Origin of the sequence: Streptomyces durmitorensis, assembly GCF_023498005.1 — a bacterium.
GTDB lineage: Bacteria > Actinomycetota > Actinomycetes > Streptomycetales > Streptomycetaceae > Streptomyces > Streptomyces durmitorensis.
Genome location: NZ_CP097289.1, coordinates 113,626 through 171,296, shown reverse-complemented (window position 1 = coordinate 171,296; position 57,671 = coordinate 113,626). Strand labels below are relative to the sequence as shown.

The window sequence follows — 57,671 nt, the reverse complement described above, 5'->3', positions numbered from 1 at the left end:
TGATCCTTCAGTCCACCATCGAACGGCTCCTGGAGGAGTGGGCCGCCGAGCTCGACGTACGAGTGCGCCGGTCGTCCGAGGTGTGCGGGATCCGCCAGGACGAGTTCGGCGTGGCGGTCGAGCTGCGTACGGATCAGACGGCACCGGAGACGCTGCGCGCCCGCTACCTCGTGGGCTGCGACGGCGGGCGCAGCACGGTGCGCAAACTGACGGGCATCGACTTCCCCGGAACCCCGGCGACGATGACCTCGCTGATCGGCGACGTCGAACTCCCCGATCTGCCCGAGGACTACATCTGGGGGCGGCGCTGTCCGGGCGGGGACTACTCGGTGATCGCCTTCGAGCCGGGCTGGTACCGGGTGATCACAACCGAGCACGGCGGCGTCGCGGACCGCGACGAACCCACGACGTTCGAACAGCTCCGGGAGTCGCTGGTCAGAATCGCGGGCACGGACTACGGCATGCACAGCCCGCGGTGGGTCTCCCGGTTCAGCGACGCCGCACGGCAGGCCGCCCGGTACAGGAAGGGCCGCGTGCTGCTCGCCGGCGACGCGGCACACATCCACTTCCCGGCCGGCGGGCAAGGGCTGAACATGGGCGTGCAGGACGCGGTCAACCTCGGCTGGAAGCTCGCCTCGACGGTGCGCGGCCAGGCACCCGTGAGCCTCCTGGACAGCTACCACACCGAACGCCACCCCGTCGGGGAGCGCGTGCTGCACAACACCCGGGCCCAGGCGGCCCTGGCCCGCCCCGGCGCCCATACGGACGCGCTGCGCGACGTGTTCGCCGCGCTCATCGTGTCCGATGACGTCAACCAGTATCTGCGCGGCATGCTCACGGCACTGGACATCCGCTACCCGGCCGACGGCGACCACCTGCTGGCGGGCCGCCGGGTCCCCGACGCCGACCTCAAGACGGCTGACGGCGCCACCCGCGTCTACGAGCTGCTGCACGCCGCCCGCCCCGTACTGCTCGATCTGCGCGGCAGCGCCCAAGTGGCGTCCGCCGCCGAGGGCTGGGCCGATCGCGTCGACCTCGTCGAGGCGCGGAGCGAGGACGACCACTGGCCCGTCCCGGCCGTCGGCGAGATCCCCGCTCCCACCGCGCTCCTCATCCGCCCCGACGGCCATGTCGCCTGGGCAGCCGTCGGCGCGCCCGATGTCAACGCGCTCCGGACGGCCCTCGCCACCTGGTTCGGACCGGCTGCATCGGCACCCGCAAGACGGGCATAGCGGGCATCCGGAGCGAGGCAGAAGCCGTCAGGCAGGAAGGGACGGACCTTGTACGTATGCGTGTCCCGCCGACGGGACACGCATGGCCGGGCCCCGAAGATGCGCAGATACAAGGCGTGCGTCGGCTGAGGCCGAATTACTTGAATGGTTCATCGAGATGCGAACAACGCATCGCACATCCACGCCATCTGGAGAATTCAATGAGTGATCGTGCACACGAGACCTACGACGTGGTCGGTATCGGCTTCGGTCCTTCCAACCTGTCACTCGCCATCGCCCTGGAAGAACACCGGGCGAAAAGTCCGGAGAATGAGATCAGCTCCCTCTTCTTGGAGCGTCAGTCGTCGTTCGGCTGGCACCGAAACATGCTGCTGCCGTCGGCGACCATGCAGATATCCTTTCTCAAGGACCTGGTCACCTTCCGCAATCCGACGTCGAGTTTCAGCTTCATCGCGTATCTGCACGCGTCGGGCCGGCTCCCGCAGTTCGTCAACAACCAGGACTTCTTCCCCACGCGCCAGGAGTTCCACCAGTACCTCGAGTGGGCGCAGTCACGAGTGGCCGATCGCATCGCGTACAACTCGGAGGTGACGTCGGTCCGGCTGCCGCCCGGCGGCGTTGCGGAGGCGTCGGACCGGCTGCGCCTCGAGGTGGCGGACGCCACCGGCCGGACCAGCCGCGTGGTCGAGGCACGCAACGTAGTGATCTCGACGGGCCTCGTCCCGAACATGCCCGAGGGAGCCGAGCGCGACGACCGCGTATGGCACAGCTCCGAGTTCCTCGCGAAATACCGCCGCACGGACCCCGGGGAGCTGCGTCGGGTGGCGGTGGTCGGAGCGGGCCAGAGCGCTGCCGAGATCACCAGGTTCCTGTACGACGAGCTTCCGCACGCCGAGGTGTCGGCGATCATCCCGTCCTACGGCTACTCCGTCGCGGACGACACCCCCTTCGCCAATCAGATCTTCGACCCCGGGGCAGTCGACGACTACTACTTCGGCACCGAGCAGACGCGCGAGGCGTTCTGGCGCTACCACCGCAACACGAATTACTCCGTCGTTGACGACGACGTCATCAGGGACCTGTACCGCAGGTCGTACGACGAGGAGGTACGCAGTGTCCGGCGCCTTCAGTTCCTCAACCTGACGAGGGTCACCGGCGTGAAGCGCGTCGGCGAAGAGACCCGTGTCTCCCTGCAGGTGGGCCCCGACGCCGAGGTGCGCGAACTCGACTTCGACGTACTCGTCTGCGCGACCGGCTACAACACGATGCAACCCACGGGCCTGCTCGGTGAGCTCGACCGTCACTGCCTGCGCGACGAGGCGGGCCGATACCGGGTGGAGCGGGACTACCGCATCGTCACCGCTCCAGAAATGCCGTGCGGCATCTATGTCCAGGGCGGCACCGAACACACCCACGGCCTGACCTCCTCCCTGCTGTCGAACATCGCTGTACGAAGCGGCGAGATCGCCGATTCGCTCGTCGCCCGGTGTGCGGGGCGCAACGCCGAACACGCCGTCCTCGCCGAGGTCGGAGGGGACATTCGCTGAAGGCGACGCCATCCCGGTGGGCCGGGATGGCGTAGACCCGTGGATCGCCGATCGTGCTGATCCCTACCTGCCTCCAGCATGCGGAAAGGGAGTTCGGATGAGCAGTCCGGTGCAAGAGCGGTGGATACGCCGCTTCCGTGATGACGACGCGTGCGGGACGAAACTCGTCTGCTTCCCCCATGCCGGCGGCTGGGCGAGTGCGTACCGCACCTGGCCCCTTGGGCTGCCGTCGGACACCGGCGTACTCGCCGTCCGGTACCCGGGCCGGGAGGACCGGCACGGCGATCCGTTCGCGTCGGGCCTCGAGGCCCTCGCGGACGACATCGCCGATGCGCTCGGCGAGCTGACACGGCACCGGTTGGTGCTCTTCGGTCACAGCATGGGGGCTTCGGTGGCGCATGAGGTGGCGCTGCGCCTCCAGCAGCGGGGGTGTCCGCCGGCCGCCTTGTGCGTGTCCGGCAGACGTCCGCCGCATGCGCTGGAGGGCATGCGGAAGCTCAGCGGCACGGACGAGGAGATCATCGCCGACGTCCTGCGCTTCGACGAGAGCCGTGCCCCGGTCTTCGAGGACCCTGAGTTGCGGGACATCGTGCTCCCCGCGGTGCGCGCGGACTACGGGCTGGTCGACGACTATCGCGGTGGCCGCCGCCCTCCGCTCGACTGCCCCGTGTACGGCTACACCGGTGACGACGATCCCGAAGTGACCCCGGAGCAGATGCGCGACTGGGCGGACACGACGCATGACGACTTCCGGCTCCGGGTGCTGCCCGGTGGGCATTTCTACCTCATAGCCGAGGAGGCTGCCCTGCTCGCGGACATGAGTGACGTCCTGAGTCGTCTCAAATCCCGTACGCAGGCCGCCTCTTGAGGTGATTGACGCGGGGCCGAGAATGTCTGGTGCACGCGCGGTGCACGGCTGAGGCCGGTTTCATTCCGCGCCGGAACGCTCCACCACGACGTCGCCGATCACGGTCCGGGCCTGGACGAACACGACCTGGGCGGACTGCTCGTGCGTTGCCAGGAGCGAGAGGGCCGTGGAGACCGTGCCCGCGGCGGAGTCGAGCAACAAGCGGGCGCCGCTGGTCTCGGCCACACCGACCCGGATGCTGCCGAACGTAGTGGCGCCGATCATGGACCCTTGCCTCATCTCCCCGACGTCGATGTCCCCGTGGATCGTCCGGACCTCCACGTCGTCATGCGCCCGCCCGATCCAGATGGCCCCTTGCTCGGCGTACAGGCAGGCGATGCCACGCACTTCTTCCACAGTCGCGTCGCCCTCGCCCTTCGCGCTGATCGTGGCGCTGCCCTCGACCAGCCCCAGACGAACGTCGCCATGGTCCGCCGTGGCCTCGACGGTGCCGACCGCACGGTCGACCGTGATGTCACCGAGCGCGGCGACGAGTTGCAGGCTGCCGGTACGGTGGAGCCTGATGTGCCCCAGGCCCGTGTTGAGTCGGCACTCGCCCAGTTCTCCCGCACCGAGGAAGTCAGCCGCCATGCCCCGGCCGTGCAGGCTCGATCCGGTCGGCACGGCCAACACCACGATGACCGCGCCGCCGCCACCGCTGCCGCCCGGCTCCGGCACGTTCACGAGCAGTCGGCCGTCGGCATAGTCGATGCGCACCTGCTGCGCGGTCTGCACGTCGTCCGGGTCGTCGCCGTCGCACGGATACGCCTCGACCGTCGTGTCGGCGCGGTCGCTCGCCACGATCCGGACCTGGCCGCACACCAGGCTGAGCACCACCTGGACAGGTGAGGGCGTCGCGAACGTCGGCATGTCGGGCCGCCTTCGGGATGTCTGCGGCCGCCGGCCTGATGACGGCAGCCCGATTGACGCAAGGTCATGTTTCGTCGCGGGAGCTCTGTTTCGGTACCCCGGGGGCCACTGGGCACGGTCCCGTACCGCTGGGGAACTCGCTGGATCCTGGTCCGTCCGCACCACGTTTGACACCTGGCCCCTCGCCGTGCGCGCTTCGCATCGGACAGCGCGCGCCTTTTGCTGTCTGCTTCTTGGCGTTCAGGGTGCGTGCTTCTTCCGGCACTAGCCGGGCGAGAACCGGTGGGGCGGCCTGCGGTTCGGAGCGGAATTCTCCACTGACGCCATGTGGTGCCACATTAGCGCCATAACGGGATGTCCGCGCCCATGAGTTCGTGGAACTCCCTCTGGTAGCGAGCGGAATCGGTCACGGACGCTTGGTCGAGTCCCGGGAGCTGAGCCGATAGCAGGTCTCTGAAGGCGCGTCAGGCGATGAGATGACGCCAATATCAACTCACCTGGACCTCGCGGTCTCGACCGCTCGAAGGCCTCCAACGCACAATAAAATGGCGCGGGTTGGCGGTGGCGGTGGGGCCAGAGTGGTGTCAGTGTGGCGTGCTGCGGGATGGTGCATCGATGAGACCGTGCAGGCGCCGAAAGGTGTACGCGGCCGAGACGAGGGCCATGTGGTGATACCAGCCGGGGAACGAGCGCCCCTCGAAGTCGAGGAGCCCGAAGTGCTGCTCCATGGAATTGATGGCGTCCGCCGTCCCGGCGTGCAGCGCTGCGATCGAGCCGAGCTCCGCCAGGGTGTGGTGGGTGAGGTTGGTGAGCCACAGTGGGCCCGGATTGCCGGCGGGGTCCGTCTCGCTGAAGAGCCGGTAGGGAGCGCCTGGGGGGCCGCCTGCCAGACGGACGAGCGACGTCTGGAGGTGTGTGATGCGCTGCTGCTTGTCGGTCCGCCGGACGACGGCCGTCTCCGAGCTCTGGGCGGAGACCAGGGCCTTCGCGTCCGCCGGCGTGGAGGCGCCCTCGCCGATGGGCAGCACGGCGAGGTAAGGCGGCACGGCGACGACGAAGTCGCGGTGCCGCTTGGCGAGTCCGCGCAGCAGGTGCACCACGTCGGGTTCGTCACTCATGTCGACGAGGACGACGGAGGACGGAGAGTCCGAACGGGCCGCGAGCCGGTCGACGAGCCGGAGTGTGTCCGCCCACAGCGGCCGGTACTGCTCGCAGTCCGGTATCCGCGCGTCCCAGCGCCGTTCGGGGTCCTGCGTCCAGGTCGTCGACAGGTGCAGCCGCCAGTCGACGGGAAACTGGGCGTCGCCTATGCACAGGAACGAGCCCAGTCCCAGCTGGCAGTTGAGCGTACGGCCCGAGGCCAGGTCGAAGTGGCGGTGCACGCCCACCGACCGGTCACCGCGCTTGGGCAGGACGGCCCGGCCTATGGGCCAGACGGGCCCGGGGCGGCGGTCCGTCACCCAGTGGGTGAGTTCCTCCATGACCTCGTCGAAGCCCCACGGGCTGAGGCTGACGAACTGGCGCAGTGACTGCACGACGGACGGGTCGCGGGAGACCGCGGTGGCGAGCCGACGCACCGACTTCTTGCCCGATGTGACGAGCAGGGCCTTCAGATAGGCGTGGGCCCACTTGCGTTGATCAGTTCGGCGCAAACTCTTGAAGATTGTGCTGCTGAAACAATCCAGGGGCAGGTCCGAATTGATCGCATACGTCGCGCCCTCTGACGTCGACGAGGTGCCTGCTTGGGTCGTCTCCATGCCGCGATAACTCCCCCGACGTTACTGAGTGCTGTGGGGCGAGAGTGTAAATCGCACCTCAGGGTGGTGCCAACGGCCGAGAGATGGCTGACTCGTTATGGCTCCTCGGGTGACGCGTGGTCGCGGGGCGCTCGGCGGCAGGGTGACGGAGAGATTCCGCTTATCCTTTCAAGAGGTTGGCCGTTCGTTCACGCTGTAGGCGTGGGCAGGTGGATGTCACGTCGCAGGATCACGGCCTCGGCGCGCGCGGAGTGCGCGCGTCCGGCCGGTGGGGGTGGCGACTGAGGCGGGGCGTGGAACGTCCCGCGGACACCACGTAGTCGCAGTCCTGTACGCGTGCTCAAATCGCGCCAATCGGCGGACCTGAGCCACTCGGTAAGAGAAGCGCTCGAGCCCGGTATGAGTAGCGCTTGAGCCCAGTAAGAGTAGCGCTTGAGCTCGGTAAGAGAATCGCTCGAACTCTGTAAAGTAGTGCTCGGTGCCGCCCAGATGCTTGAACTGGCATCGATGTCAGGATCTACTCGGGAGAGCGGGAGTTGGCCTTCCCAGCCTCAACTGGGAATCGCGCAATGCCCGGTTCATTCAGGTTGTCAGTACTCAACTGCGAGTGGTGACAGCCGTATGGAAAGCGTTAAAAAACGGGGTGAACGCTTGCGTTGTTTGATGGGGGTCCACCTCGAAACCGCTCGGTCGTACGCGCGTTGAAACGGAGCCGTAATGACACAGCAGGTCGAGGAATGCAATGACTCCAAGGCAACCATGTTCGGTAGAACAGCAGAGACAGGGGAGAAGACCCGAAGGGCCGGCGGGGTGCAGTCGCGAGGTGATCAGGTACTCACCACAAAGGTGGGGCTGCACATACCCATAGGACTGGCCTTCGAGGAGTGGGAACGTGCCGGACGTCAGCTCTCCGGGCTGCTCAACTCGTCGTCCTGGTGGCTCGGGGACTGGCTCGTATACGGCAAGGACCACTATGCCGACCGCTATGAGCTGGGCATCCGTGCGGCTGGGCTCCAGTACCAGACGCTGCGCAACTACGCCTGGGTCTCCCGGCGGTTCGAAGTGCAACGGCGGCGGCAGGCGCTCAGCTTCCAGCACCATGCCGAGCTGGCGTCGCTGCACGTCGATGAGCAGGAGACCTGGCTCGATCGTGCCGAGCTGTTGAAGTGGAGCACCAAACAACTGCGCAATGCCATCAGGGCCCAGCGCGAGGGCGCCACGCAACAGACGGATGCGGTGGCGGCCACACGCCGGCTCGCCGTGCCCGACAGCCGGCTTCAGTGGTGGCATCAGGCGGCGGCCTTGGCCGGCGCCGAGTTGGGGGAGTGGGTGACGGCCACGCTCGACGCCGCCGCCGACCAGGTCCTGAAGGAGGTGGAGCAGCCGTTACCCCTCGAATGACGGGCTCATGGGCTCCGACCTGCACCACCCTCGCGTCGGAGGCGGGCAGGGGTGTCCGTCCGGAACGATGAAAGCCGTGGGTCCGCACACGCCAAGGGGTGCGGACCCGACGTCGTGGAGAGGACTGCTACGGCAGGCGGGTCATGAGCTCCGCGGTCTGTGCGTGCCGGGTGCAGCCGCGTCCGGCGAACGACTGAACCACCCGCTCACGAACGTCGGCACGCTGCTCCTGGCTGAGTTTGAACATTCCCTCGGCCTTGGTCACCCGGACCCGGAAAGCGCCGACGCCCGGCACTATCTTGCGGAAATAGCCGATGGATTCGGCCATGTCCCAGCTGTCGCCGAGCTCCTTCTCGAAGGCACGCACCGTCGCCTGGACGACGCCCAGCGTCTCCTCCGTCGACTCGATCTTCTCCACCACTCCATGCACATGCACCGAGGTGAAGTTCCATGTCGGTGCGGCCGGTGTGACGTCGTAGACGGTGGGTGAGACATAGGCGTGCGGACCGGTGAACGTCAGCAGGATCACCGTCCCTGTTTCCAGCGCCTTCCAGTGGGGATTGGCCCGGTTCATGTGACCCAGCAGAGGCAGGTCGGCCAGGTCGGAATTAGGCTCTCCCGTCCACTGGGGGTCGGTGATGACGGGAAGGTGGGTGGCAAATGGACCGTCAGCGGGATTTCCATTGCTGGCCATCAACGCCAGCGGGTTCTCGCGCATCAGGTCGAGCATCCACGAGACGTCCGGTTCTCGGTAGTGGCTGGGGACGAACATGCGGCACTCACCTTTCGGGGTACGAAGTGAACAGTGACGCTGCGGCGTCGAGGCCGCGAGGCGCGAATGCTGATGGGGCGAATAGTCGACGAAACCGCCGTACTGTCCTGTTGGCAGGACAACGGGGAAAGACTCGCCGGGGCCGGAAAGAGCAATACCGGGCGCATTGATTCGTGGTGAGTTTCCGTGCGACTCCAGAAAGAATTAGTGGAACGCGGGCGTGTGGTCAACCCGTGCGACGCGATATCTATGAGCCACTGCATGTGACGTTCGGCTTGAGTCGTACGTCTGGCTGGTGTCTGGTCGCGAGAAAGCGACAGTCTGGGTTGTGGGCTGTGTCGGACGAAATTCTGAGACCCCGCCTACGCATGAGCTGATGCTTTCCCCGTACGCGTGGCACTCTGAACCTGGCGTCAGCGAGGGATATCGGCCGCTGGGATCGATGGCCATGCCCCGCACGGTCGGCACCAGTTGGGCGCGTGCGGAAGTCGGGATTGAGGTGACCCGCGGCGGACGGTAGGGGGCCTCGCCCGCCGCGGCATTGCGATGGTCAAAGATCTCCGCGGAACAGTTCCACGATGACGGCCCACAGAGCGCGAACGCTCAGTGCGACTGCCACACGCGAAGCCACCTCACGTGCGAACTTTGACCGCTTGGTCGACGACTGGTCGGCCATATCTCCTCCTCCGGTGTAGGTGGGGCCGGGCCCGCCCGCCAATTGGCGTCGGACCCGGCCCCCTCCCCCCGATGCAGAGGTGAAGACCGCTTCAACTTACCTAGTGGCAACATGAGTTGGTAAGACGTGTGCCATGTGACGGAGGCCGCCCTGCCGCTTCGCGGTCCGGTCGCTGCGTCCGAAGCCTTGACAACTCCATTGGTCTGGACCAACTATGCGCACAGCAGCGGTGGCCACCGTCGTTCACTTCCGTCCTTCACCTCTCCCTGGAGGCATTCCGTGGACCGTGTACGGCAGGGCAGACCCGGCGTTCGCCGGAGATTCGGCGCAGCGATCGCCGTCGGTGCGGCCGCCGCACTCACCGTCACCGCACTCGCCGCGCCCGCGCAGTCGGCGGACGTCAAAGCGGCGTATACCAAGGCGGCCGACACCAACGCAGCGGACGTCAACGTTGCCAAGAACGCCGGGTTCGAGGCGGACCTGAGCAACTGGACCTGCGCCGCGAACAGCGGTGCCGCCGTGACCTCCCCCGTGCACGGCGGCACGAAGGCGCTCAGAGCCACCCCGTCGGGCCAGGGCACCGCCGAGTGTTCCCAGATCGTCTCGGTCAAGCCCAACTCAACGTACAAGCTGAGCAGTTGGGTGCAGGGTAGTTACGCCTACCTCGGTGCCCGTGGCACCGGCACCACCGACGTGTCGACCTGGACGCCGGGCAACTCGTCCTGGCAGCAGCTCTCCACCAGCTTCACGACCGGCGCGAACACCACATCGGTCACCGTGTACACGCACGGCTGGTACGGGCAGAGCGCGTACTACGTGGACGACGTGAGCGTCCTTGGGCCCGACGGGGGCGGCGGCACCGACCCGGTGGAGATACCGTCCGTGCCGGCCGGGCTCGCGGCGGGTACGGCGACGTCCACGTCCGTGGACCTGTCCTGGACCCCGGTGTCCACGGCCACCGGATACACCGTCTACCGCGACGGCACCAAGGTGGCCTCCGTCGGCGGCGCCTCCACGACCGTCACCGGTCTCACGCCGGACACCGCCTACAGCTTCCAGGTGAGCGCCTCGAACGGGGCGGGTGAGTCCGCGAAGTCGACGGCGGTGTCCGCTCGGACCGCCAAGGGCGGCGGCGGAGGCGGCGGCACCGTGCCCAAGCACGCGCTGACCGGCTACTGGCAGAACTTCGACAACGGCGCGACCGTGCAGAAGCTGCGGGACGTGTCGTCGCAGTACGACATCATCGCCGTCTCCTTCGCCGACGCCACCACCACGCCGGGCCAGATCACCTTCAACCTGGACCCCGCCGTCGGCTACTCCTCCACGGCGGACTTCAAGGCGGACATCGCCGCGAAGCGCGCGGCGGGCAAGTCCGTGATCCTCTCGGTCGGTGGAGAGAAGGGCACCATCTCGGTCAACAGCGACGCCTCCGCGACCGCTTTTGCGAACAGCGCCTACGCGCTGATGCAGGAGTACGGGTTCGACGGCGTCGACATCGACCTGGAGAACGGACTCAACCCCACCTACATGACCAAGGCGCTGCGCCAGCTCTCCGCGAAGGCGGGCTCGAAGATGGTGCTCACGATGGCGCCGCAGACCATCGACATGCAGTCCACGTCCGGCGGGTACTTCCAGACGGCGCTGAACGTGAAGGACATCCTCACGGTCGTCAACATGCAGTACTACAACAGCGGTTCGATGCTCGGCTGTGACGGCAAGGTCTACAGCCAGGGCAGCGTGGACTTCCTGACCGCGCTCGCCTGCATCCAGCTGGAGGGCGGCCTCGACCCGTCGCAGGTCGGGCTCGGCGTCCCGGCATCCACGCGCGCTGCCGGCAGCGGCTACGTGGCCCCGTCGGTCGTGAACAACGCCCTGGACTGCCTGACCCGGGGCACCGGTTGCGGTTCCTTCAAGCCGTCGAAGACGTACCCGGGGCTGCGGGGCGCCATGACGTGGTCCACGAACTGGGACGCGACGGCGGGCAGTACGTGGTCGAACTCCGTCGGCCCGAAGGTGCACGGCCTTCCGTAGCGTCCTTCGCGAATGTACGACCTGGCGGGGCGGGCAGACCGAACCACGGTCGGTCCCGTCCCGCCCAGGGTACTCATCGGCAAGGCCGCAGCATGTCAGGGCGTGAGGGGCCGCTGCGGGGAGCGGAGTACGAGCAAGGTGATCTCGCTGGGGGCGAAGATGCGGAACGGCGGGCCCCAGAAGCCGGTGCCGCGGCTGGTGTAGAGGAGGGTCCGGGTGCCGTGGCGGCTGAGGCCGGCCAGGGCGGGCTGGTCGATGCGGACGAGGTGGTGGAAGGGCCAGATCTGGCCGCCGTGGGTGTGGCCGGAGAGCTGGAGGTCGATGCCCTCTGCCGCGGCCCGGTCGACGAACTTGGGCTGGTGGGCCAGGAGCAGGACCGGCAGGTCGGGGTCGGCGCCGTTCAGGGCTCCGGCGAGGTGGGCGCGGTGGCCGGCCAGGCCCGAGGACTCGGCGGTGACGTCATCCACGCCGGCGACCACGAGGGTGTCGCCGCCGCGTTCGAGCAGCAGATGACGGTTGCGCAGCGGCTCCCAGCCCAACTCGTCCATCAGGTCGACCCAGCCCTGGGCCTCGCTGTAGTACTCGTGGTTTCCGGTGACGTAGACCCGGGCCCGGGTGGCGCGCACGGTGCCGAGCGGCGCGGCCTGGGCGCGGCGGCGTTCGGCCGTGCCGTCGGCGATGTCGCCGGTGTGGCAGACCAGATCGGCCTCCAGGGTGTTGACCGTCGCGCAGACCCGCTCCGACCAGCGGGCGCGGTCGAGCGGGCCGTAGTGGGTGTCGGTGATGAGCGCGACGCGGATGCCGTCCAATCCGGTGCCCAGACGCGGGAGTTGTACGTCGAGCTGGCGCACCCGTGGCACCCGGCGGGCCTCGGCGTACCCCCAGGCGAGCAGGACGGCGGCTGTGCCGAGGACCGCCCAGGTGACGATCCGGGCCCGGTACTGCCCGTCGCCTGCGCCGGCCAGGGTCAGGGCGAGGCGCAGCAGGACGCCGAGCAGGACGGACCAGGTGAACAGCACCCAGCTGACCCCGAGGAGGGTGTCCCCGACGATCGCCGCCCGGTCCTGCTGGCGCCTGCCGTGGCCGCGCATCATCGCGAGCGGCATGCCGATCAGACCGAGGACGAACAGGGCGGTGCCGCCAAGCGCCACGGGGAGCGGCCAGTGCTGTCCTGCGTGCAGCAGCACCCAGCAAGGCACGGTCCACAGCAGGAGGGGAGCGACCAAAGGGATGAGGCGCATCAGGCGGCGCAGTCGGCTCTGCTGGGTCGCATGCGCCGAACCGTCCGCGGATCGGGCCTCGCTGGTCTCGGTCACGCTTCGCCTCTTCAAGTAGTCGGACTGTCGACGCGCGCAATCTATCCGGTTGCCTCAGGAGACGTCTTGCCGGTCATGGAGCGAGCCCGCCGGCTGGAAGCCAAGCACCTCGCGCCCGCTGGGCGAACGCCGGGTGCCGACGTGCCGGAGCCCGGTCCTCGGCATGCGAGGACCGGGCTCCGGAGTCGGCCCCGAGGGCTCAGTCGCCCCGTGTCGGTATCGCCGCCGTCAACTCGGCAGCCATGGCGAGCGGGTTCTCCATGGGGGCCGAGTGGTTGCCCGGGATGGTGCGGTGCAGGAAACGATCCCGGGTCAGCTCCTGCCAGCCCTGCAGCGTTCCCTCCGGCAGGACTGGATCACCGGCCGCGGCGACGGCGACGACCGGCACGTCGAGCGGCGCACGCCGGTCGAGACGCAGCTTCTCCCGGTGGTCCTTGGCGAGTTCGACGTCGGCCCAGAGATTGCCGATGTACGCCTTCAGGATCTCGTCGTCCGCCAGCAACGCCTCGGGGAGCAGCCCGCGCAGTGCCTGCGCGGCCTCCCGGATGCCGCCCGTCCTGAGCACCTCGCCCACCTGCTCCAGGTCCTGCAGCACGGAGGGAACCTCGCTGTAGGGGGCGGGCGCGCAGGCGGGGACGAGCACCAGGGGCATGCCGTCCTGCGGCGCACCGATCCGGTGGGCGACCTCCCAGGCCAGCGAGGCGCCGTTGCTGTGCCCGTACAAAACGGTCGGCATGCCGGGCAGTTCGGCCAGCGCCCGCACGACGCCGTCGGCCACGGTGTCGACGTCTGCAAGCGGCGGCTCGTCGAAACGGTCCTCACGGCCGGCCATCTGGACGGCCAGCAGCTCGACGTCGTCCGGCAGATGACGGATCAGCGGGACGTGGGAGTCGGTGGTTCCGCCCAGGCCTGCGAACGCCACGATCCTGGCCCGGGCGGACGGGGCCGGCTTGAGGACACGGAGCCAGGGGGAGTCGGACAGATACGGGGACGCGCCGTTCGACGGGCGCCCGGACACACTCCGGGCCCCTGCCTCCACCGGAGCGGGCCGCCCCGTCATCTCCCGGAGGAGAGCCGCGGCCACTCCCAGGCTGCCGCCCTTGCCGAGGATGATCCGGGGCTCGAGCGCCACCCCCGTACGCCGGTCGAGTTCGGCCCGCAGCCGCACCGCCGCCAGCGAGTCCATGCCCAGCTGCTGAAGGGGCTGCTCCGCCGGGATGTCGGTGGTCCCGCAGGCGAGGACGGCTGCGGCCTCACCGCGCACCAGGCCGAGCAGGGTATGCACCCCCTCGTCTGCACCGAGCCCGGCCAGACGGCGCCGCAGCGCGGCAGGGCCCTGGTCGGCTCCACCGTCCTGCGCCTCCTGCCGCGACCCGCCCGGAGGTGTTACCGAGCCCTCGGCGGGCCGTACCGCGGCGAGCGCGGGCAGCAACTCGGACAGCCCCGCGAGCACCTGGTCGGAGGCCAGAGCCCCCAACGCGTCGACGACCTGCCGTGCATCGCCGCTGTGGACCGCGTCCCAGAACGCCTCCTCCGGCCGTGACACGCGCGCCGCGGACGGGGTGTCCAGCCAGTAGCGCTCGCGCTGGAAGGCGTACCCCGGAAGGGGCGCGACCTGTGCGGGCAGTTCCCCGAAGGCACGTGTCCAGTCCACCGGGTATCCGTGGGTGTGCAGGGCGCCGAGGCTGTGCAGCAGTGCGGACAGGCCGCCGCGTCCCCGTTGCAGGCTGCCGACCACCACGGCCCGGTCGCTGCCGGCGGCCAGTGGCATCGCGAGGACGGGGTGCGGGCCGACCTCGACGAACACGTCGTTGCCGTCCGCGAGGAGCCGCTGCTGCGCGAGATCGAGCCGGACCGGCTCCCGCAGGTTGCGGCACCAGTACTCCGCGTCGAGGCAACCGCCGTCCAGCAGGGTGCCGGTGACGGTGGAGTAGAAGGGGATCGAGGTGCCGCGCGGCCGGAGCGCGGAGAGTTCGGCCCGCAGCGTCGGCAGCAGGGCATCCATGTGGCGGCTGTGCGAGGCCACCGGCGCATCGAGGCCGCCGCAGACGACGTCTTCGTCGTCGAGCGCGCGTAGCAGTTCCGCCACGGCGTCCGCGTCCCCCGACACCGCCACCGACCCGGGGGTGTTCACGGCCGCCACGGAGATCGCACCGCCGAAGGGCGCGATCCGCTCGGCCACCTCGTCGAGGGGCAGTTCGATCACTGCCATGGCGCCCGTGCCGGCCACGTCGGCAAGCGCCCGGCTCCGCAGACGGACGACGCGGGCCCCCTCTTCGAGGGTGAGTGCGCCCGCGACGACCGCCGCGGCGATCTCGCCCTGGCTGTGCCCGACCACCGCGTCGGGTTCCACACCCAGCTCGCCCCAGGCCGCCGCCAGCGACACGTACAGGGTGAACATCACCGGCTGAAGGACGTCCAGTCGGTCCGCGGAGAGCTCCGGCGCACCGCGGCCGTGCAGCACATCGAGGACCGACCAGCCGGTCAGTGGCCGCAGAGCCGCGTCGCACCGGCGTGCCGCGTCGGCGAACGCAGGTGACTGGCCCAGGAGTTCACGTCCCATTCCCTCCCAGTCGCCGCCCTGGCCGGGGAACACGAACACGGTCCGGCCGCGGGCCGCCGCCGTGCCGCGCACCAAGCCGTGGTGCGAGCGACCCTCGGCGAGCGCCGCGAGTCCGTCGATCAGCTCGGCGGTGCTCGTGGCGGTCACGCTCGCCCGCTCGGCGAAGTGGGTACGGCGTTCGGCCGCCGTACGCGCCAGAGTCGGCAGCGGCAGCGTCGGATGCTCGCGCAGCCAGGACGCCCAGCGCCCCGCCTGCTCGGCGAGCGCCGCCCCGTCACGGGCGGAGACGACCACGGGCAGCGCGTCGGGCTCCACGGACTCCGGGCGCCTCGCGGGTGCTTCGACCGATGCGGGTGCTTCTTCGAGGATGAGGTGGGCGTTGGTGCCGCCGATGCCGAAGGCGGAGACGCCTGCGCGGCGGGGTGTGGTGGTGGTTGGCCAGGGGGTGAGGTGGGTGTTGATGTGGAAGAGGTGGGGGTTGAGGTTCATGTGGGGGTTGGGGTTTTGGTAGTGGAGGGTGGGGACGAGTTCGCGGTGGTGGAGGCTGAGGGTGGTTTTGATGAGTCCGGCGATTCCGGCGGTGGTGTCGGTGTGGCCGATGTTGGTTTTTACGGAGCCGATGGCGCAGGGTTGGGTGCGGGGGTGGGGGGCGAAGGTTTCTTGGAGGGCTTGGATTTCGATGGGGTCGCCGAGGGGGGTGGCGGTGCCGTGGGCTTCGATGAGGGTGATGGTGTCGGGGGTGGTGTGGGCGTTGTGGTGTGCGGCGGTGATGACGCGTGCTTGGCCGGTGGTGCTGGGGGCCATGAAGGCGACTTTGTCGGCGCCGTCGTTGTTGATGGCGCTGCCGCGGATGACGGCGTAGATGGTGTCGCCTGCGGCGAGGGCGTCGGAGAGCCTGCGCAGCACCACCACCCCCACACCGTCACTGCCCACGGTGCCGTCGCCTTCCGCGTCGAAGGCGCGGCAGACTCCGTCCCTGGACACCACGAGTCCCTCCTGGTGGAGATAGCCCTGCTTCAGAGGCAGGGCCAGCGAGGAGGCCCCGGCGAGTGCGATGTCGCACTCGCCGCTCAGCAGGCTCATCCGGGCCAGGTGGGTGGCGACGAGCCCGGTGGAGCAGGCGGTCTGGACGGTCAGCGCGGGGCCGGTCAGATTCAGCTTGTGCGCCGCACGCGTGGCCAGGAAGTCGTTCCTGCCGCCGATCATCGACCGGTAGAACGACGACAGATCGGTCACCTCGCCCTGGTCGTACCCGCCGTTGCCCGACCCGCCGAAGATGCCGATGTCCCCGGGGAACGTACGCGGCACGATCCCGGCGTTCTCCAGGCCTTCCCAGGCGCATTCGAGGAAGAGGCGGTGCTGCGGGTCGATGGTCTCGGCCTCGGCGCGTGAGTAGCCGAAGAACGCGGCGTCGAAGTGGTCGGCGTCCTCGATGTACCCCTTGGCCTTGACGTACGAGGGATCGGCGAGCAGCGCCTCGGGTATGCCCGCCTCGCGCAACTCCGTCTCGGTGAAGCGGCGGATGGAATCGGTGCCCTTGCGCAGGCCGTCCCAGAACGTGTCGACGTCGGGGGCGCCCGGCAGTCGGCAGGCCATGCCGACGATGGCGATGGGCTCGTCGGGGCCGGAACCGTCACCGGAGTTGCCCGCCGGCCTGCCGCCCGCCCTGTCGGGGTGTGCGATGGCGGCCGAAGGCCGGGGCGAACCGAGCCGCTCCAGGTGGGCGGCGAGTTTGCCGACCGTGGGGTGCCGGAAGATGTCGGCCAGCGGGAAGTCGAGCCCGAGCGCCTCGCGTACGAGGTGGTGGGCGCGTGTGGCGGTCATCGACGTGGCACCCAGCTCGAAGAAGCCGCTGTCCGGGTCGATGTCGGGCCGGTCGAGAAGGGTGCACCAGACCCGGGTGATGACCTCCGCGGCCGAACTCGCATGAGGAGCCGGGGCGGTGGGAGCCTCCGGAACCGAACCGGCCGGCTCGGGAAGCGCGACGAGTGCGTTGCGGTCGATCTTCTCGTTGGGAGTGTGCGGCAGCTCCGGCAGGAGCACGATCCAGGCCGGGACCATGAACGACGGGAGCCGGTCGGCGAGTTCCCCGCGGATGCCCGTCTCCGCGTCGGCGCCGGAGCCCGGCCGGGACACCCAGTACAAGTACAGCGCCGGGTCCCCGGGGACGTCCTGCCGGACGACGGCCGCGCACTCCAGCACGGCCGGGTGACCGGCTGCCACCGCCTCGATCTCACCGAGCTCGATGCGGTGGCCGCGGATCTTCACCTGGTTGTCGGCGCGCCCGTGGTACTGGAGGCTTCCGTCGGGGCGGTACCTGACGACATCGCCCGTGCGGTACATACGGGCGCCGGGCGTGCCGGCGTACGGGTCGGGCACGAAACGCTCGGCGGTGAGGTCGGGGCGGTTCGCATAGCCGCGGGCCACGCCCTGGCCACCGATCCACAACTCGCCCCGGACACCGCGCGGTACCCTGCGCCGCTGCTCGTCGAGCACATAGAGATACGCGTGGTCGACGGCGTGCCCCAGCGACACCTCGCCCGGCTCCACGTCCCATGTCGTCGACCACACCGTGGTCTCCGTCGGCCCGTAGATGTTGGTGACCCTGCCGCAGCGACCGAGGAGATCGTGGGCCAGTGGTGAATCGAGTGCCTCACCGCCGACGATCATGTGGCGAAGGCTGGAGAGGAGCGACCGGCCATCTGTGTCGGCGAGCAGCATGCGGGCCAGTGACGGCGTGCACTGCAGATGAGTGGGGGCGTACGGGAGGCTGTCGGCCCAGTCGGCGACGGAGCCGTCGGCCATGACGACGCGGTAGCCGCGGGTCAGGGTCCACAGCAGTTCGACGGTGGAGATGTCGAACGATGGACTCGTCACCGCGAGCCAAGTGTCGCCCGAGCCGCCGCCGATCCGCTCGTCCACGGTGCCGCAGAAGGTGGCGAACTGGGAGTGCTCGATCTGAACGCCCTTCGGAGTGCCCGTCGACCCCGACGTGTAGATCACGAACGCCAGATCGGTGAGCGAGGGCGCGGTGACATGAGCGTCGGGCTCATCGGCATCGTCGGCGGGCAGGTGGCCGTCGGCGGGGAGGTCGTCGACAGCGATGGTGGCCACGCCGGTGTCGTGGAACGCCCCGGAGATGTCCGTACGTGTGATGACGGTACGGAGCCGGCTGTCGTCGACGACGTGCCGGAGCCGGCCGGCGGGGTAGCCGGGGTCGAGGGAGACGTAGGCACTGCCGGTCCGCCATACCGCGAGCATGGCGACGACCGTGTCGGCGGACCTGGGCAGATGGATGCCGATGAGCGTGTCGGGCCCGGTGGGAAGGGCGCGCAGCCGGTCGGCGAGCCGTGCCGCCGCGGTCCACAGCCCGCGGTAGGTGAGGTCCTTGCCTCGGTCGGTGAGGGCCACGGCATCAGGAGTGCGCAGGACCTGGGTGTGGATGAGGTCGAGGGCCGTGGCGGCGGGTGCCACCGGCGGAAGGGTGTGTCCGCCGCGCTCCGCGAGCCATGCCTGTTCCTGGTCTCCGAGCAGGTCGAGGCCGGTCACCGGGCGGTCGGGGTCCTGGACGAGGGCGCCGAGCATGTCGTGGAAGGTGGCCGCCATGCGCGCGGCGGCGGCGTGGTCGAGGACGTGTGACTGGAACTCCAGCTCGCCCAGGAGACGGCCGTCCGCACCGCCCTCCGCGATCAGGGTCAGCCCCAGTTCGAACTTGGCCGCACCCCGGACGTTGCCCGTGTGGCCGTCCTCGTCCCACGGCTGTGCTCCCGCCGAGGTGTCCGGTCCGCCGGCCTCGCCCGTCCGCTCGGCACCGTCGGCGAAGCCTGCGCCCAGGTAGTTGAAGACGGTGCGGAAGAGAGGGTTCTCACCCCCGGCGCGGTCGGTGACCGCCGCACCGCGCACGATCTCGGTGAGAGGTACCGCCTGGTGCTCGAGCGCGGCGCGGACGCGAGGCTGCAGCGAGGCGAGGAGTTCCCGGAACGTGGGGTCGCCGGTGAGCGTGCAGCGCAGCGGAAGCGTGTTGGCGAAGAAGCCGACGGACTCGTCGGCGGCGTGCTGCCGGTTGGCCCAGATGGTGCCGACGGCGAAGTCCTGCTGGTGGGTGTAGCGGGACAGGAGGAGGGCGTACGCGGCCAGGAGCACCGTGTACGGGGTGACGGACGAGTCCGCGGCGACGTGTTCGAGGTCGCGGCGCAGACCGGCGGGAAGGGTGAAGGCGTGAGTGCCGCTGTAGTGGTCGGGGTGGTCGGGGGTGGTGTGGTCGGTGAGGGCGGGCAGTTCGGGGCGGGGCAGGCCGGCGAGCTCGGTGCCGAAGTGGTCGAGCGCATCGGCGAAGGCGCCGGTGGCGAGGGCCTGCTGCTCCCAGCGGGCGTAGTCACCGAGGTGGTGGTCTTGACGGGGCGCGACGGGTTCGTGGCCTGCGGCGAACACCTCGCAGGCGGTGAACAGTTCACGGAAGAACACACCGGCCGACCAGCCGTCGGTGATGGCGTGATGCATCGCCACCGACAGGACCTGTTCGCCGGGCGCCGTGTCCAGGAGCAGGCACCGCAGCAGTGATCCGCCCTCCAGCGCGAACGGCGTGAGCTCGTCCTGCCGCAGACGCGCGGCCACCGCTTCCTGGCCGTCCTGCGAGAGGTCGACGTGGTGGAACGGGATGTCCGGTGCCTCGTCGACGACCTGCGTCAGTTCACCGTCGCGCAGCTCGAACCGGGTACGGAGCGCCTCGTGCCGGTCCGCCACCCAGGCCAGGGAACGCTCCAGCAGGGCCGGGTCGATCGCGCGGGGCAGCCGGACCCGGTGCACCGCGCTGTACTGCACCGTCCCCGGCCTCAACTGCTCCAGGAACCACAGCCGTCGCTGTCCCTCGGTGGCGGGGTGGGCACCACGTTCGGCGGACCGTACGAGAGCGGGGACAGCCGCGGCCGGGACAGCGCCCTGGTTCGCCCACGCCGCGGCCAGCAGGCCGAGAAGGTGGTCGGTGAGCGCCTGCGGCGTCGCGTGGTCGAACGCCACGTCGCCGGGCAGGGCACAGTCCGTCAGTTGCGTCAGCCGTCGGCTCAGCTCCATCGACATCAGCGAATCCACGCCGAGGTCACGGAACGGCCGGTCGGCGTGTACCGACGCGTCGTGTTCGTCGTCCACCATGCCCAGGACCACGGACACCTCGTGGCGCACCAGCGCACCGAGGATCTCGCCGCGCCGTTCCTCCGGCGCTCCGAGCAGCCGTTCGCGCAGCGGCGCCGCCGTGCCCGCGGCGACACCCGACGGCAGCCCCGGGCGTGGCTCGCCCTGCGTGCCCACCAGCGTCCTGAGCACGGCGGGCAGTTCGGAGCCGCTGCGTACCGCGCGCCCTATCGCCGGCACGTCGAGCACGAGGGGAACGAGGTGCGGCTCGGGACGCGCAAGAGCCCGGTCGAGGAGCCGCAGCCCCTCCTCGTGGGTGAGGGCACCGATGCCCTGACGCTCCATCCGGGCCAGATCGGCCTTGCCGAGGCCGGCGGTCAGCCCGCCGCCTGCCGGCTCCCACAGACCCCAGGACAGGCTTGTCGCGGCCAGGCCCTCGGCGTGGCGGTGCGCGGCCAGCGCGTCCAGGAAGACGTTGGCCGCCGCATAGGTGCTCTGGCCCGCACTGCCCAGTACACCGGCGGCCGATGAGAACAGCACGAACGCGGAGAGGTCCAGTTCCCGCTCACGCGACAGCTCGTGCAGATGCAACGCCCCGGCCGCCTTCGGCGCGAGCACCCGGCGCAGCCGCTGCGCGTCCTGCGTGTCCAGGAGCCCGTCGTCGAGAACGGCGGCCAGATGGAACACCCCCGTCCACGGATGTGCGGGGTCGACGTCCGCAAGGAGCGCGGCCACCTCGTCGCGTTGACCGGTGTCGCAGGACAGCACGCGGACACTCGTGGCGCCCGCCGCGGTGAGCTCGGCCACGAGGTCGTCGGCGCCGGGTGCGTCCGGGCCCCGCCGCGAGGTCAGGGTCAGGTGCCGTACGCCGTGGGCCGTCACCAGGTGCCGGGCCAGAGCACTGCCGAGTTCCCCCGGCGCGCCGGTGACCAGGACCGTCCCCTGAGGGTCGAGGACTCGGCCGACGGCGCCCCGTTCAGGGGTCGCCGGTACGCGCGTGAGCCGGGCGACCGACGGCTTCCCGCCCCGTACCGCCATCTCGGGTTCACCGACGACCGCAAGGGCATGCTCCAGGACTGCGGCGTCGTCGATTCCGGTGTCGATGTCGATCAGCCGGACGACCCGGTCGGAGTGTTCGTTGCGTGCGGCCCGGACCAGGCCCCACACCGGGGCGTGTGCCAGGTCCCGGACACCGTCCCCCGCGTCCACCGCTCCGCACGTCACCCAGACCAGCTCGGTGTCCCGCAGCAACGGTTCCGCCAACAGGGCCCGCAGCGTGCGCAGGTGCTCCTCGACGGGCGCCCAGGCGTCGGTCGCCGAACCGGCGGTGGCGTCCACGACCAGCAGGCCGGGGGCCGGTGTCCCCCGGTCGATGAGGTCTCGCAGGGCGTCGACGTCGGGGAGGTCGCTCCCGCCGAGTATCCGCAGAGGGCGGCACGGGGCCGCTGCGGCCGCGGGCAGCGGCGTGAACTCCAGGCGGTACAGCGGCTCCACGACAAGCGCGGCCCGCAGCTGGGCGGCGGTCACCTCGCGCAGCCGCAGCCGCGCCGAGAGGACAGGGAGTCCCGCGGGATCCGAGAGCCGCACCCGTGCGGTGGCGGTGGCGGCGTCCCAGCTGACACGGACCCGTACTTCGGTCGCCTCCGTGGTGTGCAGGTGTACGTCGTGCCAGGAGTACGGCACGCGTACTGCGGCGTCGTGATCCGCGCTCCCGGTCAGTGCCGCCACGCAGTGCAGGGCGGTGTCCAACAGGGCGGGATGCAGCGTGTGGCCCCGGGGCGAGAGCTCCTCCGGAAGGTGGACCAGGCCGTACGCCTCGTTGCCGCGCAGCCACAGCTCCGAGAGACCCCGGAAGGCGGGGCCGTAGTCCACCCCGCGGGCGTCGAACTGCTCGTACACCGCACCGAGTTCGACCGGCTCGCCGGTGGGCACCGCATCGTCGGCCGACGACCACGTGGCTACCTCTGAGTCCGCAGCTCCTGTCTCGACCGGCTCTGTGGCCAGCTCTCCCTCGGCGTGCAGACTCCAGACCGCCGGCCCGGAACTCTCCGGGCAGCTGTGCACGGTGACGCGGCGGCGCCCGTCGGTGGGTGGACCTACCCGCACCTGGAGGCGTACCGCCTCTGTGAGCACCAGCGGGTGCGTGAGCGTGATCCCGGCGACGCCCGGCCTCTCGCCGCCCTCGGCGGCCGCGACCGCGCCTGCCGCGGCGGTCACCAGGTCCAAAAGGGCCGTCCCCGGCAGGACGACGGAACCGAACAGCCGGTGGTCCGCGAGCCAGGCGTGCCGCAGCGGGTCGAGCCGCCCGGTCAGCAAGTGCCCCTCACCGCCCGCGATGTCGGTCCTCGCATCGAGCCAGGCATGGGCCGGTACGCCGTCGAAGCCGGCGGAGCGGTGGCCTCCGGGGGCGGTCCCGGGCATCAGCCAGTACGGCCGGCGCTGGAAGGCGTACGACGGCAGCGGCACGAGCCCGCCCCGGTCGTGGCCCGGTATCCGGCTCCACTCCACCGGTTGTCCCGCTGCGTACAGCCGGGCGAGCGCGGTCAGGAGCGTCCGGGGTTCGCCGGCGGAGTCGCCGTGCCGCATGCTGGGAACGAAGCGCGCCGCCTGGAGCGTCTGGGCACCCATGGCGGTCAGGACGGCGCCGGGGCCGCACTCCAGGAAGCGCGAGATCCCGCGCTGGTGCAGGGTCTCCAGGGACTGCCCGAAACGTACGGCGTCGCGGGCCTGGCGCACCCAGTGGCGTGCGGAGCGGATGCCCTCGCCCGCGGGGGTGTCGCTGCCGGACCAGGTCCCCGTCAGGGCGTCCACCACCGGAATCCGGGGAGCGTGGAATTCGCAGCTTTCCGCCACGGCGGCGAACTCGTCGAGCACGGGGTCCATGTGAGGGCTGTGGAAGGCGTGCGAGACACGCAGGCCGCGGGTGCGCCGGCCGAGGTCGGCGAAGCGCTGCGCGAGTGCCTGCACCGGCTCCCGGTCCCCGCTGATCACCGTCATGCCCGGGGAGTTGAGCGCGGCCACGGACACCGAATCCCCGAACCCGGCCAAGGCGTCGAGAACTTCGGCCTCCGCCGCCTCGACGGAGGCCATGGCGCCGTCGGTCCGGCAGGACTGCATGAGACGGCCGCGGGCGACCACCAGGCGTGCCGCGTCCGCAAGCCCCAGGACGCCGGAGACATGTGCGGCGGCGAGCTCTCCGACGGAGTGCCCGCAGACCGCGTGGGCGGTGACGCCCCAGGACTCCCACAGCCGGTACAGGGCCACTTCGAGGGCGAACAGCGCGGGCTGCGCGAACTCCGTCATGCCGAGCGTGTCGCCGTCCGCGGCGAACACCACCTCGGCGAGCGAGCCGTCCAGGTGCGCGTCGACCGCCGCGCACACCTCGGCGAATGCCGTGCGGTAGGCGTCGAAACGTTCGTACAGGCCGAGTCCCATGGTGGCGAACTGGCTGCCCTGGCCGGTGAACAGGACGCCGAGACCGCCCTCGACCGCTTCGTCACGCACAGCCGCCGGGTGGGAAGCGCCTGCTGCCACGGCGCGCAGGGATTCCGCGGCTTCCCGTGTGCCGGTGGCGAGGACGGCGGCACGGACGTCGAACCGCGCGCGCCGGGACGCGGTCGTCGCCACGTCGGCGAGCGGCGTCGCGGGATGGCGATCGAGCCAGTCGGCCCATCGTCCGGCCTGCTCGCGCAGGGCGTCGTCGTCCTGGGCCGAGAGCACGACCGGGCGCAGCTCGGCGGGCTCTGTGGGGGTGGAGGCCGTGGGTGAGAGTTGGGGGGCTTCTTCGATGATGACGTGGGCGTTGGTGCCGCTGATGCCGAAGGAGGAGATGCCGGCGCGGCGGGGGCGCTCTGTGCGTGGCCAGGGCTGGTGGTGGTGCAGGAGTTGTAGGCCGCTGTTCTCCCAGGTGATGTGGGGGCTGGGTGACTGGGCGTGGAGGGTGGAGGGGAGGGTTTCGTGCTGGAGGGCGAGGACCATTTTGATGATGCCTGCGATGCCCGCGGCGGCCTGGGTGTGCCCGATGTTGGACTTCGACGAGCCGAGGTACAGCGGCCTGTCGTCCTCGCGGCCGGGGCCGAAGACCTCGGCCAGTGCGCCGGCTTCGATGGGGTCGCCGAGTGGGGTGCCGGTGCCGTGGGCTTCGATGGCGTCGATGTCGGTGGGGGTGAGGTGGGCGTGGGTGAGTGCTTGGTGGATGACGCGTTGTTGTGCGGGTCCGTTGGGGGCGGTGAGGCCGTTGCTTGCGCCGTCCTGGTTGATGGCGGAGCCGCGGACGAGGGCGAGGATGTGGTGGTTGTTGCGGCGGGCGGTGGAGAGGCGTTCGACGAGCAGTACGCCCACTCCCTCGGACAGCGCGGTGCCGTCGGCCCCGGCTCCGAAAGCCTTGCAACGAGCGTCTGATGCCAGGCCGCCCTGCACGCCGAACTCCTCGAACAGGGCCGAGGTGGCCATCACCGTGATCCCGCCGACGAGTGCTTGTTCGCATTCGCCGGTGCGCAGGGCCTGGCCTGCCTGGTGGAGGGCGACGAGTGAGGAGGAGCAGGCGGTGTCGACGGTGACGGCGGGCCCTTGCAGGCCGAGGGTGTAGGCGATGCGGCCGGAGAGCACGCTCGGCGACACCCCGGTCATCAGGTGCCCGCGAACCCCCTCCGTGTCGCTCTGCGAGCCGTACCCGGTGGGCATGGCCCCGATGTAGACGCCGGTGTGGGTGTTGCGCAGGGTGTGGGGGTTGATGCCGGCGTGTTCGATGGCTTCCCAGGTGACTTCGAGGAGGAGTCGTTGTTGGGGGTCCATGGCGAGGGCTTCGCGGGGGCTGATGCCGAAGAAGGCGGGGTCGAAGGTGGTGGCGGTGTCGAGGAAGCCGCCGGAGCGGTTGTAGTGGTGGGTGGTGTCGGTGGTCCAGCCGCGGTCGGTGGGGAAGGGGGTGATGGCGTCGGTGCCGTGGGCGAGGAGGTTCCAGAGGGCGTCGGGTCCTTCGGGGGCGCCGGGGAAGCGGCAGCCGATGCCTACGATCGCGAGCGGTTCCTGCGCGGCGGCCGACACCTCGTCGGGATGCGAGGCCGTGCGCACCGGAGCGGCCGGGGCCGGCACTCCGGACGGAGCAGCCTCGGGCAGCGCACACTCCTGCCGTAGGTAACGGGCCACGGCCCGCGGCGTCGGGTGGTCGAAGACCAGCGTCGACGGCAGCCGCAGACCGGAGGCCGTGCCGAGTCGGTTGCGCAGCTCCACCGAGAGGAGCGAGTCGAACCCGAGGGACTTGAAGTCCGTGTCGGGGGCCACCTCGTCCGCACCCTCGTGTCCCAGTACGGCGGCCACGTGCCCGCGCACCAGACGCAGCGTCACCTCGTCCCGCTCCTCCTCGGGCACGCCCGCCAGGCGCGCGGCGAGCGAGGAACCCGCGGCGGACGAACTCCCCGCGGTCGGCGTGGGCCGAGGCCCCCGCCGGGTCACCGGTCCGGCGAGGCCGCGCAGCGGCGCGGGCACGGCGTCGGCGATGCGCCGCAGAGCGGGCAGGTCGAAGCGGGCTGGAACCGCCACGGCGTCGGGGAGTGCCATGGCGGCATCGAAGAGGGCGAGGGCCCTGTCGGTGCTGATCGGCAGTACACCGGACCGTGCCATGCGGTGGTGGTCGGTGTGGGTGAGTTGGGCGGTGAGGGTGCTTTGTCTGGCCCAGAGGCTCCAGGCGAGGGAGTGGGCGGGTTGTGCGTGGGTGTGGCGGTGGTGGGCGAGGGCGTCGAGGAAGGTGTTGGCGGCGGCGTAGTTGGCTTGTCCGGGTGCTCCGAGGGTGCCGGACATGGAGGAGAAGAGGATGAAGTGGTGGAGGTGGTGGTGGCGGGTGAGGTGGTGGAGGTTCCAGGCGCCGTCGGCTTTGGGTTGCAGGACGGTGTTGAGGCGTTGGGGGGTGAGGGTGTGGAGGGGGGTGTCGTCGAGGGTGGCGGCGGTGTGGATGACGGTGGTGAGGGGGTGGTTGGTGGGGATGGTGTCGAGGAGGTTTTGGAGTGCGTGGGGGTTGGTGATGTCGCAGGGGGTGATGGTGACGGTGTGGGCGCCGAGTTGGGTGAGTTCGGTGTGGAGTTGGGGTGCTCCGGGTGCGGTGTCTCCTTGGCGGCTGGTGAGGAGCAGATGGCGTACGCCGTGCTTCTCCACCAGATGACGCGCCAGTACGGATCCGAGTGTGCCGGTGCCACCGGTGATCAGCACCGTGCCGCCCGCGTCTCCGATGCGCACGGGCTCCACCGGAGCATCCGCGGGCACCAGACGGGGCACGAGGACTTGCGCGTCGCGCACCGCCAGCTGCGGTTCCTCCTCGTACGGCAGGGATTCCGGCGAGGTCCTGCCGTCTGAGGCGCCGTCCAGGTCGACCAGCGCGACGCGACCGGGGTACTCGTTCTGCGCCGACCGGACGAGCCCCCACAGGGCCGCTCCCGCCAGATCGTCCACTCTGTCACTCGGCGCGGCGGCAAGCGCGCCCCGGGTCAGCAGGACCAGGCGGGAAGCGTCGAAGCGGTGGTCGTCGAGCCAAGCGTGCAACAGCGCGAGCACCTGCTGGGTGCGCTGCCGCACCGCCTGGGGCACGGCGGCGGCGAGCTCCGTGTCGGCCGGGGGAGGGCACGGCACGAACACGAGGTCCGGGGCCGCACCCCGCTCTTCGACCTGCTCGGCGAGGGCGGCCAGGCCCGCATGACGCTCGTACCGATCGGACGGTACGTACTCCTCGAACCACGCGCTCCGCTCCGCGCCGTCCGCCGCCGGGGCGAACAACTCGGTGAGCACCGCGCACCGCTCGGGCGCGACCGTGCTCCCGGCCGCAGGCAGCGGGTTCCACGCCAGACGGTGCAGGCGTCCGGCAGCGTCCGCCCCCTCGGCGGCCAGCGCGCCGGAGGGGACGGGACGCAGGACGAGACGGCCCACCGAGGCCACAGGCTCGCCGTGCTCGTCGCTCATCTCCAGGCAGTAGCCGCCGCCTTCGGGCGAGGGCGAGACACGCACCCGCAGCACCTCCGCACCCGCCGCGTGCACCGCGACGCGCTGCCACAGGAACGGCAGCCGGACACCCTCCTGGCCGTCCTGGCCGTCCTGGCCGTTCTGGCCGTCCTGGTCCGACAGCAGTCCGACCGTCTGGAGCGCCGCGTCCATCAGCGCCGGATGCGCCACGAACCCCCCGCCGCCCGCGAGGTCCGCGGCGGACGGGTCGAGACGGATCTCGGCGAAGGCCTCGCCGTCGTGGAGCCAGGCCGATCGCAGCCCCTGGAAGGCCGGGCCGTAGCCGTAACCGAACGCGGCCGCCCGGGCGTAGTGGTGGTCGAGGTCCACGGGAACGGCGCCCGCGGGCGGCCACACCGCCGCACCATCGGCCGGCTCCGGTGCGCCACGGGTCAGCACGCCCGAGGCGTGGCGCGTCCACTCCGCGTCGGCCGGTGCGCCCTGCTCCTGGGAGAAGACCTCGACGGGACGGCGCCCGCAGTCGTCCGTCGCCCCCACACAGACCTGCAGGTGCCTCGGGTCGTCGTCGAGCAACAGAGGTGTGTGCAGCGTCAGTTCGTCGACCAGGTCGCAGCCCGTCCGGGCGGCGGCGTGCAGCACGAGCTCGAGGAAACCCGTACCCGGCAGCAGGACGGTGTCCAGGGCGGCATGGTCGGCGAGCCAGGGGTGGCTGCGCAGGGACACCTCGCCGGTCAGGACGGTCTCGCCCGTGCCGGACGACGTCACCGCGCTGGGCAGGAAGGGGTGCGCGGCGCTGTCGGGGCGCTTTGGGGAGGTCCCCGCGGCGGCGCCCGGCGGCAGCCAGAAGTGCTGGTGCCGGAAGGCGTAGGTGGGCAGCGCGACGGTTCGTGCGCCGCCGAACAGCGGCCGCCAGTCCACCTCGACACCCTGGGTGTACGACTCGGCCAGCGCCTGCACGAGACGGCCGGGTCCGCCCTGGCCGCGACGCAGGGTGCCGGAGGCCGCCGCCTGCGCCCCGTTCTCGGCCAGCGTGTCGAGGCCCCCTACGGAGAGGACGGGATGCGGAGACACTTCGAGGAACCAGGCGTGGCCCGCTTCGAGAAGGGCCTGGGTGGCCCGGTGGAACTGCACGGTCTGGCGCAGGTTGCGGCTCCAGTACGCGGCGTCGAGCTCCCGCCCGTCGACGTACGTGCCGGTGACGGTCGAGTAGAAGGGGACCTCACCGCTGCGGGGCCGCACGTCGGCCAGGGCCTCGGTGAGGCGGGGCAGGAGACGGTCCATGTGCGGACTGTGCGAGGCGCAGGCGGCGTGCAGCCTGCCGCACACGATGTCCTCGTCGTCCAGCTCCATCAACAGGTTCACGATCGCGTCCGTGTCGCCGGACACCACCACGGACCGGGCCGAGTTCACCCCCGCCAGGCTCACGGCACCGCCGAGTCCCGCGATCCGTTCCCGTACGGCCTCCTCGGGCAGCTCGATGAACGCCATCTCGCCGCCGCGTCCCTCCTCGTGGAGCATCCGGCTGCGCAACGCCACGACACGGGCGCCCTCTTCGAGGGTCAGGATCCCGGCGACCACGGCCGCGGCCACTTCGCCCTGGCTGTGCCCGACCACGGCGTCCGGCCGCACCCCGAGCGAGCGCCATGCGGCGGCCAGTCCCACGTACATGGTGAACAGAGCCGGCTGGGCGATGTCCAGGCGGTCCAACGGGTAGGTGTCCGCCGGCAGTTCGCCGCGCAGCAGCGCCGTCATCGACCAGCCGGTCAGCGGTCCGAACGCGGTGTCGCAGGCGTACACGGCTTCGGCGAACGCCGGGGAGCCCTCCAGCAGTTCCCGGCCCATGCCCTCCCACTGGCTGCCTTGACCGGGGAAGACGAACACAGTGGCGCCGGACGCCGACCCCGCGCCGGTCACGGTCCGCGCGGCAGGTTCCCCCTGCGCCAGGGCGGCGAACCCGGAGAGCAGCTCCTCGCGGTCCGACCCGAGGACCACGCCCCGGTGTTCGAGCGCCGACCGGGTCGTCGCCAGGGCCAACCCGACATCGCTGGGCGAGAGTTCGGGACGGGCCTTCAGATGGTCAAGGAGCCGCTGTGCCTGGGCGCGCAGCGCCTCCTCGGTGTGGCCGGAGACCACCCACGGGACGGTTGTGATGCCCGGTGCGGCCGGCGGTTCCGGGGCTGGGGTGGAGGCCGTGGGTGAGAGTTGGGGGGCTTCTTCGATGATGACGTGGGCGTTGGTGCCGCTGATGCCGAAGGAGGAGATGCCGGCGCGGCGGGGGCGCTCTGTGCGTGGCCAGGGCTGGTGGTGGTGCAGGAGTTGCAGGCCGCTGTTCTCCCAGGTGATGTGGGGGCTGGGTGATTGGGCGTGGAGGGTGGAGGGGAGGGTTTCGTGCTGGAGGGCGAGGACCATCTTGATGATGCCTGCGATGCCCGCGGCGGCCTGGGTGTGCCCGATGTTGGACTTGATGGAGCCGAGCGCGAGAGGCCGTTCCTCGGTCCGTCCGGGTCCGTACACGGCGATGAGTGCGCCGGCTTCGATGGGGTCGCCGAGTGGGGTGCCGGTGCCGTGGGCTTCGATGGCGTCGATGTCGGTGGGGGTGAGGTGGGCGTGGGTGAGTGCTTGGTGGATGACGCGTTGTTGGGCGGGTCCGTTGGGGGCGGTGAGGCCGTTGCTTGCGCCGTCCTGGTTGATGGCGGAGCCGCGGACGAGGGCGAGGATGTGGTGGTTGTTGCGGCGGGCGGTGGAGAGGCGTTCGACGAGCAGTACGCCCACTCCCTCGGAGAACGCGGTGCCGTCGGCCCCGGCTCCGAAAGCCTTGCAACGAGCGTCGGACGCGAGCCCTCCGTGCATGCTGAACTCGTCGAAGAGACCGGGCGACGCGGTGATGGCGACACCGCCGACGAGTGCTTGTTCGCATTCGCCGGTGCGCAGGGCCTGGCCTGCCTGGTGGAGGGCGACGAGCGAGGAGGAGCAGGCGGTGTCGACGGTGACGGCGGGTCCCTGCAGGCCGAGGGTGTAGGCGATGCGGCCGGAGAGCACGCTCGGCGAGACTCCGGTCATCAGATGGCCCCCGACGCCGGCGCCTGTCGCATCGGTGTTCATGCCGTATCCCGACGGCGAAGCCCCGATGTAGACGCCGGTGTGGGTGTTGCGCAGGGTGTGGGGGTTGATGCCGGCGTGTTCGATGGCTTCCCAGGTGACTTCGAGGAGGAGTCGTTGCTGGGGGTCCATGGCGAGGGCTTCGCGGGGGCTGATGCCGAAGAAGGCGGGGTCGAAGGTGGTGGCGGTGTCGAGGAAGCCGCCGGATCGGTTGTAGTGGTGGGTGGTTTCGGTGGGCCAGCCGCGGTCGGTGGGGAAGGGGGTGATGGCGTCGGTGCCGTGGGCGAGGAGGTTCCAGAGGGCGTCGGGTCCTTCGGGGGCGCCGGGGAAGCGGCAGCCGATGCCGACGATCGCGAGCGGTTCCAGCGCGGCGGCCGACACCTCATCGAGACGCCGCTGGGTGTCCCGGAGCTCGCCGGTGACGCGCTTGAGGTAACCCAGGAGCTTGTCCTGTTCCCCCGCCGACCGCGAGCTCTGCGCGTCGGAGTCGTTGGCCCTGGTCATCGGCTCATCCTCAGGTCGTTGTCAATGAAGTCGAAGAGTTCGTCGGCCGTGGCCGCGTCGAGGTCGTGCTCCGCCAGCTCCGCCTCCGGGGCGCGGACGGCACCCTCCGCGGCGGTCTCCTGCCATGCCGTCAGCAGAGCACCGAGCCGTTGCGCGACCGCCGTACGCTCCTCCGCGTCGGTCACGGCCCCCGCGTCGGCGGTGAGCGACGCGAACAGTGACTCGAGGTGGTCCAGTCGGCCGAGGAGCGTTGCGCCGTCACCCTCCGCGGAGTCCGGCTGAGGCGGCAGCAGCTCCCCGCGGATGCAGCGTGCGGCCGCCTGCGGCGTCGGATGATCGAAGACCAGCGTCGACGGCAGCCGCAGACCGGTCGCCGTGTTCAGCCGGTTGCGCAGCTCCACGGCGAGCAGTGAGTCGAACCCGAAGTCCTTGAACGCCGTGGCCGCCTGCACTTCCCCGGGCGATCCAAGGCCGAGCACGGCAGCCACGTGCGACCGCACCACGTCCAGGACGATCCTGTCCCGCTCGGGATCCGTCGCCGCCGCAGCGAGGCGGCCCGGCAGATCCGGCTCAGCCCCGGCCACGGGCCGCGGACCGTCCGGCACCGCGGCACGACGCATCCCGCCCGCCCCCGTCACACCGCGCAGCACGGCGGGCAGTCGGTCCGCGTGTCGCCGCAGCAGCGATACGTCCCAACGGGCCGGGAGCAAGAAGGGCTCCGAAGAGCTCGTCGCGGCGTCCAGCAGCGCGAGCCCCTCCTCCGAGGAGAGCGGAGTCAGACCTGCCGACGCCATGCGGTGGTGGTCGGTGTGGGTGAGTTGGGCGGTGAGGGTGCTTTGTCTGGCCCAGAGGCTCCAGGCGAGGGAGTGGGCGGGTTGTGCGTGGGTGTGGCGGTGGTGGGCGAGGGCGTCGAGGAAGGTGTTGGCGGCGGCGTAGTTGGCTTGTCCGGGTGCTCCGAGGGTGCCGGACATGGAGGAGAAGAGGATGAAGTGGTGGAGGTGGTGGTGGCGGGTGAGGTGGTGGAGGTTCCAGGCGCCGTCGGCTTTGGGTTGCAGGACGGTGTTGAGGCGTTGGGGGGTGAGGGTGTGGAGGGGGGTGTCGTCGAGGGTGGCGGCGGTGTGGATGACGGTGGTGAGGGGGTGGTTGGTGGGGATGGTGTCGAGGAGGTTTTGGAGTGCGTGGGGGTTGGTGATGTCGCAGGGGGTGATGGTGACGGTGTGGGCGCCGAGTTGGGTGAGTTCGGTGTGGAGTTGGGGTGCTCCGGGTGCGGTGTCTCCTTGGCGGCTGGTGAGGAGCAGATGGCGTACGCCGTGCTTCTCCACCAGATGACGCGCCACCAGCCCGCCCAGAGTGCCTGTCCCGCCCGTGATCAGTACGGTGCCTTCCGGATCCGCCGCCGGGGGCACCGTCAGCACTACCTTGCCGACATGCTTGGCCTGGCTGACGAACCGGAAGGCATCGGCCGCCCTGCGGACGTCCCACACCCGCACCGGATGAGGCCGCAGCACGCCCCTCTCGAACAGCTCGACGATCTCCTTGAGCATCTCCTGCATGCGCTCGGGGCCGGCTTCGGGCATGTCGAACGCCCGGTACGAAACCCCGGGACGCTCCTCTTGTACCGCTGCGGCATCCCGGATGTCCGTCTTGCCCATCTCGACGAACCGGCCGCCGTCCGCGAGGAGCCGCAGTGACGCGTCCACGTACGCCCCGGTCAGGGAGTTCAGGACCACATCGACGCCACGGCCCTGCGTACGCAGCCGGAACTCCTCCTCGAATGCCGGTGTCCGTGACGACGCCAGGTGCTCCGCGTCCAGACCGAACTCGCGCAGCGCATCCCACTTGCCCTCGCTCGCCGTGCCCAGGACCTTCGCGCCCAGATGACGCCCCAGCTGCACGGCGGCCATGCCCACACCGCCGGCCGCGGCGTGCACGAGCAGCGTCTCGCCCGGCTGGAGTCGCGCGAGGTCCACCAGGGCGTAGTAGGCGGTGAGATGGACGATGGGCACCGTGGCGGCGCGGGCGAACGTCCAGTCGTCGGGGAAGCGCACCACCATCCGGTGGTCGGTGACGGCCACGGGCCCGAACGAGCCCTTGAACACGCCCATCACCCGGTCTCCCGGCGCGAGACCGTGGACCCCCGGGCCGACCTCCGTGACGACCCCCGCCCCCTCGCTGCCCAGGACCTCCTGGTCGGGAACCATCCCGAGGGACAGCAGCACATCGCGGAAGTTCATCCCGGCCGCCCGCACCGATACCCTGACCTGCCCCTCCGCCAGCGGCGCCAAGGCCTCCGGGCACGGTTCAAGAACCAGCTCGTCGAACGTGTTCCCGGACGTTCCCAGCCGCCACGCGGAGCAGTCCGCCGGCAGCGCGAGATCCTCCGCGGCCGATACCTCCCGCAGCGTCGGTACGTACAACGTGCCGCCGCGCAGGGCCAGTTGCTCGTCATTCTGCGTCGCGGAAAGCAGGGCGTCCGTCGAGGTCCGGCTGCCGTCGAGATCGACGAGCGCGAAACGGCCGGGGTGCTCCGACAGTGCCGTACGCACCAGGCCCCACACCGTGGCCCCGGGCAGATCGACGTCCGAGGCACCGGGACCGACATCGACGGCCCTGCGGGTGACAAGGACCAGGCGGGAGTCCTCGCACCACGGTGTGGCGAGCCACTCCTGGAGGATGCCCAGGGCCTGTCCGGTGGCCTCCCGCACGGCGTCGGGCACGGCCGCGGCGGGGTCCGCCGCACACGCGGAAAACACCGCGTCCGGCACGGACGCACCGTCCGCGACCGCCGATGTCAGGGCTTCCAGATCCGGATAGTTCGCGGCGATCCCGTCCAGCGACGGCGGACGGAGCTCCTGAGGGCCGACGAACACGGCCCTCCCATCGGGAACTTCGGCCGCATCCGACATCGATCCCGCACGGTCGGCGGGCCGCTCGGTCCACTCCAGCCGGTAAAGGCCCTCGTTCCGTGTGCCGTCCGCTCGGGGAACACTGCCCGGCGGCAGCGGCCGTGAGACGAGCGTGTCCACCGACGCCACGGCGGCCCCGCTGGGGTCGTAGAGCCGTATCGCCACACCGTCTCCGTCGGTCGAGGGACGGACGTGCACCCGCAGATCCGTGGCCCCCACCGCGTGCAGCGTGACGCCCTGCCACGAGAACGGCAGCCGGACCTCGGCGTCCCGTGCGTCGCGCACACCCGCCTCCGCGGCGTGCAGCGCGGCGTCCAACAGTGCGGGATGCAGCCCGTACCCTTCCGCCGCGGCCCGCTGCTCCCCGTCCAGAGCGACCTCGGCGAAGGCTTCGTCGCCACGCCGCCACAGGGCGCGCAGCCCTTGGAACTCGGGCCCGTAGTGGTAGCCGCTGTCGGCCACCCGCTCGTAGAAACCGGTGAGGTCGACGGCCTGCGCGTCACGCGGTGGCCATACGTCCGGCCACTCCGCGTCCACCGCCGTCCCTTCGGGGGCGAGGACACCCGAGGCATGCCGGGTCCACACACCGTCGGGCGACGATTCCGGGCGGGAGTAGACCGTCACCTCGCGCCCGCCCCCGTCGTCGGGTCCGCCCACGAGCACCTGCGCCTGGACACCGCCTCGTTCGGGAAGGGCCAGCGGAGCATGCAGGGTCAGTTCATCGACGACGGCGCACCCGGCCTCGCGGCCGGCCCTGAGCGCGAGCTCGACGAAGGCCGTGCCCGGCAGCAGGGCGGTGCCCACCACGGCGTGGTCGGCCAGCCAGGGGTGGCTCTCCAAGGACAGCCGTGCCGTGGACACATGGCCCCCGGAACCCGGCAGATCCGTCGAAGCGCCCAGGAGCGGATGGTCCGCGGGCCGCAGTCCCGCGGCGGTGACGTCCGCCGGACTCCCGGCACCTGCGGTGCTCGCGCGGCCGTGCGGGAGCTGTTCACGCTGGAAGGCGTACGTCGGAAGCGGCACCCGGACGGCACCCGAGGGGAAGGCACCGGACCACTCCACGGGAGCCCCGGCGGCATACGTCTCTCCCAAGGACCTGAGGAACCGCCCGAGGCTGCCCTCATCGCGGCGCAGCGTGCCCACGAACCGGCCCGCCACGCCCTCCGCCTCGAGCGTCTCCTGCACTCCGACGGCCAGCACCGGGTGAGCGGACACCTCCACGAACAGCTGCGCACCGTCGGCGGCCGCGGCCCGCAGCGCCCGGTCGAACAGCACGGTCTGCCGGAGGTTCGTGTACCAGTAGCCCGCGTCGAGAAGCCCCGTGTCGATCGACTCCCCGCTCACGCACGAGTACATGGGGATCGCGGCCGGACGCGGCACGATGCCGTCGAGGACGTCCACGATCTCCTCCCGCAGACGTTCCATCTGCGGGGAGTGCGAGGCGTAGTCGACCGCTATCTCACGGACGCGCACACCATCGACCCTGCACCGCCCCAGCAGACCCGCCAGCGCGGAGGGGGTGCCGGAGACGACGGTGGACGAAGGACCGTTGACGGCCGCGACGGACAGGTCGCCGTGCGCGGCGACCAGATCGCGCACCTCGGCCTCCGGCAGGGCCACGGAGACCATGCCGCCCTCGCCCGCCACGGCCCGCAGCGCCCGGCTCCGCAGACAGACGACGCGGGCCCCCTCTTCGAGGGTGAGTGCGCCCGCGACGACCGCCGCGGCGATCTCGCCCTGGCTGTGCCCGACCACCGCCGATGGCCGGACCCCGTAGGCCTGCCAGAGAGCGGCGAGCGACACCATCATCGCGAAGCACGCGGGCTGCACCACGTCCACCCGCTCCCACAGCTCCGCCGCGGTCCCGCGCACCACGTCCCGCACGGACCAGTCGACGTACGGGGCGAAAGCCTGCTCGCACTCCTCCATCCGGCGTGCGAACGCCGGTGCGGAGTCGAGCAGTTCACGGCCCATGCCCATCCACTGCGAGCCTTGGCCGGGGAAGACGAACACCGCTTCCTCCGCCCGGTCGGCCCGGCCGGTGATGACCCGCGCATCGGGCGTCCCGCTCGCCAGGGCGTCGAGCCCGGCGAGCAGCTCCTGCGGCTGCGCTCCGATCACCACGGCCCGGTGGTCGAAGGCGGTGCGGGTGGTGGCCAACGACAGGCCCACGTCGCCAGGGGCGAGGCCGGGCCGCTCTCGTACGTACGAAGCCAGCCGCTCGGCCTGCCCGCGAAGCGCGGCGTCGCTGCGCGCGGAGAGCAGCCACGGGACCGGAACCTCGGTCGCCGCCGACTGTTCCTGCTCGTCGTGCACTTCGGGAGCCGGAGGGGCTTCGGGTGCTTCTTCGAGGATGAGGTGGGCGTTGGTGCCGCCGATGCCGAAGGCGGAGACGCCTGCGCGGCGGGGTGTGGTGGTGGTTGGCCAGGGGGTGAGGTGGGTGTTGATGTGGAAGAGGTGGGGGTTGAGGTTCATGTGGGGGTTGGGGTTTTGGTAGTGGAGGGTGGGGACGAGTTCGCGGTGGTGGAGGCTGAGGGTGGTTTTGATGAGTCCGGCGATTCCGGCGGTGGTGTCGGTGTGGCCGATGTTGGTTTTTACGGAGCCGATGGCGCAGGGTTGGGTGCGGGGGTGGGGGGCGAAGGTTTCTTGGAGGGCTTGGATTTCGATGGGGTCGCCGAGGGGGGTGGCGGTGCCGTGGGCTTCGATGAGGGTGATGGTGTCGGGGGTGGTGTGGGCGTTGTGGTGTGCGGCGGTGATGACGCGTGCTTGGCCGGTGGTGCTGGGGGCCATGAAGGCGACTTTGTCGGCGCCGTCGTTGTTGATGGCGCTGCCGCGGATGACGGCGTAGATGGTGTCGCCTGCGGCGAGGGCGTCGGAGAGCCTGCGCAGCACCACCACACCGGCGCCGTTGGAGAAGACGGTGCCGTCGCCTTCGGCGTCGAAGGCGCGGCAGACTCCGTCCCTGGACACCACGAGTCCCTCCTGGTGGAGATAACCGTGTTCCAGCGGGAAGGTGAGGGAGACACCACCGGCGAGTGCGACGTCGGACTCGCCGCTCAGCAGGCTCATCCGGGCCAGGTGGGTGGCGACGAGCCCGGTGGAGCAGGCGGTCTGCACGGTCAGTGCGGGGCCGGTCAGATTCAGTTTGTGCGCCGCACGCGTGGCCAGATAGTCGGACTTGCCCCCGATCATCGACCGGTAGAAGGCTGCCAGATCACTGGCGTCGGTCGATGCGAACGACTCCAGGCCGGCCCCGCCGAAGATGCCGATGTCCCCGGTGAAGGTGCCGGGCACGATCCCTGCCGACTCCAGTCCCTCCCAGGCGCATTCGAGGAAGAGGCGGTGCTGCGGGTCGATGGTCTCGGCCTCGGCGCGTGAGTAGCCGAAGAACGCGGCGTCGAAGTGGTCGGCGTCCGCGACGTACCCCTTGGCCTTGACGTACGAGGGATCGGCGAGCTGAGCGTCGGGCACCCCCGCCTCGCGGAGTTCGGCGTCGGTGAAGCGGCGGATGAAGTCGCGGCCCTCGCGCAGTCCTTGCCAGAAGGTCTCGACGTCGGGGGCGCCCGGCAGTCGGCAGGCCATGCCGACGATGGCGACGGCCTCGTCGGCGTCGCCCGGCCGATGGCGCCGGGTGTGGATGCTGGGGGCGGTGTCGCCGCTGAGGTGGGCGGCCAGCCTGCGCACGGTGGTGTGCCGGAAGAGGGTGGCCAGAGGGAACTCGCGGCCCAGTTCGGCGCAGATGGCCTGGTGGGCGACCAGTGCCGTCATCGAGCTTGCACCGAGGTCGAAGAAGCCCGTGTCGCGATCGACGCGGGGCAGGCGCAGGACGGTCTGCCAGACGCGGGCGACGATCTCCTCGACCGCGGAGTCCTGCCCGTGGGAGCCCCGCGGGCTGCCGGCGCCGGAGTCCGCGTCGGGAAGGGGCAGGGCAGCGAGGGCGCCGCGGTCGGTCTTCTTGTTGGGGGTACGGGGGAGTTCGGCCAGCCGCACGAAACGGTCCGGCAGCATGAACGCCGGGAGCAGGTCGGCGAGCCGGGCGAGGATGTCGGTCTCGTCGGCGGCATCGGTGCCGGGCGTCCAGTAGAGGAAGAGGGCAGGATTGCCCGGGGAGTCCTCGCGGATGACCGCGGCGCATTCCGCAACGTGGGGATGGGCGCCGGCGACGGCTTCGATCTCTCCGAGTTCGACGCGGTGTCCCCGGAGTTTGATCTGGCTGTCGGTCCGCCCGCAGAACTCCAGAGAGTCGTCGTGGCGGTGGCGGACAACGTCGCCGGTGCGGTACATACGGGCGCCGGGAACGGTGCTGAACGGGTCGGGCCGGAAACGTTCGGCGGTCAGGTCGGGGCGGTGCAGATATCCGCGGGCCACGCCGTGGCCGCCGATCCACAGCTCTCCGCGGCTGCCGCGGGGAACACGCTGCTGGTGGCTGTCGAGGACGTGGAGGCTGTTGCCGTGCAGCGGCAGGCCCAGGGAGACCTCACCGGGGCGAAGGGGCCAGGCCGAGGACCAGACGGTGGTCTCGGTGGGCCCGTACATATTGGTGATCGTGCCGGTGCAGTGCTGCAGGAGCCGTGTGGCCAGCGTGCGGTCGAGTGCTTCGCCGCCGACCAGGAGCCGGTCGAGGCCGCCCAGCAGGGTGCGGCCGTCGTGGTCGGCCAGGAGCATGCGGGCCAGGGAAGGGGTGCACTGCAGGTGTGTGGGGGACTGGTCGCGGTGCCGGCCCCAGTCGGCGACGGTGCCCTCGGCCACGACGACGCGGTATCCGCGGGTCAGGGTCCACAGCAGTTCGACGGTGGAGATGTCGAAGGAGGGGCTGGTGACGGCGAGCCAGGTGTCGCCCGTGCCGCCGCCGACACGGTGGTCCATCGCGGTGCAGAAGTTGGCGAACTGGGAGTGCTCGAGCAGGACACCCTTGGGCTTCCCGGTGGAGCCCGACGTGTAGATCGAGTAGGCGAGGTCGGACGGAGCGGGCAGGGCGTCCGGTGCTGGCAGATCGTCCGGGGCTGCCGCGTATGCGCCGGGCGTGCCGGGAGCGGAGTCGTCGAGGCCGAGGAGGTCGGGAGCGAAAACGTCGACGGTCAGGACGTCGATGTCCTCGCCCGTCACGGCGAGTGCCTCCTCGGGTGTGGTCAGCACCGTGCGCATGCCGCTGTCACGCACCACGTGCTCGGTGCGTGAGGCGGGATAGGCGGGATCCAGCGGCACGTAGGCGCCGCCCGCCAGCCATACGCCCAGAGCCAGCACCACGAACGCGGCCGAGCGCGGCGCGTGCACCCCCACCAGCACGTCCGGGCCGACCCCGGCGGCACGCAGCCGAGCGGCGACCGCGCGGGCCGCGGTGGTCAACTCCCGGTAGGTGAGGCGGTTCTCACCGTGAACGAGGGCCACCTCGTCGGGTGTGGTCGACGCTTGCGCCAGGATGCGTTCCACCGCGGTGCGCGGGTCTTCCTGATCCGCCGGGATGCACCCGGCGCGCTCCTGCAGCCAGGCCCGTTCGCTCTCGCCGAGGAGGTCGAGACGGCTGACGCGAGTGTCGGGATCGTGGGCCACGGAGGCGAGCAGGGTGGTGAAGCCCTCCGCCATCCGCTCGGCCGCGGCCCGGTCCAGGACGTGCGCCTGGAACTCCAGGTCCCCGCGCAGTCCGTCGCCGTCGGGAGCCAGGACCAGCCCCAGTTCGAACTTCGCTGCGCCGTTCACGGCGCCACCGGAGGACTGGTCCGCGTAAGGCGTCCAGGCGTCGCCGGGGTGGGCGGAGGTGGGCAGGGAAATGTAGTTGAAGACGGTCCTGAAGAAGGGGTTCTCCTCGCCCATGCGGTCCCGCGCCGCGACCCGGACGACCTCGTTCAACGGCACGGACTGGTGCTGCATGAGGTTCAGCACGCGTGCCTGCACGGTGGCGAGGAACTCACGGAAGGTGGGGTCGCCGGTGAGCGTGCAGCGCAGCGGAAGGGTGTTGGCGAAGAAGCCGACGCTCTCGTCGCCGGTGTGGTGCCGGTTGGCCCAGATGGTGCCGACGGCGAAGTCGTCCTGGTCGCAGTACCGCCCGAGCAGCGCCGCGTAGGCCGCGACGAGCACCGTGTACGGAGTGACGGACGCGGCGCCCGCGAGGTCTTCGAGACGGCCGCGCAGGGCGGCGGGCACGGTGAAGGAGACGGAGCTCCCGCCCGGGCCGCCGGAGGCTCCGGCGGCCCGGGCGGGAGCTCCGTGCGGGGGACGTCGGCCAGTTCCTTCTCGAAGAACTCCAGGGCCGGATCGAAGCGGCCCTCCCGCACCCAGCGGTCCTCCCACTGTGCGTAGTCCCCCAACTGGTGCTCCACGGGAGGAAGGTCGGGCTGCCGTGCGGCACGCAGCGCGTGATACGTCTCGTGCAGATCACGCAGCAGGACCCCGGCCGACCAGGCGTCCGTGACCGCGTGGTGCATGGTCAGGCACAGCGCCTGCTCGGTCCCGGTGTCCACCACCAGGACGCGGAACAGCGGCGCGGCGCTCAGGTCGAACGGCGTCCGCTCCTCGCCGCGCAGCAACGCGGCCGCCTGCTCCGCGTCCGACGCACGCGCGAAGCGCAGCGGCGCATCGAGGGAACCCGGCTCGGCGACGACCTGCACCAGCTCGCCGTCGCGCGGTTCGAGGCCGGTGCGCAGCGCCTCGTGCCGGTCCATCACCAGGACCAGGGCGCGGGTGAGCACCGCCTGGTCGAGAGGCTGCGACACACGCAGCGCCACGCGGGTGTTGTACTCGAGCGTGCCCGGACGCAACTGCTCCAGGAACCACAGGCGGCGCTGACCCCCGGTGGTCGGACGGACCCCGTGCCCGGCTGTCGGGCGGGGTGCGACGAGAGCCGGTTGTGCCGCGGACTCATCCGTCAGCAGGTCACGCACGTGGTCCGCGACCGCCGCGGGCGTCGCGTGGTCGAACGCAAGGGTGGGCGACAGCTCCACACCCGTGTAGGTCTCCAGGCGCTTGCGCAGCTCGGCGGCCATCAGCGAGTCGAGACCCCGGTCACGGAACGAGCTGTCCGCCGCGAGTACCTCCGCCGAACCCAGCAACGCCGTGGCCTCGTACCGCACGAACTCCGTGAGCTCCCCGACCTGTTCCGCCGCGGTCAGGGACAGGAGCCGGGCCGTGGAACCGGTGGCCGCGGCAGGCTCGTTGACGGCCTTCCGCAGCGGTACGCGCGCTTCGCCGGACACCGCCGAAGAACGCTGCCGGCCGACTGCGGCGGCAATCTCCCCGACCGGCTCGGCGGCAACCTCCCCCACCGGCTCGGCAGCGCCCGTACCGACGGCGGAGAGGACCGGCGCTCCCACGGCGTCCGCGGCCCACACGCGAAGGGGAGCATCCTCCGGGCCGCTCGACGCTCCGGCGACACGCACCCGCAGCACCCTGCTGCCCGTCGCGTGCAGCGCGACGTTCGCCCACACCGACGGCACGCGCGCGCCGGCCGCGCGCAACACCCGGTCCAGGAGCACGGGGTGCACGGCGTGTCCCTGGTCCGGCACATCCTCGGAAAGCCGGACCAGGAGGTACAGCTCCCCGTCCCGCCGCCACACCTCGGTGCCGTCGTCCTGTGCCCCGTCCTCCGACGTGTCCCGCACCGCGTCCGGCACAGGCCACTGCCGCAGGGCGTCGAACGCCTCGCTGTCCCCCTCGGTGTCCGGGGCGCCGTCCCCGGCCAGCACACCGGAGGCGTGCAGGACCCAGGCCGCTGGCCCGTCCGAGGTGTCCCGCTCCCGTTCGCTGTAGACCTCCACCGTCCGGCGGCCCGCTCCGTCCGGCGCCCCCACCTTCGCCCGCAGGGGCAGGGCGGACGCACTCGGCACGAGCGGCTGCTCGAGCGCGAGGTGGTCAAGGCGTGCCGCCTCGCCCACCGCACACGCGGCGTGCAGCGCCAGTTCGAGCGGGGCAGTGCCCGGCAGGGCGGCGCCGCCCTGCCGACTCTCCCCGGCGGAGGGGAGATGCCCGGACAGCACATCCGTCCCGTCCGGCAGGCGCAGTGCCATGGAGAGCCACGGATGCCCGGTGGGCCGAAGCCCTGTGCCTTCGGGGCTCCGGGAGTCCGGAGCGGCGGCCCGGTGCCAGTAGTGGTCGCGCTGGAAGGCGTACGTGGGCAGGCCGACGGGGGTCTTCGTACGGCGCGGGTGGGCGCGCTCGACGTCGACGTCCTGGCCGGAGGCCCGCAGATGGCCCAGGGCCTGGGCGAGCGAGAGGTTCTGGTCCGGGTTCTTGCGGGGCTGCTGGGACGGTATGCGCATCAGGCCGGGCGCGGCATGCGAGGCGCCGAGAGCGGTGAGGGCGGCGGTGGGGCCGATCTCCAGATGCCGGTTGACGCCGCGGTCGGTGAGCGCCGTGAGCGCCTGGTGGAAGCGGACGGTGCCCCGGGCCTGCCGCACCCAGTACTCCGGTGTGCGCATGCCGTCCCCGGGCAGGGAGTCAGGGGTGATCCACTCGCCCGTGACCGTGGAGACCAGCGGTGTGTGGGGCGCGTGGAAGGTGAGACCGGCCAGGACCTCCCGGAACCCGTCGAGCATGCCGTCCATGTGGGGCGAGTGGAAGGCATGCGAAACGCTCAGGGAGCGAGTGCGCCGCCCCAGGCCGTCGAAGTGCGCGGTGACGGCGGCGACAGCGGCGGCGTCACCGCTGATCACCGTGTGGCGGGGCCCGTTGACGGCGGCGACGCCGACACCGGTGTGACCTGTGAGGTGCGTGCGCACCTCGTCCTCGGAGGCGTCGAGCTGCGTCATGGCGCCGCCCGCCGGGCAGGCCTGCATGAGACGGGCGCGGGCGGCCACGAGGACGCAGGCCTCTTCGAGCCCGATGATCCCGGCGAGGTGGGCGGCCGTGATCTCGCCGAGAGAGTGTCCGGCGAGGGCGTCGGGAGCAACTCCCCAGTGCCGCCACTGGTGGTGGAGGGCCACCTGGTAGGCGAAGAGCGCCGGCTGGGCGTACTGGGTGTCGTGGACGAGCAGCGATTCGGCCGAGTCCTCGGGGGCGAAGAGGATGTCGGCCAGGGGGCGGGGCAGGTGCGCGTCGAGGGCCGCCGTGACGGAGTCCAGCGCGTCGGCGAAGCACGGGTGGGCGCTCCGCAGGGCATGGCCCATGCGGGGTTGCTGACTGCCCTGCCCGCTGAACAGGAACGCGGTGCGGGTCGTGGCAGTGGTGCAGACGGAGGAATGGGCAGGAGTGTGCCCGGCCGCCAGCGTGCGGAGCTGTTCCACCAGGGCGCCGGTGCTGCGGGCGGCGAGGGAGGCGCGGCGCGGCAGCAGGGCCCGGTGATGAGCGGCGGTGGACGCGACATCGGCGAGCGGAACGGTCGGACGGTCCGCGAGCCAGTCGGCCCAACGGCCCGCCTGGGCGCGCAGTGCGTCGTCGTCGCGCGCCGACAGGAGCACCACGCTCGGGCGCTCCTGCTGCCCTGTCTCCGTCTCCGTCTCCGTCTCGGTCTCGGTCTCCGCCTTCGTGGTTCGGTCGTCACCGCTTCCGGTTCCGGGCGCCACTGCCGCAGGCGGCGCCTCCTCCAGGACCAGATGGGCGTTCGTGCCGCTCAGGCCGAAGGAGGAGACACCGGCGCGCCGGATCCGGGAGGGGGCGCGGTTCCAGGGGCGCGCATCGGTGAGCAGGGCGAGACCGCTGTCGTCCCAGTCGATGTGCGCAGTAGGTTCGCCGACGTGCAGGGTCTTCGGCAGGCGCTCGTTGCGCAGCGCGAGCACCATCTTCATGACACCGGCGACACCGGCCGCCGCCTGCGCGTGGCCGATGTTGGACTTGACCGAACCGAGCCACAGCGGGTGGTCAGGTCGCCGCCCGGGCCCGAACACGGCTGCCAGGGCGCCTGCTTCGATCGGGTCGCCGAGAGAGGTACCGGTGCCGTGAGCCTCGACGGCGTCGATGTCGGCGGGTGTGAGGCCGGCGGCCGCGAGGGCCTCGCCGAGCACCCGTTGCTGCGAGGGCCCGTTGGGCGCGGTGAGGCCCTGGCTGCGGCCGTCGTGATTCACCGCCGTACCGCGGATCACGGCAAGCACCTGATCGCCGTCCCGCTCGGCAACCGACAGCCGCTTCAGTACGAGGACACCCGCACCCTCCGCCCAGCCGGCACCGTCGGCAGCCGCGGAGAAGCTCTTGCAGCGTCCGTCCGCGGCCATTCCCTTCAGCCGGGAGAACTCCACGAACACGGCAGGCGTACTCATCACCGTCACGCCGCCCGCAAGCGCCAGATCACATTCCCCCAGACGCAGCGCCTGCACCGCCAGATGGAGGGATACCAAGGAGGACGCACAGGCGGCGTCCACCGTCATGGCCGGCCCCTGCAGACCGAGGGTGTACGAGACGCGGCCGGACAGCACGCTGGCCGCGGTCCCCGTGCCCCTGTAGCCGTCGAACGAGTCGAGGCCGGCGCTCGGGTTCGCGTAGTCCGAGCCCATCGCACCCAGATACACGCCGGTCCGGCTCTCGCCGAGCGTGTCGGGCCGTATCCCGGCCCGCTCCAGGGCCTCCCACGCGACCTCGAGCACGAGGCGCTGCTGCGGGTCCATCGACAGTGCCTCACGGGGTGAGACTCCGAAGAACTCCGCGTCGAAACGCTCGGCGCCCTCGATGAAACCGCCCTCGCGGGCAGAGCTCTTGCCTGCCGCGTCGGGATCGGGATCGTACAGATCGAGACCGTCCCAGCGCGTGGGCATTCCCGCGACCGCGTCGCCGCCCGAGGACAACAGCTCCCACAGCCCTTCGGGCGTGTCGATCCCGCCGGGCAGTCTGCACCCCATGGACACGATGGCGATGGGCTCGGTGCGGGCGGCCTGCTCGGCGGAGAGCTGCTGCTCCGACTTCAGGAGCGCGCTCGTGGTGCGCCGCAGATGGGCCTCGAGCCTGTCGACATCAGACGAGGGCATGTACTCACTCCAGACGTTGCGGGACGGCCCGATGACGGACGCGGGGGTGGTCGTTCCCACCGTCGTACATCTCGTGGATCCGCGCTTCGGCTGTTGAGCGCCGGTGGACCTCTTCTCGAGCGAATGTCGAACGACGGTCGACGGCAGGGTGATTGGCCCCTGCCGTCGTACGTTCCTGTTGGGTCTGCGACCCGGTGGGACGTGATCGTCGGGTACTCCCGTCGTAGTTGAGAGGAGAGGATCGGGCCTCGAATCGTCGATCTCACGCTGGAATCAGTTGCGTTGGGAGGCAGAGCCAAGGTCCGGCTGCTCACCCCGGACACCCGGTCAGGCCGCGTGTACGCAGGCCTGCTAGAGGGTGCCCTTGGCCCAGTACGCGGCCCGCACTTCCCCCTCCGCGAAGTCCCGGCGCGCCAGACGCAGGCCCAGGGACTCCTCCAAGGCGTGGAAGTACAGCTCGAACGTGCTGGTGAGTTCGGGGTGGTCCAGCTCGGCACGGCGCACGGCACGGTTGAGGAAGTCCAGCTCGCCGCCCCTCAGATAGGGGGCATATCCACGCTCGTACCAGATGAGCTCCAGCGCGCCCCAGTCATCGTCGACGCGGCGACCGTCCCTCACGTAGTCGAACGTGTAGATGGCCTTCGCGGAGGTGGCGGTCAGCCACACGCTTTCCTCAATCCCGAGCGCCGCGTACGCCTCCTTGTCGGCGAAGGCCCCCGGCGGTGTGTCGTGGTGGAGCAGGAACGTCCACCCGCCTGCCTGCCCGAAACAGCAGCTCTGCCACTGGCGGTCCCAGTGGGCCCGGCCGCCGTCCACGGACCGCAGGTCCTTCAGGCGTGTGCCGGCCGCGACCTGTGCGGGATCAGCCCCGTACAGCAGGGCCAGGCGCTCGGCGTCGACGGTTCGCCCGTCCGCCGCGCGGAAGAAGGCAAGCGTTGTGTACGGGGCTTGCTCACGCCAGGACCCCGCTATCCAGGCGAGCCCCTCCAGCGGGTCGCGCCCGCATGCCTCGACCGTCCCTGTGTCGCCTAGGCCGCCACTGCGGAACCGTCTGCCCCACATCGGATCGATCCGCTCCAGCGCGGCGGCCACCTCCTCGAGGCTGCCGACGTGGCGACGCATCGCGGCCTCGGCGATCAGGTAAAGCACCTGTTCGAGGTCGCGGGTGGCAAAGACCTCCCGATAGGGGCCGTGCTGGCCCCGCACCGTGCCGTCCTCGTCCAGCAGCAGGCACAGGCCACCGTCCTCCGCCCCCTCAGCGCTCTCGGCCCACTCGTCGAGCTCATCGTCCGAGAGGGCCATACGCGGCAGCCCGACCTCCTGAAGCAGGGCGTGTCCGGCGGCCATTCGCTGCCAGGCCTCCACAAGTGTCCGCTTGGTGATCTCCATGACGTCAGCATAGGAAGCGTCACTGACAACTGGCCGGTCCTCGCGGCCGGTTGGCAATCGCCCGCTCCACTTCGGTACTTACTGGCCCCCCCGAACACGCCAATCCGTAGAGCGTTGCGGCATCGAGCTGCGGGGTGAGCAGGTCGCCGGTGGCCATGGAGGTCTGAGAGGGCGTTAAGTCCGTTTCTAGTTGCGTGAGGGCTGGCTCGGGGTCGGATATTCGGTGTTCTGCCCGCCCCGTGAGGACGCAGATGGTGCGCATGACTTTGGCCACCCCCGTACTGCACACCGCGCGCTTGCGACTGCGGCCCTTCACCGACGCTGACGCGGACGTTCTCTTCGTGCTGCACAGCAGCACCTACGTGATGCGCTACTGGGACTCCCCGCCGTGGACCGGACCTGCCCGCGCCGAGCGTTTCATCGCGATGTGCCGGAAGTTGGCGGACGAAGGCACCGGGGCGCGGCTGGCCATCGAACGTGCTTCCGACGGGGCCTTCGTCGGCTGGTGCGGTCTGACCGAATGGGACCCGGACTACCGCAGTGCGTCGTTGGGATACGTCCTTGACGAGGCGATGTGGGGCCACGGCTATGCGACGGAGGCCGCGCACGCCGTGCTGCAGTGGGCATTCGACATGCTGGACCTGAATCGAGTTCAGGCCGAGGCCGATACGCGCAACGTGGCATCTGCCCGGGTCCTGGAGAAGATCGGTTTCGTGCGGGAAGGCACGTTGCGGGAAGACTGCGTGGTGAACGGCGAGGTCTCCGACTCGTGGGTGTTCGGGTTGCTCAGGCGAGAGTGGCGGCCGTCGGCCGTGCCGATTCCAGCCCGTGAAGTGCGGCGTTAAGTCCGGTTCTGGTAGCGGCCTCGTCCGGGTTGGGTGAGGAGGCCTTGGCGGGTGAGGCGTCCGAGGGGGCTGCGGGTGATGTTGACGGATGCCTCGTCGGTGGGCATGCCGAGGAGTCCGTGCAGTTCACCGACCCGGTAATCGGCCGGCTTCCTCCCGCACCGGGCAGTGCAAGAGTTTCTGGATCCGCTTGTCGAGACCGTCCTGACGCCAGGGAGTGAAGTAGTAGAACACCGCCGACCAGGCCGGCAGATCATGAGGCAGGTAGCGCCACTGACAGCCGGTCCGATTCTGATAGAAGATCGCGTTCACGACCTCCCGCAGATCGCAGCACCCGGGGTCCCCGGTCGCCGACCGTGCCACCCGGTCCTGCTTCCACGCCGCGATCATCGGCTCGATCAACGCCCACTGCTCATCCAACAGATCGCGTGGATACGGTCTTCGCCCCATGCCCTGCATCTCAGCATGAGCATGTCGAAATGCAGGCCCGTACGGAGATCAGTAACTCGAACGAGCGATCACTAACCGAGGAAGATCGGACTTAACGGCCTCTGGGCGGGCTCTGGTTCTCGTTCAGTGGAGACGTCACCGTGAGCGATCCCCGCGATTCCAGCGCGCCGACCTCAGACGAAGCTACGCTATGAATTCAACGGACTCAGCAGCACCCATGAGTCATTTACCCACGTATATGCCTGCCCGCAGGAAAGCGCTAACCAAACGTCACCTATCGAGAACCAGTGAATCTCGAATACCCCCGGAAGTGTGTCGAACTTCAATTCACCCAAGGTGTCAAATCCGCGCAGTGATGCACCTCTATCCAGGTGGATTTTGGATCCATCTTGATCCGTGAGCGTGACGCTCGACAGGGTCCAGGCCGGGGCGCTGCCAGGTAGTTGGATCTTCTTCTTCAGAATTGATTCGCATTTTGCGAAGGGGTCGGAGCCCGGGATCCAGGCGCGTCCTTTCACGGCGTGAAAGCAATCTCTTGCCGCCTCTTCAATGAACGCCCCACTGAACTTGACTGCGGCGCTGCCAAGGATAGCGCCAACTACCACCATGGCAGGATCTAATTGAACTGCCCCGAGCGTGAAGGCAATTGACAGAGGTGCGCCACCGACTGAAAGGTACTTATTCCGTGAGAGGTTGCTTATTCGGTCAAACCTCTCACGAAGTTCTCGGGCGTCTATGGATTCGATTCCGTATGACTGCTCTGAATGAAGGCGCCAGGCGGCCGCCTCGGGATTTGTTATACGGAATACGGATCCTGTTTCACCGACCCTTTCTAAAGATGGCGGAGAAAAGTATTCGACCTTGGATTCCTTGTGCTTCCATGTCGAATTTAGGAGGATTCTACTGATCGCCTCCTTCTCTGTCGCGTCGCTATTGACAAATTTCTTCTCATTTGTCATGGGGGGAGTGTCGGATGTTCTCGGGTTCTCTATATTTTTGTTCTTCTTCTCGAACTCTTTCGACATAAGTGGCACCCAAGTTTCGGCGAATCGCCCCTTGCGGCAAATGCATCTTCATCAGTCGACCCGTCGCCTCGACTGTGCTGTAGATCGGTGTACCGCGAGGATCACCGTTTGTCATCTGCTGCGACACCCCGAGCTCAGGCCTAGTCGATGATTCTTCAGCTGACCTCTTCCTGGATGCCTGGAGGATGCGGTCGCGCTGGCGGAGCGGTGGCGTGCGGCCGGATCTCACGACTGGTTCCGCGGTCAAGCTCAGCTGTGGCCGCTCGTGAGTTCGCTGGGCAGGAAGTTCGAAGCGGGGGTGTCGGCGCTGTGAATGCCTGCACCGAGCCCGATGTCGCCAGTTTTTTCGCTGCGCACGACACCGGCAGAGCGGATCTTCCCAGATCGCAAGAGCGGAATCGAAATAGTCCTCGACGAGTTCTTCTCTGAAGAACTGATGTGCAACAACCAGGCCTACATGAGCACGGTGGTCGAGCAGTGGAGGCAGCGGGAATCGCAACGGAACACGCCTGTACCGAGGCTCCCGACCGGGCTGCCCACCTGCGTCCCGGCGCGCGGCCACATCCATCCTGGGCGGCCGTTGCTCCTGCCTCGTATGACGCACCCGAGGAGCCAAGGCCTTGCGCTGGACTGTCTTCTGCAACGGAGAAGCCGAGCGGAACTGGGGTGCGTGCTTGGAGCGGGTCTGGGATGGAATGCGCCATCTCCCATACAGCGACGAGCAGATGGCGACAGCCTTGGCCGCCACCGTCGCTAGGAGCGTGTGCTGTGATCCTGCCGGGGACTGCACCACATTGGAGCTTGCCACATTTCGCGGAGTTACGTCGCGGGCGCGGATCGACACAGCGCGGCTACGGCATGCCTACAGAGAGGATCTCGTCAACGTACTCCGTGACTCGAGCATGATGGACAAACCAAAGCTCCTGTTACAGGTGCAGCACAGCCCGCGTTTCGCGTTCAACTTCGCCAAACTCGGCGACTTGTTTGCCACCGAGATCATCCCCGCCCAAGTCATGCATGATCGTAGTGATTTGGTCGTCTTCTACTCGCCAGCGATCGTGCCGATCATCGGTCTGGCCTGACTGGCTCTGACCACGCGGTTGCTCTCGTGACTGGGGCCCGCACCGCCCGCTCGCTGTACCGAAACACTGGGTCGGCCAGTGTTTTGTACTGCCCCGAGGTGTTGTTCCTCGTCAGCCACCCTCGCTAGTGCCGGATCAGGGAACGTTTGCCCTGTTGTGATTGCGACTGAGCAACACAGTGGCCAGTAAGCGCGCGATTCGTTCAGCCTGAGCGTTCGCGGTCCCACTGCGCTCGAGCAGCCCTGGCGGCCCCGACTCCGGCGCTCAGCTGCGAACAGGTAGCTGCCAGGCAAAGCGGCGGACGGCATCGGTGAAGGCGTCTGGATCGTCGAAGTTCGCGAGATGTCTTGCCCGCGGGATCAATTCGATGCGGGCGTGCGGATGCGCGCGGGCGAAGTCCATCTCGCCGGACCGGAAGACGGTGTCCTTCTCGCCGTTCAGGATGAGCACGGGAGCCGCCACATGACGCATCGCACCCGCGTCGAAGCGGCCCAGCACCTCGCCCCAGGCTGCTGGCAGGGTGTGGAAGGCGTAGCCAGAGAGGATGGTCGCCTCCACCACCTCGGGAGGATAGAGCCGCCGCAGCAACCGGTCGTTCCACCGGGTCAACCGGTCCGCCGGTATGCGAGGGACGAGCCCGGCGGCCCACCGGTACGGCGTTGCCCATGGACCACAAGTTGAGGCGCTGGCCCCCGCCAGGACCAGCCCCCGCAGCTGTTCCGGGCAGCGCCGCGCGAACTCCAGCGAGGCGTATCCGCCGAGTGAGTGCCCGACGATCAGAGCTGGCCCGCGGTCGAGGGAGTCCACCGCGGAAGCGATGATCTCCGTCGCCGCGTTCAGACTCCAGGGTTGAGCAGAGCGGGCGCCGTGGCCAGGTAGGTCAACAGCGCCTACCCGGAAGTCCTCTCGGAGTGCTGCGAGCTGTGGGCTCCACTGTCCCGCACTGAGCCGCGTCCCGTGTACGAAGATGATGGGCGGTGCATCCGCTGCCGTCATGAGTCCCCCAGATCAGTACTCTCCTCGGACCGACTCTACCGGCGGGCATCCCCGGCGCTGCGACGCGGAGTTGCTGGCCAGCGAGGACGCTCGGACTGGCCAACGGTGGCGCGAGCCGCAGCGATGTGACGCGCCGTTCGGATGCTGTGCCGGGCGGTGTGTGTCCGCCACCCTGTCCGGGTGGCAGAGCGAGTACGTGTGCGTGAGATCGATGACCATGAGGGGCGGCTGCTGCTGCGGATTATCCGCAGGGGGACCGGGTCGGTGGTGACCTGGCGGAGGGCCCAGATGGTGCTGCTGTCCGCCCAGGGCATGCCGGTGGCGAAGATCGCCGAGGTGTCGTTCACCAGCGACGACCGGGTCCGCGATGTGATCCACAACTTCAACGCCGACAGCTCCGCCTCGCTCTACCCGAAATACAAGGGCGTCCGGCCCAAGACGTTCACGCTGCCCAAGCGCCGCGGGATCAAGAAGATCGCCAAGTCCAAACCCACCGAGCACGACCTGCCGTTTTCCACCTGGAGCCTGACCAAGCTGGCGGACTTCCTGGTCGCCGAGGGGGTGGTCGACGACATCAGTCACGACGGCCTGCGCATCCTGCTCCGCGAGGAAGGCGTCTCCTTTCAACGCCTGAAGACCTGGAAGACCTCCCGCGATCCGGACTACGCAGCCAAGAAGGTCTGCGTCGAACACCTCTACGCGCTCGCCGACGGTGAGGTCATACCCGAGGCCGGCGCACCCGAAGTCATCTTCTGCATGGACGAGTTCGGCCCCCTCAATCTGATGCCACACTTGGGCCGACAGTGGGCCGAACGCGGAGGCAAGCATAAGGATCCCGACCGTGAGCCCCGCCGACGGCGCCGGGCGACCTACAACCGCTACGGCGGAGTGCGACACCTGTTCGCCGCCCTCGACCTGGCCAAGGACAAGCTCTACGGCCACATCAAGCCGATCAAGAGGCGGGGCGGACGCAATTCCTGGAGTTCTGCTGCTACCTGCGCACGCTCTACCCGCGAGAGGCCCGGATCGCGATCGTGGTCGACAACTTCTCCCCGCACCTGACCACGAAGAAGTGCCAGCGCGTCGACACCTGGGCTGCGGCGAACAACGTCGAGATGGCCTACACCCCGACCAACAGCTCTTGGCTCAACCGCATCGAGGCCCAGTTCACGGCCCTGCGCTACTTCACCCTCGACGGCACGGACCACGCCACCCACAAAGAACAGGGCAGCATGATCCGCCGCTACATCATCCGGCGAAACCGCCACGCCGACGACCGGCGCCTACGCGCCATCGTCGACAGGGCAAACGTTGCCTGATCCGGCACTAGGACCGGGCGGGGTGCCCGGGGGCGGGGCGGGATCCTTCAGGACTGTTCGGTGAGGAAGGCGACCACGGTGTTGAGGAACTGCGTCTGTCCTTCGATGTTCGCCATGTGCACCGTGGGCAGGAGGGTGAAGCGCGCGCCGGGGACAGTCGCGGCGAGTTGTCTGCCGTGGTCGGCGGAGGTGACGGTGTCGTGTTCGCCTGCGATGACCAGTGTCGGGTTGGGGATGAGTGTGGCCGTGCGGCGCAGGTCGTAGTCGCGTACCGCAGCCCAGCTCCCGGCCACGCCCTGGCGTTGGGTGGCGAGCAGGGTGCGGCGGAAGCCCTCGACGATCTCGTTGTCGCCTTGCAGCATGCTGGCCGGGAACCAGTTGTGCAGGAACATCTCCGCGGTGGCCCGCATGTCGGGGGCTTGCAGCAGTTCGGCGATCGGCTGATCCCATTGATCGGCCGGGCCGAGGTGGGCGGCGGTGTTGGAGAGAACCAGGCGGTCGACGCGTTCGGGAACGTGGATGCCCAGCCATTGCGCGACGATGCCGCCCAGGGACAGGCCCAGCACGTGCACCCGCTGCAGGTCCAGGGCGTCCAGCAGCTCCACCACGTCGCGCCCCAGCCGGTCCAGGGAGTACGCGCCTTCGGGGACGTCGGAGGCGCCGTGGCCGCGTGCGTCGTAGCGCAGCAGCCGGAAGTGCTCGGTCAGAGCCGGCACCTGGCCGTCCCACATGTGCAGGTCGGTTCCGATGGAGTTCGAGAGCAGTAGTACCGGCTTGTTCTGGTCACCGTCGAAGCGGTAGGCGATGCGGACGCCGTCGCCGGTGGTGACGGCGGCAAGGGTCTGGGAAGTCATGTCAGCTCCAATGATCGAGTGGCAGCGGCTGTGTGCTGAGCCTATGAACACGACCTGTCGGAGTGCTATTACAAAGATCGGATGCTCCCTGTAGGTTGCCTTGACAATGTCGAACTTCACGCTCCATGAGTTGCAGTGCTTTGACGCGGTGGTGCTCGGCGGCGGCTTCCAGGCTGCGGCCGAGCGGCTGCACCGCTCGCACCCTTCTGTGTTCGCGGCAGTCGCCAAGCTGGAGCGCCAGCTGGGTCTGGACCTGCTGGACCGCTCGGGCTACCGGGTCCGGCTCACCGAGGCGGGGCACGCCTTCCACCGCAAGGTGCGCTTCCTGCTGCACGAGGCCGGGGAACTTCAGACCTTTGCCGCGCAGTTGGCGATGGGCGAAGAGGCCGAACTGCGCGTGGTGCTCGGGGACCTGTGCCCGCTTCCGCCGGTCCTGGAGATGTTCAGCGGCTTCTTCGCGCAGTGCCCGCAGACACGACTGCACCTGCAGTTCGAGACGGTCACAGGCCCCTGGGAGCGGCTCCTGGAGGACGAAGCCGACCTCATGGTGCACCGCGTCCCCCAGAGCGACGTGCGGATGGAGTCGATCGATCTGGGCCGCGTCGCGCTGGTGCCCGTCGTGGCGCCGGGTTTCCTGCCTTTTCCACCGGACAGCGACATCACACCGCAGCGGATGCAGGCCTTCACCCAGTGCGTGGTCCGGGATTCGGCGCGCCATCCGTCCGAACCGGGCCATTTCCTGGTCGACGGCGCGTCCCAGTGCTCCGTTCCTGACCACCTCATGAAGAAGGAGCTGATCTTGCACGGCATGGCGTGGGGGCACGTGCCGCGGTTCATGATCGAGACCGAGTTGCGTGACGGACAGCTGATTTCCATCGCCGGGCGGCACTTTCCCGGTGTGGTCGAGGAACTCTCGGCGGCGCGACGGCGCGACCGGCCGCACGGGCCGGTCGCCGACCGGCTGTGGGGCTTCCTGGAGGGCCGTGCGCCGGTTCTGCGGCCGGCGCTGGGCCGTGTGCCCGGGGCGGGGAAGCCGCCGGAACATTCACCCCGGAGCTGACTGCGGCCTGGTGACTCTGACGTGTTTCGGCTCGTGCGACCCGCTGGGCCCGCTTGTGGAGAGCAACGCGGGTTCGAATCCGGTCGTTCGTCGACTATGTCGCTGTCGGGCAGGACGTGTCTTAGATGTCAGCCTCGTGAGGCAGATGGGGATCTCTGGTTCGTCCAGCGCCGTCGATGAGTAGTGTCGCAGTGTGATGAATACCGAGCTGCGTGGCGATCTGCGACCGCCGAGTCTCAACGCCGATGAGAAGACGACGCTGTTGTCCTTCCTCAACTATCTGAGGGAAGCGGTCGCAGCCAAGGCGTCGGGTGCATCCGACAAGGCAATCAGGACAGCTGGGGTGTCATCAGGGACCAGCATCCTCGGCCTCATCAAGCATCTGACCGCAGTTGAGCTCAATTGGTTTGCTTGGGCCTATGCCGGCGCTGACGTCGAGCAATGGGACGACGAGTCCCCACCTGCCGACAACGAGACAACTGAGAGCCTGCTCGCGGCTTACGATCAGGCGATCGGGAGGTGCAATGAGATCATCCACGCCTGCGACGACTTGGATCGGCCAGGCGCCCGTTCGCTCCGCGAGACGCCTCCGCCGACGATGCGCTGGGTCTTGGTGCACATGATCGAGGAGACTGCTCGGCACGCCGGCCACGCCGACATCCTCCGAGAGCAGATGGACGGTTCGGTCGGCCGGTGAGCCCACACGGTGGGCAAGCTGGACGACCTTGAATTCGGGCCACCTGGACACGAGTCGTCCATCAGGGGGATCCAGGCGGACGCCTTGGGCATGCCGCCCATCGTCCTTGGATGCCTGGCCTCGCCCTGAGCGGTGGCGGGGTGGTGGTCCCGGCCACGCCGTGAGTGGTCTCGCGGCGGGCGCGGAGAGGGGCGAGGGCGGTGACCCGCACGTGGCCACTGCCTTCGCCCCATGAGCGGCGGGTCAGGCGGTGGTCCTGTCGCCCACCACACCGGAGAAGCCGAGCTTGTCGACGGCCTGGTAGTAGGTCCAGGCCGTCCCATTGCACGTGGTCTTGGTCGCGCCGGTGTATCTCGCGCACACTCTCTTCAGGTCTTCGTAGAAGGCGCTGTCGATGCGGGCTTTGTTGGCGTTGAAGGTGCCCGCTTCCTTGTAGTTGCGGTACCCGAAGTCGTGTCGGGCGCAGGCTGTCTTGAAGGGGAAGCCGAGGGGGTTGTCGGGCGAGCTGGAGCAGTAGTCGGTGGACCAGTTGAACTGGTACGCGCTCCAGGCTCCTTGGTTCCCGTTGGCCGACACCCAGGCGTTGTAACTGCCCGCGTCGGTCTGGGTCCATTGGCTGAGCACTTGCGGCTTGTCGGCGGGCACGGCGTGCGCAGGGGCGGCGGCCACTCCTAATCCCAGAGTGAGGCAGGCCGTGCTCACGGCGAGAGCGGTCAGTCGAGGGCGCATGAGGTCTCCTTCGGGTGATGACACTTCCGTCTCAACAAGCGCTTTCATGCCCACAGTTGGCCCTTCAATAAACGAGACGCTCGCGTGAACTCCCTTTGAACGTGCGGGAGTTACGTCAACACCACCGCAAGCTGGGCTCTACCGGCGGATGGAGGACATGGTCATCCCGTGGCACGGAGGGAGCGGGTCGGCCGCCCTCGGTGCAGGTGGGTGCCGAAGCCGAAGTGTTCGGTGATGCGGTTGATGTGCTCCGCGAGGAGGAAGGTGCTGGCCTTCAGGGGATTCATCTCCGCCTGAGTCGAGTCTCCGTGCCGTTTGCGCCACAGGTTGGGACTCAGGGGCTCAGGGGCTCAGGGGCCCAGGGAGGCGGTGAACTGACCGGTCAGTACTTGCTGTCCGACGCACCTTGGCAGCCTCCGCCCGCGGCCTCCGCGTCTAGGCAGGCCAAGCCGCGCCGAGGGCCGGTGCGTGGTCACAAGGAGGGCGGCCTGACTCCTTCACGCCTTGCGGCGCTCCCCGCAGGGCGGGTGATCAGCGAGCGGAGCGGTGGCATCACGGACCTGAGCCAGTCCCGCCGGGGCCTGTCCTTTACGTGGGTGTCAGAGCATGATGAGCAGACGCGTGTTCGGCTTGAGTTTCCTGTTCACCGAACGGCTCTGCACGTAGACCTCCAGCTTGGGGTTGTTCCCCGCCTTCACCGAGACGGTTGTCCGGATGCCTGATCCGAACAGGAGAGTGCGGGCCGCGTCGCCGGTGTAGGCGCGGTCGGTGTCCTTCTCGACCACGATGACCTCCTTGTCCGGCTGGACCTGGGCCCGGGCGCCCAGCTGGTAGAAACACGCACCGCGTTGGTAGGTCACGCCGGGGTGTGAATCGACGAACGGGCGGATCTCGATCTCCTGGTCGACTTTCAGGAGCCGGTACGTGGCAGCCGGCACCGGCTCGAGCTGCGCCCGCACCTGATCTACCGATATGTCCTGGCCGACGGCGAACAGGTTCTTCGTGCCGCGTACGCCCTGCTCACGGGCCCGCAGGAAGCTGGTGGCAGCAGCGCGCACGGTGCCGATGGCCTCTTCGACGCCTTCCTGGGAATCCGCATCCCAGATGGCGATGTTTCCGGCGGGGAAGCCGTAGTTCTGGGCGGTCCGTTTGGCCAGGGAGTTGGGAACCAGGATCGCGGACGTCCAGTGATCGGCAAGCCCGCCCATCCTCGCCGTGATCCTGTCGAGCCAGGGGCCGAGGATCGTCATGTCGCCGTCGTGCCGCCTGTCACCCCCGGAAGCGTTCTCCTCGCCATCGGTCACCACGATCTGGAGGAAGCTGTGCTCACCGTATTCCTCCCAGATGTGCCCCAGGTCCTCCAGAGACTTCAGCGAAGCCTCGATGAGCGCCGTGGCACCGTTGTTGACCCGGTAGAGACCTCGCATGGACGGCAGATGCTTCACGTCCATGTCCCACACCAGGTTCTCCACCCGGTGGTCGAAGGAGTAGAGACTGATGCGGGTCTCGTGGCCCAGGCTGTCCGACTCGGCCTTCAGCCCTGCCACGAACTCGTCCACCACGCGCACGAGCTGACTCTGATGGGGACGCATGGATCCCGAACAGTCCACTACCAGCGCGACGTGATTCACCTTGTGCTGGATCCTGTTGGCAGACATAGTTCTGCTCCCCCTTTTTTTTGAAGCTTCCCGAGTGATTTCACTCTATGGGCAGGCACTGACAACGCCGTTTGATGGCCCATCACCCGCACGCTCCTCGCGCCGTACCCAGCCCCCCGGCACCCACAAGGCAACCGGACCGGTGGCAGCTGACCGCTGGCCATCGAGGGAGAGGCAGGCGGTACCAGCCCGGAGTCGTCGCGTGTGCGAACCCTGTGTGTGGCCTTCGCTGCTGCCGACTGCTACGCCTGTGCCGCCGGATGGCCCCGTGCTGTCGCGCCAAGGAGTGGCGGCTGATGGCCACATCGAGTGACCCGCCGTAGAAGTCTCAACCTCAACCTCAACGTCAACCTCAAGCGCAGCTCCAGCTCTGCTCGCTGCTTGTGCGCACTCCTGCCCGCGGTCAGCGAGACCCGGAAGGGGACATCGCGGGCAACCGGCCTGGGGGCGCCAAGCGCCGCCGGACCTGTGCGCACCCCGGAGCGTCTTCCCAGGGTGCTGGTTGCGGAGGGGGTAGAGGCAGCCGTGCCATCACCGGGAGTGAGGAGAGTGCCCCCTGCGGGCTGATGGTGACGCGGGCTGTGGGAAGGGGGGAGTCGGCCGACGGCGAGCCGGTCCTGACGGATGCCGGAAGCGGTCCAGGAGGCGCACCGTGGCGGACTCATCCTGGCAAGAAGTTCACCAACGCCCGGTGGGAAGCGATCGAGCGTCCCGGGCGGTTGGGACACTCTGCGGGACACTCACCCGCCCCCGTGCGACGGCTGCCAGCAGCACGCGGTCACCAAGCCGACGAGGCTGCGCCGGAACACCAGGAGCTGGAGCTGGACCAAGGGGTGCCCGAGCCGAGGCCCGAGGGCGTTCGGCTCTCGCGTTTCTGTCCTGGGTTCGTCGCACGGTCAACGCTTTTGGTCTGTACGGGGATCATCGTCACCGCCAGCTCCTGAACCTCTGCGTGCGCGACATCCCCCGGATCAGGCGTCTCCAACAGGTCGAGCCGGGCACGTGATACGGCAAGTGCCCTATGGCGT

General features: G+C 69.6%; 22 protein-coding genes and 4 pseudogenes (1 of these 26 running past the window's edge). 10 read left to right on the top strand and 16 right to left on the bottom strand.

The window, feature by feature from the left end; genetic code table 11:
- From M4V62_RS00665 to M4V62_RS00655, 3 genes are all read left to right on the top strand, one after another.
- Positions 1-1,232 carry the 3' portion of an FAD-dependent monooxygenase gene (locus M4V62_RS00665; protein WP_249585205.1) on the top strand. Its footprint begins 388 nt before the window's first position, so 1,232 of the gene's 1,620 nt are visible here — the last part of the coding sequence; the start codon falls outside the window, past its left edge; it ends in the stop codon at positions 1,230-1,232.
- A 200-nt stretch (positions 1,233-1,432) separates the two neighbouring features.
- Positions 1,433-2,779, top strand: coding sequence for a lysine N(6)-hydroxylase/L-ornithine N(5)-oxygenase family protein (locus M4V62_RS00660; protein ID WP_249585204.1), 1,347 nt, complete (start codon positions 1,433-1,435; stop codon positions 2,777-2,779).
- A gap of 97 nt (positions 2,780-2,876) precedes the next feature.
- Positions 2,877-3,647: a thioesterase II family protein gene (locus tag M4V62_RS00655; RefSeq protein ID WP_249585203.1), complete on the top strand. Its 771-nt coding sequence runs from the start codon at positions 2,877-2,879 to the stop codon at positions 3,645-3,647.
- 60 nt (positions 3,648-3,707) lie between these two features.
- Here M4V62_RS00655 and M4V62_RS00650 read toward each other — a convergent pair whose 3' ends face one another.
- Together M4V62_RS00650 and M4V62_RS00645 are read right to left on the bottom strand one after the other, a co-directional pair.
- The gene (locus M4V62_RS00650; protein ID WP_249585202.1) at positions 3,708-4,556 is read right to left on the bottom strand and encodes a DUF4097 family beta strand repeat-containing protein; all 849 of its coding nucleotides are present in this window, start codon (positions 4,554-4,556) and stop codon (positions 3,708-3,710) included.
- 584 nt (positions 4,557-5,140) lie between these two features.
- Positions 5,141-6,313, bottom strand: coding sequence for an IS701 family transposase (locus M4V62_RS00645; RefSeq protein WP_425575267.1), 1,173 nt, complete (start codon positions 6,311-6,313; stop codon positions 5,141-5,143).
- 717 nt (positions 6,314-7,030) lie between these two features.
- Between M4V62_RS00645 and M4V62_RS00640 the strand changes: the two genes are divergently transcribed.
- Positions 7,031-7,714, top strand: coding sequence for an LmbU family transcriptional regulator (locus tag M4V62_RS00640; RefSeq protein ID WP_249585200.1), 684 nt, complete (start codon positions 7,031-7,033; stop codon positions 7,712-7,714).
- A gap of 127 nt (positions 7,715-7,841) precedes the next feature.
- On the opposite strand, the gene M4V62_RS00635 is transcribed toward M4V62_RS00640, so the two are convergent.
- Positions 7,842-8,486, bottom strand: coding sequence for an FMN-binding negative transcriptional regulator (locus M4V62_RS00635; protein WP_249585199.1), 645 nt, complete (start codon positions 8,484-8,486; stop codon positions 7,842-7,844).
- A gap of 955 nt (positions 8,487-9,441) precedes the next feature.
- Between M4V62_RS00635 and M4V62_RS00630 the strand changes: the two genes are divergently transcribed.
- Positions 9,442-11,193 (top strand): chitinase, encoded by a 1,752-nt coding sequence (locus tag M4V62_RS00630; protein WP_344646423.1) that lies wholly within the window; start codon positions 9,442-9,444, stop codon positions 11,191-11,193.
- Positions 11,194-11,288: 95 nt separating this feature from the next.
- On the opposite strand, the gene M4V62_RS00625 is transcribed toward M4V62_RS00630, so the two are convergent.
- From M4V62_RS00625 to M4V62_RS00600, 6 genes and pseudogenes are all read right to left on the bottom strand, one after another.
- Positions 11,289-12,509 (bottom strand): metallophosphoesterase, encoded by a 1,221-nt coding sequence (locus M4V62_RS00625; protein ID WP_249585198.1) that lies wholly within the window; start codon positions 12,507-12,509, stop codon positions 11,289-11,291.
- A gap of 199 nt (positions 12,510-12,708) precedes the next feature.
- Positions 12,709-30,747, bottom strand: coding sequence for a non-ribosomal peptide synthetase/type I polyketide synthase (locus M4V62_RS00620; RefSeq protein ID WP_249585197.1), 18,039 nt, complete (start codon positions 30,745-30,747; stop codon positions 12,709-12,711).
- Complete coding sequence (locus tag M4V62_RS43540) at positions 30,744-39,794, bottom strand: non-ribosomal peptide synthetase/type I polyketide synthase (protein ID WP_283779057.1); 9,051 nt, start codon at positions 39,792-39,794, stop codon at positions 30,744-30,746. Before M4V62_RS43540 ends, M4V62_RS00620 begins: the two co-directional genes overlap by 4 nt.
- Before the next feature lie 44 nt (positions 39,795-39,838).
- Positions 39,839-42,775: pseudogene (locus M4V62_RS43810) on the bottom strand (acyltransferase domain-containing protein); the annotation flags it as partial.
- 75 nt (positions 42,776-42,850) lie between these two features.
- A pseudogene (locus M4V62_RS43805) lies at positions 42,851-44,479 on the bottom strand (type I polyketide synthase); the annotation flags it as partial.
- 411 nt (positions 44,480-44,890) lie between these two features.
- Positions 44,891-45,928, bottom strand: a complete 1,038-nt coding sequence (locus tag M4V62_RS00600; RefSeq protein ID WP_249585195.1) for a hypothetical protein — start codon at positions 45,926-45,928, stop codon at positions 44,891-44,893.
- A 260-nt stretch (positions 45,929-46,188) separates the two neighbouring features.
- Between M4V62_RS00600 and M4V62_RS00595 the strand changes: the two genes are divergently transcribed.
- The gene (locus M4V62_RS00595; protein WP_249585194.1) at positions 46,189-46,773 is read left to right on the top strand and encodes a GNAT family N-acetyltransferase; all 585 of its coding nucleotides are present in this window, start codon (positions 46,189-46,191) and stop codon (positions 46,771-46,773) included.
- A gap of 138 nt (positions 46,774-46,911) precedes the next feature.
- Here M4V62_RS00595 and M4V62_RS00590 read toward each other — a convergent pair.
- A pseudogene (locus tag M4V62_RS00590) lies at positions 46,912-47,223 on the bottom strand (transposase); the annotation flags it as partial.
- Positions 47,224-47,411: 188 nt separating this feature from the next.
- Positions 47,412-48,248: a hypothetical protein gene (locus M4V62_RS00585; protein ID WP_249585193.1), complete on the bottom strand. Its 837-nt coding sequence runs from the start codon at positions 48,246-48,248 to the stop codon at positions 47,412-47,414.
- Between the two features lie 620 nt (positions 48,249-48,868).
- On the opposite strand from M4V62_RS00585, the gene M4V62_RS00580 reads away from it, so the two are divergent.
- Positions 48,869-49,330, top strand: a complete 462-nt coding sequence (locus M4V62_RS00580; RefSeq protein ID WP_249585192.1) for a hypothetical protein — start codon at positions 48,869-48,871, stop codon at positions 49,328-49,330.
- Positions 49,331-49,594: 264 nt separating this feature from the next.
- On the opposite strand, the gene M4V62_RS00575 is transcribed toward M4V62_RS00580, so the two are convergent.
- The gene (locus M4V62_RS00575) at positions 49,595-50,326 is read right to left on the bottom strand and encodes an alpha/beta fold hydrolase (protein ID WP_249585191.1); all 732 of its coding nucleotides are present in this window, start codon (positions 50,324-50,326) and stop codon (positions 49,595-49,597) included.
- A gap of 180 nt (positions 50,327-50,506) precedes the next feature.
- Here M4V62_RS00575 and M4V62_RS43800 point away from each other — a divergent pair.
- Positions 50,507-51,645, top strand: a pseudogene (locus M4V62_RS43800) (IS630 family transposase).
- A gap of 47 nt (positions 51,646-51,692) precedes the next feature.
- Here the strand turns inward: M4V62_RS43800 and pcaD are convergent.
- Positions 51,693-52,499 carry a 3-oxoadipate enol-lactonase gene (gene pcaD, locus M4V62_RS00560; RefSeq protein ID WP_249585189.1) on the bottom strand — a complete coding sequence of 269 codons (807 nt, stop codon included), beginning with the start codon at positions 52,497-52,499 and terminating at the stop codon, positions 51,693-51,695.
- 106 nt (positions 52,500-52,605) lie between these two features.
- On the opposite strand from pcaD, the gene M4V62_RS00555 reads away from it, so the two are divergent.
- The gene (locus M4V62_RS00555; RefSeq protein ID WP_249585188.1) at positions 52,606-53,559 is read left to right on the top strand and encodes a LysR family transcriptional regulator; all 954 of its coding nucleotides are present in this window, start codon (positions 52,606-52,608) and stop codon (positions 53,557-53,559) included.
- A 196-nt stretch (positions 53,560-53,755) separates the two neighbouring features.
- The gene (locus M4V62_RS00550) at positions 53,756-54,256 is read left to right on the top strand and encodes a DinB family protein (protein WP_249585187.1); all 501 of its coding nucleotides are present in this window, start codon (positions 53,756-53,758) and stop codon (positions 54,254-54,256) included.
- A 243-nt stretch (positions 54,257-54,499) separates the two neighbouring features.
- Here the strand turns inward: M4V62_RS00550 and M4V62_RS00545 are convergent, their stop codons facing one another.
- From M4V62_RS00545 to M4V62_RS00540, 3 genes are all read right to left on the bottom strand, one after another.
- On the bottom strand, positions 54,500-54,985 hold the full coding sequence (locus M4V62_RS00545) for a phospholipase (RefSeq protein WP_249585186.1): 486 nt from the start codon (positions 54,983-54,985) through the stop codon (positions 54,500-54,502).
- 161 nt (positions 54,986-55,146) lie between these two features.
- Positions 55,147-55,272 carry a hypothetical protein gene (locus tag M4V62_RS43530; protein ID WP_283779056.1) on the bottom strand — a complete coding sequence of 42 codons (126 nt, stop codon included), beginning with the start codon at positions 55,270-55,272 and terminating at the stop codon, positions 55,147-55,149.
- 312 nt (positions 55,273-55,584) lie between these two features.
- Positions 55,585-56,643 carry a vWA domain-containing protein gene (locus tag M4V62_RS00540; RefSeq protein ID WP_249585185.1) on the bottom strand — a complete coding sequence of 353 codons (1,059 nt, stop codon included), beginning with the start codon at positions 56,641-56,643 and terminating at the stop codon, positions 55,585-55,587.
- Between the last annotated feature and the right edge of the window lie 1,028 nt (positions 56,644-57,671).

Excerpts from the sequence above, each read along its gene's own strand:
- M4V62_RS43530 (WP_283779056.1), bottom strand. The coding sequence starts at position 55,272 with ATGAATCCCCTGAAGGCCAGCACCTTCCTCCTCGCGGAGCACATCAAC.
- M4V62_RS00550 (WP_249585187.1), top strand. The coding sequence starts at position 53,756 with ATGAATACCGAGCTGCGTGGCGATCTGCGACCGCCGAGTCTCAACGCC.
- M4V62_RS00650 (WP_249585202.1), bottom strand. The coding sequence starts at position 4,556 with ATGCCGACGTTCGCGACGCCCTCACCTGTCCAGGTGGTGCTCAGCCTG.
- M4V62_RS00640 (WP_249585200.1), top strand. The coding sequence starts at position 7,031 with ATGACACAGCAGGTCGAGGAATGCAATGACTCCAAGGCAACCATGTTC.
- M4V62_RS00635 (WP_249585199.1), bottom strand. The coding sequence starts at position 8,486 with ATGTTCGTCCCCAGCCACTACCGAGAACCGGACGTCTCGTGGATGCTC.
- pcaD (WP_249585189.1), bottom strand. The coding sequence starts at position 52,499 with ATGACTTCCCAGACCCTTGCCGCCGTCACCACCGGCGACGGCGTCCGC.
- M4V62_RS00620 (WP_249585197.1), bottom strand. The coding sequence starts at position 30,747 with ATGACCAGGGCCAACGACTCCGACGCGCAGAGCTCGCGGTCGGCGGGG.
- M4V62_RS00600 (WP_249585195.1), bottom strand. The coding sequence starts at position 45,928 with ATGGAGATCACCAAGCGGACACTTGTGGAGGCCTGGCAGCGAATGGCC.
- M4V62_RS00585 (WP_249585193.1), bottom strand. The coding sequence starts at position 48,248 with ATGTCGAAAGAGTTCGAGAAGAAGAACAAAAATATAGAGAACCCGAGA.
- M4V62_RS00595 (WP_249585194.1), top strand. The coding sequence starts at position 46,189 with ATGACTTTGGCCACCCCCGTACTGCACACCGCGCGCTTGCGACTGCGG.
- M4V62_RS00645 (WP_425575267.1), bottom strand. The coding sequence starts at position 6,313 with ATGGAGACGACCCAAGCAGGCACCTCGTCGACGTCAGAGGGCGCGACG.
- M4V62_RS00545 (WP_249585186.1), bottom strand. The coding sequence starts at position 54,985 with ATGCGCCCTCGACTGACCGCTCTCGCCGTGAGCACGGCCTGCCTCACT.
- M4V62_RS00655 (WP_249585203.1), top strand. The coding sequence starts at position 2,877 with ATGAGCAGTCCGGTGCAAGAGCGGTGGATACGCCGCTTCCGTGATGAC.
- M4V62_RS00575 (WP_249585191.1), bottom strand. The coding sequence starts at position 50,326 with ATGACGGCAGCGGATGCACCGCCCATCATCTTCGTACACGGGACGCGG.
- M4V62_RS00555 (WP_249585188.1), top strand. The coding sequence starts at position 52,606 with ATGTCGAACTTCACGCTCCATGAGTTGCAGTGCTTTGACGCGGTGGTG.
- M4V62_RS00660 (WP_249585204.1), top strand. The coding sequence starts at position 1,433 with ATGAGTGATCGTGCACACGAGACCTACGACGTGGTCGGTATCGGCTTC.
- M4V62_RS00540 (WP_249585185.1), bottom strand. The coding sequence starts at position 56,643 with ATGTCTGCCAACAGGATCCAGCACAAGGTGAATCACGTCGCGCTGGTA.